Source organism: Nitrospira sp. (genome assembly GCA_030692565.1).
In the GTDB taxonomy this organism is placed as follows: Bacteria; Nitrospirota; Nitrospiria; order Nitrospirales; family Nitrospiraceae; genus Nitrospira_D.
The window spans coordinates 1-57,671 of the sequence record JAUYAO010000058.1 but is presented as its reverse complement, the minus strand read 5'-3'; the positions used below and the strand labels follow the sequence as shown (position 1 = coordinate 57,671).

The window sequence follows — 57,671 nt, the reverse complement described above, 5'->3', positions numbered from 1 at the left end:
GACATAGGATATCTTGATTCCTGTGCGGGTGGAGAAATCATCGATCTGGCGTCGAATGGCTTTCACGAGCCCGAGATCGTCGAGGATGGAGGGGTGAAACCGGTAGGCCATCTGGCGTACGTCATCAGAGACAATGGTCAGCCGGTCGGAGACCAGCCGAATCGTCGAGCGGAGCGAGTGTGCGTCGGAGGACTCGTCTTTCTCAGCCTGCCGCAAATCCATTGAGAGCATGGCGAGCCGTTGATTGATATCGTCGTGGAGGTCCCGGGAAATCCGTCTGCGATCCTCTTCCTGCGCCGTGAGGAGTTGTCCGGCTAACGCGCGCAGATCCTCCCGGCTCTGTCGAAGTTCCCGCTGATTCGCCTGCAACACGGCTTCACTGTTCCGAAGCGATTGTTCCGTCTCTGCTCGCTCGGCGATTTCCTCAACCAGGGTATTGTTGACGGTTGCCAGTTCCTGGGTGCGTTGTTGAACGCGTATTTCGAGGTCATCATGGGCACGTTGCAACGTGTCCTCTGCCCGGCGCTGATGAAGGAAGAACAATACCGGTAGCCAGATGGCCGTCAAACTAAAGAGCCGGTTCGTGACGCCCATCCAAAGGGGAACTCCGTCGAGCGTGGGGCTCAGAATCACGTCGGCCATGGTCAGCACGGAACATATGGAGGCGGTGATCACCGGCCCTGTACGGTTCGGTAGCAGGAACGACAGAATGACGAGTCCCCCGTAGAGAACGCCGTTTCCTATTCCCAGCGGGAGGTAGAGGTCGAGACAGAACAGGGCGATCCCCAGACCGATGATCACCAAGAGGAGTCGTTGATTGGCATTGACTGCCATGAAGCGCCTCGCAGGCGGCCATTATCCGACTATTGAGGAAGCGGCATCAAGAGGGATGCGGCCCTCAGGATGCGGCATCCTTGGTCGAGGGGGTCGCTTTTCGCTGGAGATCCGCAAGGCAGTTGAGGGCATCCAGAGGCGTCATCGAGAATAAATCGATTTGCCGAACTTCCTCGACCAGGGGGTGCGGTTGAGGCAACGGCGCGGCGGCTGGTTCTGCGTGGGGGGCTGACTCCGCGATCTGGGCCGCCTCCGGTCGCTCCAACTGCACAAGGACATCCTGGGCCCGCGCGATGACGGATTGCGGGAGGCCTGCCAGCTTGGCGACGTAGATGCCATAACTCCGGTCCGCTCCTCCGGCGACAATCTTCCGGAGAAAGACCACATCGCCGTCGCGCTCTTGCACCGCCACCCGGAAATTCTTGATCCCGTCACGCTGTTGTTCCAATTGGGTCATCTCATGATAGTGCGTGGCGAACAACGTGCGGGCTCCGAGCGTCCTACGATCGTGGATATATTCTGCAACGGCCCAGGCGATACTGAGCCCGTCGTAGGTGCTGGTGCCCCGCCCGATTTCGTCAAGCAGGATCAGGCTCCGCACGGTCGCGCTGTGAAGAATCGTGGCGGTTTCAACCATCTCCACCATGAAGGTGCTGTGGCCGCTGGCCAGATTGTCCGAGGCTCCCACGCGGGTGAAGATTCGATCGACCACGCCGATGGTCGCGGCCGTCGCCGGGACGAAGCTGCCGATCTGGGCGAGCAGGACGATCAAGGCGACTTGGCGAAGGAAGGTGCTTTTCCCGGCCATATTGGGCCCGGTCAGGATCTGCAGGCGGTGGGAGTCCAGGTTCAGGAATGTGTCGTTCGGCACGAATGCCATCTCTTCAGTCAGCCGTTCCACGACGGGATGGCGGCCGCCTCGAATGTCGATCAGCCCGCCTTCGTTGATGACGGGTTTGGCGTATTGATTCAGGGCGGCGGTTTCCGCCAGCCCGGCCAGCACGTCGATCAAGGCCAGTTTTCCGGCCATCTCTTGCAGGCGGTCGGCGTGGCCGGCGAGGGTCGTGCGAAGCTGGGCGAATAGATCCTGCTCCAGCGCCAGCAGTTTCACTTCGGCGCCCGTTACACGTTCTTCAAGTTCTTTCAACTCGGGGGTCATGAATCGCTCGGCGTTGACCAGCGTTTGCTTGCGAATAAAGTCCGCCGGCACGCGGGCCAAATTGGCCTTGGTGATTTCGATGTAGTAGCCGAACACCTGGTTGTAGCGGACTTTCAGGGAGTCGATGCCGGTCCGCTCACGCTCTTTCGCCTCCAATGCGGCAATCCAGTGTTTGCCTTCGGTGTTGGCTTTTCGCAGTTCATCCACGTCAGCGTGGTATCCGTCGCGGATCACGCCTCCGTCTCGAAGGGACATCGGCGCTTCCGGTTGAAGGGCCTGTTCGATCAGTTCGGCGAGATCCCGCCCGTCGTCCCACGCTTCGCGGGCTTCGGCGAGCTGGGGGCTTAGGAGCGGAGTCAGCTGCGTTGCGATTTCCGGAAGGGCGGCGAGGGAGTCCTTCAGTGCCAGGAGTTCCCGGGGGCCCGCCACGCCGAGAACGATGCGGCCACTCAGGCGTGAGAGATCCTGCACGGTTCTGAGCGCCGCGCGCAATGCCACGCGTGCCGCAATCCGGTCTTTCAATTCTCCGACGGCATCGAGTCGGGCTTGGATGGCATCACTGTGAATCAGCGGCCGGACTAACCATTGGCGGAGCAGGCGGCTTCCCATGGCGGTGACGGTTCGATCCAGCACGGAGAGCAGCGTGGCAGGTTTCCCGCTGTGACCGTCGTCGAAGGCCCCCATCGGTTTCAGCAGCTCGAGATTGCGAATGGTGACGCTGTCCAAATGCATCGCGTCCGAGATCCGGCGGACACGCGGGCGACGGATGTAATCCAGCGGCGCGTTCGGCTGGGTGTCGCGGAAGTAGTTCAGGACCGCTCCGGCCGCGCCGATTCCCGCCGTCAGGCCCTGACAACCGAAGGCCTCCAGCGAATGAATGTGAAACTGCTCTTGCAGCAGGCGAGCGGCTCGTTCAGCGTCAAACGTCGACGCGTCGCGCTCGCACAGGCGTATGCCTTTCATCTGATCGAGCCAGGCCCTGTCCCGGCGGTCGGCTGTTGGCGCAAACAGAATTTCACGGGGATCGAGGCGAGCCAGTTCATCCAACGTTTGCGTCTGAGCCTGATCCCCCTGAAATTCGGCAATCCAGAACTCTCCGGTGGAGACTTCGAGCATCGCCAATCCGATAACGGGTTGTGGTTTGGCTGTGGAGCTCACGGCCACGGCTGCGAGGAAATTCGATTCGACCGGAGAAAGAAACTCGGTTTCGACGAGCGTGCCGGGCGTGTACAGCCGGACGACTTCTCGGCGTACCAGCCCTTTAGCGAGCTTGGGGTCCTCGACCTGCTCGCACAGCGCCACCGTCCGCCCGGCCTTCAGCAGCTTGGCGATATAGCCGGTGGCGGCATGGTAAGGGACGCCGCAGAGCGGGACGGGATTCGGGCTGTTCTTGTCGCGCGAGGTCAGCGCGATGGAAAGAATGCGCGAAGCTTCCTGCGCATCCTGATAAAACATTTCGTAGAAATCACCCACCCGGAAAAACAAGATCGCATGTTCGTAGCCGCGCTTGATCTCCCGGTATTGCCGCATCAGCGGACTGGCGTCGTGATCACTCATCGGCGAGATCTCGCGCGGGGTGCTTGACGGAGGTGGAACGGCCGGCGGCCTATTCGAGCGACCCGTATTGCCGTATCAGCGGACTTGGCGTTGTGCTCACTCATCGACGAGATCTCGCGCGGGCCCGGGGGTTGAACTCGAACGGCCGGTCAGCTTTTCGAGCGACTGGCGCGCACGCTCCAGATCCACTTCGGCATCTTGCAGCGCTTTGGTCTTGCGGCGGAGTTCAATTCGGCCGCGCACCCATGGGGGGAATAACAGAATGCCGGACACGAGCAGGCCGACAGCGAAGGCGGTGAGGATCGGTTTGTAGATCAGGGTGGAGGCTTCCAGTAGACCGAAGAAGTACCGCAAGGTGACTTCCTGTTCCTGATTTTGGAGAAAAAACGCCAGGGAAAGGAGCAGCAGAATTCCGACCAAGATGAGCCGAATCATGATGTGCGGGGTCTCCCTCTCCCGGTGGCCGTCTTGCGCGATGCGCTGGGTGTGGCCGCGCGCCGGCGTTGTCGAGCGGCTTGTTTGAGTGCTGCGAGCAACGTGCAGGCGCGCGGTCCGTGAGCGGTCATGCGCGCAGTTCTCGTCGTCGGTGTGTTGTGCTGTAACGTGAGTTCAAACCGATCGCTCGGCAATAATTCCGGGAACTTGTCGGCCCATTCGATCGCCGTGACGATGTTCCCATGAAAGTATTCTTGCAGCCCGATTCCTTCGGCTTCCGCTCCGCTCCGTAGGCGATAGAGATCCACGTGAATCAGCGGGAGCCGTCCCTCGTATTCGTGGATCAGGACGAAGGTCGGGCTGGTCACCTGATTCGACGGCGTGCCCAGTCCTGTTGCAATGCCGCGCACGAGAGCCGTTTTCCCGGCGCCGAGTTCTCCGGAGAGGGCCAGGGTTTCGCCGCCGGCCAGTGATCGCCCGATAATCCGGCCGAATGCTTCTGTGGCGGTGCGGGAGGGGAGCGCCACCGTCCAGGGCGCAGACGACGCAGCGCGTGGCGGCGTAGCCGCGCGGGCCTTCCGTGGTGCGGCGGTCGTGGGCCGGCTACGCTGAGCCGATGTTCGTGAGCGCATAGGGAATATGGTCAATGACATCTCTGGCGATTAAGCTGGTCTGTCCTATTGTCTCGGCGGCCAGATCTCCGGCGAGTCCGTGCACATAGGTTGCGGCACAGGCGGCCTCCCATGAGGCGACTCCCTGGGCGAGTAGTCCGACGATCATACCGGTTAAGACATCGCCGGTTCCAGCGGTGGCCATACCGGGATTGCCGGTCGGGCAAATGGCCACCCTGCCGTCAGGTCCGGCAATCACGGTCCTGGCGCCTTTGAGCACCAGGTAGCAGCCGCGTTCTCTGGCAAAACGTGCGGCCGTACCGATTCGGTCCCCGTTGACCGATTGAGCCGAGGATTCGGTCACGAGTCTGGCCATTTCGCCGGGATGTGGCGTCAGGATGGGGGGGATTGTACACTCGGTGAAGAGCGCGGCGCGACCGGCCAGCGCGTTCAACGCATCGGCATCGAGGACACTCGGTCGATCTAGTTGCCGGACGAGTGCCTGCACCAGCTCAATGGTTTCCGGATGGGTTGAGAGCCCGGGGCCGATCGCGACCGCCGTTCTTGCGGCGATGAAGTCTTTCAGGCGATCCAACGCGGCGCGGGACAAGGTGCGCGCCTTGGTCTCGGGCATCGGGATCGTCATGACTTCCAAGAGCTTGGCTTCCAGGACATCGTTGACGCTCGCCGGGATGGCCACGGTCACCAGACCTGCCCCCATTCGCAGAGCCGCCTGTGCCGACATCGCTGCGGCCCCGGTCTTGCCGACCGAGCCGGCGATGATGCCGGCATGGCCGAAGGTGCCTTTGTGGCTGGAGAGCCGGCGGGGAGGTAAGGCGGTCTGAACAAACGGGGCGGTGATCAAGCGGATTCGGCTTTCCGTGGCATCGACATAGGCCGGTGGAATACCGATATCGACAATCTCCACCCGTCCGGCGTGATCGATGCCCTGATTCAGGAATAGACCCAGCTTGGGCAGCCCGAAGGTTACCGTCAGATCGGCCTTCACGGCGCGGCCTAACACTGCGCCGGTGTCGGCATGGATACCGGAGGGCAAATCCACGGCCACGGTCAGGCGCTCTGCCTGATTGATGATGTCAATCGCCTCCGCATAGCGGCCGGTGACCGGAGCGGCCAGGCCTGTCCCGAGCAGCGCATCGATGATCGCGTGGCTGTCGCCGAGTATCGTCTGAATTTGACCGGTCGAAGTAAATGGCTTCACGACAGTCTTGCCGGCGGTCCGGACGAGTTGCCGGTACATGCGCGCGGCGTCGCCACTCAGGTCCGTGGCCGGAGCCAGGGTGAACACCTGCACCTTGGCTCGTTGCTTGTGGAGCAAGCGCGCCACGACGAATCCGTCGCCGCCGTTATTGCCTTTCCCACAGAAGATCGTGATGACTTTCCCGCGCAAGGCACCCAGCTGGTGCTCAAGGCTGGCGACGACACCGGCTCCGGCCCGCTCCATCAACGTGGTTCCGGGCACGCCGGCTTCTTCGATCGTCCGGCGATCCAGCGCCTGCATCTGTGCGGCGGTGACGATGAGCATCATTGCGGGGCGTACCCTTTTCTGGCCGTGGGCCATTGCGATGCGACTGGCAGCGCATGGCGCGAGAGGATGAATGCGTGTGGCGTCATGAGATCGTTGACGGCTCGAGTCACGGTGAATGGCGTCGACAGGCAGGCTAGCCGAGCAGCGCTTTCATTTCTTTGACTGCCTGGTCGAGGCCGACGAGGACGGCGCGGGCGATGATGCTGTGCCCGATGTTGTACTCCACGATTTCAGGAATATGCGTCAGCCGTGCGACGTTGCGGTAATTGAGGCCGTGTCCGGCGTTGACGCCCATGCCCAGCTTGTAGGCGAGCTTGGCGGCCTGGGTGATCGCCTCGAATTCCGCATCGGCCTCTTTCGACTTGGTGGCGTTGGCATAGCGCCCGGTGTGCAGCTCGACGAAGTCGGCCGAAATCTTGTGCGCCGCTTTGATCTGATTGAGATCGGGCTCGATGAAGAGACTGACGGGGATTCCGGCATCGTGCAGCATGGAGACGGTGGTCTGCATACGCTCTTTCAGCCCTGCCACATCCAGACCGCCCTCGGTCGTCAGCTCCTGTCGTTTTTCCGGGACCAGGGTGACCAAGTCCGGTTTTATGGTCAGCGCAATCTTGACCATGGCTTCATCGGCGGCCATTTCCAGGTCCAACTTGGTCCGGACGATCTCCCGTAAGAGCGTGAGGTCGCGGTCCTGAATGTGCCGCCGATCTTCGCGTAAGTGTACGACGAGGCCATCGGCCCCGGCGAGTTCGACGAGGACCGCTGCGGCCAAGGGATCCGGATCGGTCCCGCCCCGAGCTTGGCGAAGGGTCGCGATATGGTCAATATTAACGCCCAGCCTGGCCATGACACCTCCAGCCTGCGGGAGACCAACAGGAACGGAATGAGTGACGGGGGAAACGTGACGCATTAATAGCAGAAGGCGAGGGATGGAGCAAGGTTGGCCGGCGTGGGTCGCTGGAATGGGTAAAATGTGAGGCCTAAATGTTTGCTGAAACCGAACCCCACAGAATCACAAGGCAAATTGACTCGACAGGAGCCCTCCATTAGAATAGGCCCTTCTTCCAGCCTGTTCATTCCTCTGATCACTGAGGAGCAGCTTGAAGGAGACCAGAATTTAAGAGGTAGAGGACCGTCATGGGTTTGGGCGATGGGTTTTATCGGTTAAAGCGACTTCCGCCATATGTGTTTGCTCAGGTGCAGAGCCTCAAGTTAGAAGCTCGACAACGCGGAGAGGATGTCATCGATTTCGGGATGGGCAATCCCGACCAGCCGACTCCGCCTCACATCGTCGACAAGCTGATTGAAGCCGCCCGCAAAGGCAAGAACCACCGCTACTCGGCGTCGCGCGGCATCACCAAGCTGCGTCAGGCGATTTGCGGTTGGTACAAGCGGAATTACAATGTCGAGCTGGATCCCGAAACGGAAGCCATTGTCACGATCGGATCCAAGGAAGGCCTGGCCCATCTTGCGCTGGCGATGATCGGTCCCGGCGACGTGGTCCTCACGCCCACGCCGACGTACCCTATCCATATGTATAGCTTCATCATTGCCGGGGGCGAGGTGCGCGGGATCGAACTGCGCCAGGACAGCGATTTTTTTGAGGATTTGCAACGGGTCTATCGGCAGACGATGCCGCGTCCAAAAATCCTGGTCATCAACTTCCCGCACAATCCCACGACCGCGGTGGTCGATATTTCATTCTTTAAGAAGATTGTCGCGTTTGCCAAAGAGCGCAACGTGATCGTCATTCACGATCTCGCCTATGCCGATCTGGTGTTTGATGGCTATAAGGCGCCGAGTTTTCTCCAGGTCCCCGGCGCGAAGGATATCGGCGTCGAGTTCTATACGCTGTCGAAGGCCTACAATATGCCCGGATGGCGGGTGGGATTTTGTGTCGGCAATCGAGAAGTGGTCGGAGCCTTGGCGAAGATCAAGAGCTATCTCGATTACGGTATTTTTCAACCGGTCCAGATTGCCAGTGTCATCGCGCTGAACGGGCCTCAGGACTGCGTCAAAGAGACGGTGTTGCGCTATCAGAAGCGGCGGGATGTGTTGGTGGGCGGCTTGAACCGGATCGGGTGGCAGGTGACCAAACCCCTGGCGACGATGTTTGTGTGGGCGCAGATTCCGCAGGCCTATCGGCATATGGGGTCGTTGGAGTTCTCGAAGTTGTTGTTGCGCGAGGCAAAGGTAGCGGTCTCTCCCGGCATCGGGTTCGGCGAGGGTGGCGATGAGTATGTGCGATTCGGGCTGGTCGAAAACGAACATCGAACCAGGCAGGCGGTTCGGGGGATTAAGAAGGTGTTGAAGCTCGAAGGGTCGGAGGAATGAAAACCCGCATCGGTGTCGGACTGATCGGATTCGGAACCGTCGGAACCGGCGTCGCGAAAGTCTTGTTCGAGAACGCGGCCTTGATTCGTCGGCGGGTCGGCGTTCCGGTCGAGCTCCTGCGGATCGCCGATCTCGACATCACCCGTGATCGCGGAGTGGCGGTGCCGCCCGGCGTGTTGACGACGGATGTGAAGCAGGTCCTTGCCGATCCGGCAATCGATATCGTGATCGAGCTGGTCGGCGGCTACGATTTTGCCAAGCGTGTGATGCTCGACGCCATTGCCGCCGGCAAACATGTCGTCACGGCCAATAAAGCGCTTCTGGCGTTGCACGGAGAGGAAATCTTTGCCGCGGCGGAGTCCCGTCATGTGGACCTTGGCTTCGAAGCCAGCGTGGGCGGCGGAATCCCGGTCATTCGGGCGTTGACGGAAGGGCTGGCGGCGAATCGTATCGAATCGATCTACGGCATTATCAACGGGACGTCGAATTATATTCTCTCCCGGATGACGCGCGACGGGCACAGTTTCGACGCGGTTCTCAAAGATGCTCAGCAAGCCGGGTATGCGGAAGCAGATCCCACGTTCGATGTGGCCGGGATTGACTCGGCCCACAAGCTCGCCATTCTGGCGAATCTGGCTTTTGGAACGCCGATCAATTTCAAAGAGATCTACACCGAGGGGATTACCAATATCACGGAGCAGGACATCGCGTATGCGAGGGAGTTCGGATATACGATCAAGCTCTTGGGGATCGCCAAGCTCCATGACGGGGCCGTTGAAGCGCGGGTGCATCCGACCATGGTGCCGTCCGATTCTCCGATCGCCAAAGTCGAGGGCGTCTATAACGCGATCCATCTCGTCGGTGATGCTGTGGGCGACGTGATCCTGCATGGTCGGGGCGCAGGCTCCATGCCGACCGGCAGTGCGGTGGTGAGCGACGTCATTGCGATCGGGCGCAATCTGTTGAAGGGCGCTGCCGGGCGGGTTCCGCCGGCCTCGTTTCAGCAAGATCAGCGGCGGCCGATCCGTATCAAGCCCATGGAAGAAATCAGCTCACTCTACTATCTCCGATTTATGGTGCTGGATCGACCGGGTGTGTTGGCGCAGATTGCCGGAGAGCTTGGCCGTTGCGAGATCAGCATCTCGTCGATGCTCCAGCAGGGCCGTCGCGAAGGGCAGACGGTTCCGGTGGTCATCAAGACGCATATGGCGAAGGAGCGGGATGTGCAGAAGGCGATTCGTGAAATCAATCGCCAGGCCTTTATTTCTGAGCCGGCCACGCTGATCCGCGTGGAAGGGAAGGATGAGTAGTCGGATGGCTCGTTGGCGCGGCATTATTGAGGAGTATCGAAAGTTTCTTCCGGTGACGGGGGCGACGCCGATCATCAGTTTGGGGGAAGGCAATACGCCGCTCATTCGCGCGGAACGTTTGGCGAAGGCGATTGCCCCGGGTGTCGACCTCTACTTGAAATTCGAGGGGGCCAATCCCACCGGCTCATTCAAAGACCGCGGGATGACGCTGGCGATCTCGAAGGCGGTGGAGCAGGGCGCGCGCGCGGTCATGTGCGCATCGACCGGCAATACCTCCGCCTCCGCCGCGGCCTACGGGGCCCGCGCCGGGCTGGCTGTCTATGTGTTGATCCCTGCGGGCAAGATCGCGCTCGGGAAACTGTCGCAAGCCATGATGCATCAGGCGACGGTTATCCAAATCGAAGGCAATTTCGATCAGGCCCTGACGATCGTCAAAGATCTCTCGGTCGCGCACCATATTGAGCTGGTCAATTCCATCAATCCCTTTCGAATCGAAGGCCAGAAGACGGCCGCCTTTGAAGTCTGCGATCAATTGGGGGATGCGCCGCATCTTCATGTGTTGCCGGTCGGGAATGCCGGGAACATTACGGCCTATTGGAAAGGCTATCGTGAGTATCGGGCCGCGAATCAGACGACCAAGTTGCCGCGCATGATGGGCTTTCAGGCGGCGGGAGCCGCCCCGATGGTCTTGGGTCGGGTGGTGGAAGAACCGCAAACGATCGCCACAGCCATTCGTATCGGGAATCCGGCAAGCTGGGCCGCGGCGTCGACCGCGGTGGAGGAATCATCCGGCGCGATCGACCTGGTCACCGATGAAGAAATTCTTCAAGCCTATACGCTGGTGGCGGCCACGGAGGGCGTGTTTTGCGAGCCGGCTTCTGCCGCGTCCGTCGCAGGGGTGACGAAGCTGGGCCGAGCCGGGAAATTGCGGGAAGGGGAGACGGTGGTATGTACGCTGACCGGACACGGATTGAAAGATGCCGATACGGCGATCAGCGTGTCGAAACCGCCGTTGACTGTCAAGGCGACATCCTCGGATGTTGCCCGGTTATTAAACGCGCGATGAGGGTCTGATCTCAATGAAGTATCTGATTCTCCATGCTGGCGGGTTAGCGGGTCATGCGCAGGATGCTCTGGGGGGGCGCACGCCGCTCCAGGCGGCTGCCACGCCTCATCTTGATCGATTGGCACGGATCGGCGAACTCGGGTTGGTCACGATTCCTGCGGAGGGGCATCGCCATGGCAGCGGGCTCAACGGGACGGCAATTCTCGGGTACGACCCCAAGAAATACTATCAAGGTCCCGGTCCGCTCGAGGCCGCCAGTCTCGGCGTATCCGTGACGGAGCAGGATGTGGTCTATCGTTGTACGATGGTCACGGTGAAGCCGGAAGGCGGAAAAGTCGGCGCCGACATCAAGAAGTTAAGCGCGCATGTCGTACTCGATGATGCGACGGCCGGCCTCATCGAAACGGAGGAGGCGCGTGAATTGATCGAGGCGATCAATGAGCAGCTCGGCTCTGAAACGATGCAGTTTTACCCCGGGACGGGCCATCGTCATGTCATGGTGTGGATGAAGGGCAAGCCACGGGCCGTGTGTGTGGATCCGCAGTCAGTGAGAGGCCATCTGATCGGGGATGCGCTCCCGACGGGGGACGGCGCCGATATTCTGAGAGAGTTGATGGAAACGTCGCATGTCATTCTGCGCGATCATCCCATCAATAAAGAACGGCTGGCTTCAGGGAAGAATCCGGCCAATTGTATCTGGCTATGGGGAGAGGGGCGGGCGATTCCATGGCCTAGCTTGACGGAACGATTTCACGTCACCGGTGCGGTTGTGGCCTCCAGCGACGTCCACCGTGGGGTTGGATTGTGCGCCGGGTTGGACGCGTCGGATTCTCCAGGGCTCGGGGATGAACACTTTAAGGCGATGACGGCGACGGTCCTTGATGAGTTCGGCAAGAAAGACTTTGTCTACGTCCATGCCTCCTTGTCCGATGAAGTGGTGCATGGCAGCGATGTGAATGCGACGGTGCAGGCCATTGAAGAGTTTGACCGGGACCTCGTCGGGCCGATCCTGGACGGGCTCGCAAAGAAAGGCTCGTATCGGTTTCTCGCGCTGTGTGACCATGGCGAAGGGATGCAGGGACAGGCGTTTGCGGTGTTTGGGGAGGGCCCCGGGAAGGAAGGGGCGGCAGGCGGTCGTCGATTTACCGAGATGGATGCGCAAGCCTCCAAGGCGCCGGTCCGTGACGCCAGTAAGTTTGTGATCAAGCTGTTTGCCAAAGGGTGAGTCGGTGGCGTTGATCGGTCAGAAATGTGACGGGATATTGGTCGGGATGATCGAACGAATTCATCGGATCACCGAGACTGATGCGCAGGCCTCTCAGGCGCCGGTTCGTGCTACCAGTCAGTTTGTAATTCAGCTGTTTGCCAAAGGGTGAGTCGGTGGCGTTGATTGTTCAGAAATACGGCGGGACCTCGGTCGGCACGATCGAACGGATCCATCGGGTCGCAGAGCGGGTCGCGCAGTCGCATCGTGCCGGAGACCAGGTGGTCGTCGTGTTGTCTGCGATGAGCGGCGAGACGGATCGATTGATCAAGCTTGCGCACGAGGCGGCCGCTACGCCCGATGACCGTGAGATGGACATGCTGTTGTCCACGGGGGAGCGTGTGACCGTGGCGCTCTTGGCGATGGATCTTCGTGGTCGCGGATTGAATGCCCGGTCCTACACCGGACGGCAAGTCGGCATTGTCACCGACAGCGCCCACACCAAGGCCCGGATTGCGCGGGTCTCCGCCGACCGGCTTCGCGAGGCGTTGGCAAAAGGCATCATTCCCGTGGTGGCGGGGTTCCAGGGCATCAATGAACAGTCGGATGTCACAACGCTGGGGCGTGGCGGGTCTGATCTGTCTGCGGTGGCCTTGGCTGCGGCGTTGAAAGCCGATCGGTGCATCATCTTTACCGATGTGGACGGGGTCTACACCTCGGATCCCAATGTGGTGCCTGCGGCGCGGCGGATCGATAAGATTTCATATGAAGAAATGTTGGAAATGGCCAGCCTCGGCGCGAAGGTGCTGCAGGCCAGATCGGTGGAGTTCGCCGCGAAGTTCAATGTCCCGGTTGAGGTGAACTCGAGCTTTAAAGAAGGAAAGGGGACTCTCGTGACACGTGAAGATGCGGACATGGAAGCGGTGGCGGTGGCGGGAGTTACGGGAGACCGGAACCAGGCAAAAATCACGATGGTCGGTGTGCCCGACAAGCCCGGCATCGCGGCAAAAATTTTCGGGCCCGTCGCCCAGGCCAACATCAACGTCGACATGATCATTCAGAATGTCAGCCAGGATGCGTTGACGGACTTGTCGTTCACCGTTCCTCGGGCGGATTTGCGCGCTGCCACTCCGCTGCTCCAAGGTGTGGCCAAAGATGTCGGGGCCAGAAGTGTGGCGATTACCGAAGCGATTGCCAAGGTCTCACTCATCGGCGTGGGTATGCGCTCGCATTCAGGTGTCGCGGCGAAGATGTTCGAGGTGTTATCCCGTGAAGGGGTCAACATCATGATGATCAGCACGTCGGAGATCAAAATCTCCTGCGTCATCGACGAGAAGTATTTGGAATTGGCCATGCGTTCACTGCATACGGCATTTGGCCTTGATCGGGTTCCACCAGGAGACCGGCCGAACAAGTAACGCGGATTCGGCTGGTTCCCGCTCGACAGATCCTTCTCACTCCTGTTAGTCTTTCAGACGATGGCTCGAAAATCCTCACAGACTCGTCCTGCTCGTCCCGCTCCGCCGGAGGAGCCTGTCGTCATTCCTGTTCTCACCCTCGATCGAGCCGCTGCGCTGGAAATTTACGATACGACGCTTCGCGACGGCGCGCAGGCTGAGGATGTCAGTTTTTCAGCGGAAGACAAAGTCCGCGTGGCTCAAAAGCTGGACGAGCTCGGCGTGCACTATATTGAAGGCGGCTGGCCGGGAGCCAATCCGAAAGACATCGAATTTTTCCGGATCATGAAGACGACCCCGCTCAAGCATGCCTCGGTCATTGCCTTTGGATCGACGCGCAAAGCCAGCAACTCTGTCCGTAAAGACCAGAATCTGCAGGCACTCCTTGCATCTGAAACCAAGACCATCACGCTGTTCGGGAAAACCTGGTCGCTGCATGTGACCGATGCGTTAGGGATCTCGCTGGCGAAAAATCTCGAATTGATCGGCGACTCCATCGCGCACCTCAAAAGCAAGGGCCGGCGGGTGTTTTACGATGCCGAGCATTTCTTCGACGGGTACAAGACGAATCCGGAGTATGCGCTGAATACGATTCGGAAGGCGGTGGCGGCCGGGGCTGAACGCGTCATTCTCTGCGATACGAACGGCGGAGCGATGCCGTGGGAGATCCGAACGATCTGCGAGGTCGTTCGCCAGGAAATCAAGGTACCGCTGGGTATCCACGCCCACAATGATTGTGAAATGGCGGTGGCGAACTCGCTGGTGGCGATCGAGACCGGCATTGTTCAAGTGCAGGGGACGATCAATGGGATCGGTGAGCGGTGTGGGAATGCCAATCTCTGTTCAATCATTCCCAATCTGGAATTGAAGATGCGGCGTCCGGCGCTCGGCGAACGGCTCAGTCATTTGAAAGATGTGTCGGGGTTCGTCACGGAAATCGCGAACTTGATGCCCAATAAGCATCAGCCCTATGTGGGCGATTCTGCGTTTGCTCATAAGGGCGGCGTCCATATTCATGCGGTGCTGAAGAATGCGTTAACGTATGAGCACGTTGATCCGAAGAGGGTCGGGAATCGCCAGCGCGTGCTGGTGTCGGACTACGCGGGGCGCAGCGGGCTGTTAGACAAGATCGAGGCCTACGGCATCAAGCTGTCGAAAGACCACGCGAAGGTGCAAGAGCTGATCGATACGCTCAAAGAGCGGGAAAATGAGGGCTACCAGTTTGAAGGCGCTGAGGGCTCGTTTGAGTTGTTGATGCGCAAGGCGATGGGGACTCATAAACCGGCGTTCCAGCTGCTGGGATTCCGCGTGATTGTTGAGAAAAAGCAAGAGGACGGCGCTCCCCTTTCAGAGGCGACCGTGATGGTCAAGGTTGGCGGAGTGGTCGAGCATACCGCAGCGGTCGGTGCCGGGCCGGTGAATGCGCTGGATCATGCGCTGCGTAAGTCGTTGGAAAAGTTCTACCCACAATTGCAAGAAGTGAAGCTCCTCGACTACAAGGTTCGAGTGCTCGCGGCTAATAAAGGTACCGAGTCGAAGGTGCGGGTACTGATCGAATCCGGCGACCACAAAGATAAGTGGGGAACGGTCGGGGTCTCCGAGAACATTATAGAGGCGACTTGGCAAGCCTTGGCCGACAGCATAGAGTACAAGCTTCTTTCGAAGCGTTAACGAGCTCCTCCCGCCTGTCCGGCAATGTTTATTCTTGACAGAACTCGTAACCTCACGTAACTTAAGCAGAACTTTCCGTCTTTAGAGTGCAACTTCATCGGAGGTTGTGTGATGGGAATGCGCAGCGGTTACGGAGGGGGGTGGCATGAGAAAGGCTGATATCGCGAACGAGATATTCAAGCAGGTAGGAATTTCGAAAAATGAGGCGGCCGATATCGTTGAACTTGTGCTCAATCTCCTCAAGTCGGTGCTGCAAAAAGGTGAGTCCGTCAAAATTGCGGGCTTCGGCAATTTCGTCGTTCGCAGCAAAGGTTCTCGCAAGGGGCGCAATCCTCGTACAGGAGAAGAAATTGGGATTACCCCGCGTCGCGTCGTCACATTCCGCCCTAGCCAAGTCTTTAAGAAGTACGTCAATTCGTAGCTATCGCGAGACCTACATCGCGACCACCGCATGAGGGCCGGTCATGGGGATTGAACCCAGGCTGGGGAGCAAAGTTTTCTATAAAATCGGGGAGGTCAGTCAACTGACGAAGCTCCCTGCTTATGTGCTACGTTTTTGGGAGTCTGAGTTTAAGTTCCTGAGCCCGAAGAAAAGTCGGGGAAATCAGCGGCTGTATATTCGTCGGGACATTGAGACCGTCCTTGAAATTAAGCGGATGTTGTATGACGAAGGTCATACGCTGGAGGGAGTGAAGCGGTATTGGGCCAGGCGCGGGCGGGCGGCTTCTCGAAAGCTCACCCCTCAAGAGTTGGCCAAGAAGCTGCGCGGGGATCTCCAGGCCATTGTGAAAATCATCGACGCGCATTCACGATAAGTCTTCCGTAACATCCCCATTGCCTTTCCGGGGTTGCACAAGCGAGAATAGAGATTGAATCATACAGAGAAGATGTCGGGGCGTAGCGCAGCCCGGTAGCGTACTCGCTTGGGGTGCGAGTGGTCGTGGGTTCAAATCCCGCCGCCCCGACCAATCTTTTCGAAGCCCCTTAGCGGCTGAGCATGAGGCAGCGATAGTGGCGCGGCCTTTCGGTCGGCTGCAGGGATGGAAAACAAGCTGCTTCGCGCAGCTTTTTTTATGACTGGAATCACATGCGAATCTTGGTCACAAATGACGATGGGATCGACTCGCCAGGCCTGACGGCATTGGCCGAAGCGCTTAAGGCGGTCGGCGAGGTGTGGGTGGTGGCGCCGGATCGAGAGCGGACCGCTGTGGCTCATGCCGTGACGTTGCATAAGCCTCTTCGGCTCCATCGTCTGGCTCCACGCACATTTTCCGTCAACGGCACGCCGGTGGACTGTGTAAATTTGGCGTTGCTCAAGGTAATGCCGAAGCCTCCTGCCATCGTGGTATCCGGAATCAACAAGGGCGTCAATCTCGGCGATGATGTGCTCTACTCAGGCACCGTCTCTGCGGCGATGGAAGGGACGATTCTCGGCATTCCATCGATTGCCGTCTCGCAGGAGGGTCGAGAGACTTTTCGATTTCCTGTCGCCGCGGACTATGCCGCGCGTATTGTGCGGCAGGTATTGGCGCAGGGGTTGCCGGACGAGACGTTGTTGAATGTGAATGTGCCGAATCGTGCGTTGCGGGCCATCAAGGGAGTTCGGGTCACCTGCCTGAGTCGGCGGCGCTTTCATAACCCCATCATCGAAAAGCTCGATCCGCATGGCAGAAAGTATTATTGGATTGCCGGGACGCGGGTATCCTGGAGCCGGAGCAAAAACGCCGATCATGAAGCGCTCGAACAGGGACGGGTGTCGGTGACCCCGATCCATCTGGACTGCACCAACTACGCCGTCCTCGATCATTTTCGCGCCTGGGAACCGATGATCCAAGGTAAGTTGGTGCGCCCCAAGCCGCATCCGCAGTCAGCCTCCCGGCGGAAGGGGTGATCGGTGATTGGAAGTCTCATTGAAGCGATCATCGGCGAGCTGAGCCGCTTCGTCATCGCCTGCATTTCCCGATTCGGGTATGCCGGAATTCTGTTTACTATGGCCGTGGAGAGTGCCTGCATCCCGTTGCCCAGCGAGATTATCATGCCGTTTTCCGGCTATCTGGTGCTGTCCGGGCAGTTCACGATGCTCGGGGTCACATTGGCCGGGGCGGTAGGAAACGTCGTCGGGTCTATTGCAGCCTACTACGCGGGGGTTTGGGGTGGCCGCCCGTTCGTGGAGCGTTATGGCCCGTACTTTCTCGTGTCGCATCGAGATCTCGACATTGCCGATCGCTGGTTCCTGAAATACGGGGAAGCCGCGGTGTTTTTCAGCCGGATGCTGCCGGTGGTGCGCACATTTATTTCATTGCCGGCCGGCATCGCCCGGATGAACTTCCCTCGTTTTGTGCTGTTCACGTTTCTCGGTGCGTTGCCCTGGTGCTACCTCCTTGCGTATATCGGGTTCAAGATGGGCGAGCATTGGGAAGATCTGCGGCAATATTTTCATGGGTTTGATATCGTGATCGGTGTGATTCTGGCCATCATCATTGGGCTCTTTATTTGGTCGCACTGGCCGAAGAGGCGCGCGACACTGCCGTAGGTTGACCTCATGCTCAAAATCTACAACACGTTGACAGGGAAGAAGGACGCGTTTGAACCGCTCGTGCCCGGCATCGTACGCATGTACGTGTGCGGGGTAACGGTCTATGACTATTGCCACATCGGGCATGCGCGTAGTGCTCTGGTGTTCGATGTGGTTCGGCGGTATCTGGAATATTCCGGCTTTCGCGTCGAGTTTGCCAAAAACTTCACCGATGTCGATGACAAGATCATCAAACGCGCCAATGAACAGCATGTCAGTTGCGACGCGATTACTGCGACATACATTCAGGCCTATCACGATGATATGGGACGATTGGGCGTGCGCCCCGCGTCGATCGAACCGAAAGCCACCGAGCATATGGCCGACATCGTCCGGCTGACCGAAACCCTGATCGCAAAGGGTTTGGCGTATCAAGTGGACGGAGATGTCTACTTCGAAGTTGCCAAGTACGGAGATTACGGGCGACTCTCCAAGCGGAAGATGGACGATCTTCAAGCCGGGGCACGGGTGGGTGTGGACGAGCGAAAACGGCACCCGATGGATTTCGCTCTCTGGAAGAGCGCCAAGCCTGGCGAGCCGGCCTGGCCGAGCCCCTGGGGCCAAGGACGGCCGGGGTGGCACATCGAATGTTCCGCCATGTCCATTCGGCACCTGGGCGAGACGTTCGATATTCATGGCGGCGGGATGGATCTCATTTTCCCGCATCATGAGAACGAAATCGCGCAATCGTGCGGAGCTACCGGGAAAGAATTTGCCCGCTACTGGATGCACAACGGGTTTGTGCAGATCAATCAAGAGAAGATGTCCAAGTCGCTGGGGAACTTTTTCACGATCAGAGAGATCTTTGAAAAATCGGAGTGGCCGGAAGAAGTCACGGGCGAAATGCTTCGCTACTTTCTCCTTTCCACCCATTACCACGGACCTCTCGATTTTTCAGATCAAGCCTTGAAGGAGGCAAAACAGGCGTTAGATGGCTTTTATGATCTCTTTAATCGGCTGTCGGAGACGGAGCATGGTTCTTCAGGCATCGATAATGAGCTCCAGTTTGCAATTGGTTTTTCTGGAGAGACCTTCCGAAGGGGTATGGATGATGATTTTAATACACCTGTAGCTTTGGCCGCACTTCTGCAGTTGCGTGGCGAAGTAAACAAACTGATCCAGAAGGGTTTATCAACGCAGGCAAGGAAGACGGCAAGAGAAGAGTTCAGATCCCTTGGTAGCATGCTGGGATTGTTCCAGTTGGATGTTTGGCAGTTTAGTTCGACAAGGAAGATGGTGCGCGAAGCTGTTGGGGTCTCAAAAAGTATGTCTGTGGTAGTTGGTATTGGTGAAGCTGTCGTGGCAGTGCAGAAAGAGGGAATGCCTGATTCAGAAATCGAATCGAGGCTTGCTGAGCGCATTCAAGCCAAGAAAAAGAAGGACTTTAAACGCGCTGATGAAATTAGAGCCGAACTTGCCTCCCAAGGCATCATCATTGAGGACAAGCCCGATGGCACCAGCCGATGGAAGCGATGACAGCCAGGAGATTCTCTACGGTCTCCATGCGGTCCGGGAAGCGCTGAAGGCCGGCAGCAGGCCGTTGCAGCGGCTGCATGTGATCCGGACTGATAAGCAGTTCGCGGAACTGGTGCAGTTGGCCAGGGCGCTGCATGTGCCGGTTCATATCCAGCCGCTCGCGTCTCTCGATCGGCTGGCTCCCGGCGGCCGACATCAGGGCATCGTGGCTTTTGCCGCGGCGAAGGCCTATCAGACGGAAGATTCCATTCTTGCCGGCGCAGCCAAACGGAACGAGCCGCCGTTACTCGTGATTCTCGATGGCGTGGAAGATCCACATAATCTTGGCGCGGTACTTCGCACGGCCGAAGGGGCCGGGGTGCATGGGGTGTTTATTCCTGAGCGGCGGGCGGCCGGGCTGACGTCGGTCGTGGCGAAAGTATCGGCCGGGGCGATCGACCATATCCCCGTTGCCCGCGTGACGAATACCAGCCGGCTGCTTGAGTCTTTGAAAGCGGCAGGGGTGTGGATCTACGGATTGGATCCGGCGGCGACGAAGCTGTTCACCGACGTGGATTTCCGAGGCCCTGTCGGGTTGGTTTTCGGGGGAGAAGGCGCGGGGATTCGTCCCGGCGTTTTACAGCATTGCGATGAGCGGATTCGCATCCCGATGAAGGGGCATGTGCAGTCGCTGAATGTATCGGCTTCTGCGGCAGTGACGCTCTTCGAGGCGGTGCGGCAGCGCGCAGTGCCCGCACCACCCCGCACACGTTAGCGGATCTTCAGCACGCCGCCTTGAATGGCGTTCTTCAGGAGTTGTGCGGTGTTGGACACCCGCATCTTCTTCATCATGTTCGCGCGGTGCGCTTCCACCGTTTTCACGCTGATCTTGAGCTTGGTGCCGATTTCCTTATTCTTAAATCCGGCCCAGATCAATTCTAAGATTTCCTGTTCGCGTGCGGTGAGCGACTCCGGCCGTTTCTTGCGGGGAGGGGGCTCGAGGTCAGCAAGGGATTTGCGTACCCGAGGCTTGGTCGTTGCTTTGGCCATAATCGTCGGTTCTCCTTTGAATCGCCGGGGCTTGAGGTATACTGGATTCGCGCGGCTGCGCCTCAGGCGCGCTGCGAGCAAAAGTATAGAGACGTTCTTAATAAGTGTAAATGCAAGCATAATGGCCCTAGTAGGGTTACTGAGTACGGAAACAAGAGTATTCGTAACCAGCTAGAGAGAAATTGGACGTCTTCACGGTTTCCAGAAGGACAGGGTGCGGTATGTGGCAGTTGTATCTCATCGTGGGACTCTTGGGCGCACTCATTGGGAGTTTTCTCAATGTGTGCATTTACCGACTGCCTCGCCATGAATCCATTGTCTGGCCAGGATCCCATTGTCCTGCCTGCTCCAAGCCGATCGCCTGGTACGACAACGTACCGATGCTGGGCTATCTGATGCTTGCCGGTCGATGTCGCGCCTGTTCCGTCAGCATTCCGCTCCACTATCCTGTCGTAGAAGCGTTGAATACTGTTGGGTATCTGGCCATGCTGTGGGTTTTTGGGCCTACGTTGGTGGCGGCGGTCTATGCCATTCTTTTTTCCGCCTTGCTCGTGGTGGCGGGCACGGACTTGTCCCATAAGATTATTCCCAATGCCGTCACCTTTCCCGGGATCGTGTTAGGGCTGGTGAGTGCCGCAACCATCCTGCCATTGGGATTGTTGAATGGCCTTGTGGGCCTCCTCGTTGGTGGCGGGATTTTGTGGCTGCTCGCCTGGGCCAGTCCCTATCTGTTCGGCAAAGAAGGGATGGGCGGCGGGGATATCAAATTACTGGCCATGATCGGGGCATTTCTGGGGTGGAAGTTGGCATTGATGACGATCATGATTGGATCCCTGGTCGGATCGGTCGTCGGCGTGTCGCTACTTGCGGCGCAGGTGATCAAGCGCGAGGAGTATATTCCCTTTGGCCCCTTCCTGGTCCTGGGCGCAGTGAGCGCCCTCTTCTTTGGAGCCCCCCTTCTTGAGTGGTACCAGGGGTTGTTGGCGGGCTAATCTCATCCCCCCAATTCACGCTATTCGCTCTCCTCTGTATCTATTCCTTTCCGGATTGTATCCGCCTCGTCACGCGGTCATGCGCTCCGCGCGTCGGTCACGATGCCCAGGCTTCGCGGCTATTCCCTCCAATTACTGCTGAATTTCCTGTGCAATTCAAAGGGATCAGTGTCTTGCTCCTATCGGCTCATATCGAAATGCAGAGCTTCGGGCGTCGGGTACAGCTCTTGATATGACACCTGAGTATGAACCGATGCAGCACAAATAGAACATCAGTGGTGAAGAGTGAGAGCGGGTTCAGCCTCACGGAGGCACTGACCTCGATGGCCATCGTCGGACTCGTATCGGCGTTGGCCATTCCCAATCTGATGATGCTGAACGCGCGCATGCAAGCCGATGTATTTGCGCAGCAGGTTTCCTCTGAACTCCGTTGGGCGAGGCAATGGGCGATCTCGAAACGAGACCGTGTCCGGCTGGTATTCGACCAAGAACGCCAGGCCATCGTCGCCCAGGTCGGCAACGATCGCGTGCAGCATCACCAGTTGTCATATCAGCACAAAGGGCTGGAGATTGATGAGCCGAGCGCGGGACCGGATGTCGTCTTTCATCCGAGCGGTCGTTCTGCGACCGCCACGACGATTCAATTCCGCAACGGCCAGGGGCATGCCCGCACCATCACCGTGAGTCTTACCGGACGAGTCTCAATTCGATGACGCGGCGTTACGACAGGGGCTTCAGTCTGGTGGAGGCGATGGTCGCCATGACTATTTCAACGATTGTCGTGATGGGAGGGATGGCGGCGCTTGAGGTGTCTGCCAGGCTGGTTCAACAGGGGACATTAAAGACCAGGGCGTTGGCCCTGGCGCAGGGGCGCTTGGAAGCCAAGCGGTCCGTGCGGTGGGAGGCGCTTCTGCAGGATGACCTCGACCACGACGGCAGGACGGATGTGATGATGGCGGATGATGGTCAGGGGGCCGATGTTTCGGCCGGAGATGGCATCTACTCGGCTCAGTGGGAGCATGACGGGGTGACCCTGAAGTGGACGGTGGCGATGGACCGTCTCGGGCCGCTCAGCATGGCCGGATGGGTGACGATTCGGGCGGCGGCATCCTATCCGGCGGTCGGGGGCGTGCGGGTGGTGGAGCTGGGAACCGTGCGGGCCAATCCGACATTTACAGGAGCCCGATGAGCGGACCGACTCGACATCACCGGTGGCTGACAATCCTGATCTCACCGTCCGGGGTGTGTTTGTCAGAACTGATGGTGGCGTTGGCGATCGGAACGTTGGTGTTGGCGGGAAGCCTGGAGGCGTTCAACATCGTGCAGGCCCAGGCTGTTCGACAGCAACGCATTATGGCCGCCCAACAAGAGATGCGGGTGGGATTGGAAGTGTTTGAGCAGGAAGTGCGCATGGCTTCGTCGTCGACCATTGTCGTTGCCAGGTCTGATCGCTTTGAGTTTTCCGCCAACATCCATGGGTTGCGGACGGTGACCACCGCCTCTGTCGCGGCCGGTCAAACCGTTTTGCCGGTGCAGAACGGCCGTGGGTGGGACGCAGGGAAAACGGTGGTGCTCTGTGGGATGAGCGGGTGCGAGTCCCACCGACTGGGGAGCTCAGGTCAGCGCAGCCAACTCCTGCTGAGTGGCCCGGTTGGGGGAACCTATCCGGCTGGCGCGTCGGTAGAGGTGCGCAATCGGGTCACGTACTACACCCGGGTTGATGACCGAGATCGCACGCAGCTGATGCGGCAGATTGATGGAGGCGCCGGGGTGTTGATCGGCGATCTGCAGTCCGTGCGATTGTCGTATTGGGATGAGTGGGGGAAGGCTGGTGCAGGCATAGGCCGGATCCTTCGTGTCGCTGTGGAACTTCTGCCGGTTGTCGGTGATGCCAAAGTCATTCGAGAAGTCACGGTGCGCTCCTAGCGCATCGGATGAAAGGAGTCAGGCGCCATGAAGACGGTTCAAACACACTCATCACATGAACAGGGCATTGCGCTGTTGGGGGTCATCATTCTTGCGTTGGTGCTGGCGCTGGTGGGCGCGGCGTTGCTGGATCTGGCAGGGCAAGAGGCGTCGAGCGCCTCGGGAGCCACCGAGGTCGCTGTGGGTCAGGCCGTGGCTGATGCGGCGCAAGATCTGGTCATCGCCTGGTTTCATAGTCCGCACACCAGCCCGTCGGCCTTGGCGGCGTTCCTGACCAAGCGGCAGTCGTCCTCAGAGGGAAGTCCCTCATTTTTCGACCAGGCCGGCCGGTCTCAATTCATCGGAACGGCCGATCGTCCCGATGTGTGGCTCGATGCTTCACGGAGTGCAGATCACCATTTGTTGAACGATGCGGAGACAGGAATGTTTCGGCTCCTGCAGGATCTCGGTTCAGTGCAAGAGCTGAAGGTCTATGCCCCGAGCGCACCCGGGTTGCTCTGTACCGTCGACGCAACAGTCGCGACGGTGAGTTCTTCCGTGAGACATGCGGTCTCGATGCAACTCCGTGCCCTGGAAATTCCGGCACTGCGGGCCGGGATCCAGGTTGGAGGCAATCTTGGTGTGCCTCAGGTTGCGCCGGAGTCGGGTGCGCTGGTGCATTGGGGAGACCTGACCGTCGGAGGGGATCTGATTGTGCAGCGGGTGGAAGATCTCCCTTCGCAGAGTGACAGCGCACCGGTGACCGGTGTGAGTTATCGCGATATGTCTCACCGCGAAGACCGGTGGTTGTCGATGTTAGTAGGGGGGCCGGTTCATCTCATGCAATTGTCACCGGGGCAAAGCAGTAGTGTCGTGCTTCCCCTCAATGTCCATGTCAATCGGCATCCGACTCCCGGGGTGCGGAGAGATCGCTGGGGGTACGAGCAGCTCAAGCAATTTGCCAAGCAACATGGCACCTACGTGGCAATCGATCGGGATGGTCTCCTGTATTTGAATGGGGCAGTAGAGCCAGGCCGTGGTGTGGCTCCAGACGACTACCTCCGCTCACGCAGCGTTGGCGATACCCGAGGACTCATCTTCATCGACACGTTGGATCAGAAGGCTCCGCGGACGGATAACCTCGGGGTGGTTCGGCTGAGTACGGCGTACCTTGAAGCGGTCCTTGTCGTGCAAGGTCATGTCATGGTGGGTCCTGCCGGGTCGGGGCAGTCCCTGTCGGTACTGAGCCCCCCTGCCGGAGGAAGCGAGGCGGCCGGCAGCCGGACCACCGTTCAACTCTCGAATATTCATCTGAACGGGGCGCTCTATGCCGTCGGGAATATCACGCTCGATCGCTCCGTGCGGGTGTTCGGGGCCGTAGCGGCGGAAGGGACGATTGCGACGACTCACCCGGGGGCGACCATGGAGCTGTGGTACGACCACGAGATGGGGCGCGGACTGTTTCGCGGGATTCCGGTTGTTATGCGCGCGCCCGGGACCTGGACGGTCCGATATGAATGATACCGACGTAGCAGGGAGGAGGTGAAGAGTGCAGAGTCCAGGCGACAAGCTCCCCAAGGCGAATCCGTCTAACAACGTAGAACGTCCGCTAAGCAAGAATCCGCCTGCTCGTATGGATCGGGAGCGCCGTCTCCTGACGCTACTGGTGACTCGCGGCGTGCTCAGTCAGGATGAGATGGAAGCAGCGCTTGAGGCGGTACGGGTGGAAGGTGTTGACCTGGAGTCGCTCCTCCTCGACACGTATCACGTTGCCAAGTCCGACTTTGGCGCCGTGCTCAGCGAGTATTTTAGCTGCCCGTTTCTTGCGTATGACGAGCGCGCTGTTCTAGAGGTGGCGCTCCTCAAGAATCTGCGCGTTGAGTATCTCAGGAAAAGCGCGTGGGTGCCGATCAAGCGGCAGGGAGCGGTGGTGGAGATTTTGAGGACGGATCCTCAGGATCTCGATAAAGATCCGGACATCCGTCGGGCATTCCCACGGCTGACGATTCGAGTCGTGGTTGGACTACGGCGCGATCTCGAAAAGTGGTTGCTTCTGGCCACCGAGCAGTCGGCTCGCGGGGCGATCGCCGACATTCTCGGCGAACTCGTGCATGAGGTCTGGAACGAGGCTGACGGCAACGTGCAGCAGATTACCGAGCATGACTCCGCCATTGTACGACTGGCGAACCAATTGATCGCGGAGGCAGACCGGCTCGGGGCTTCGGATATTCACATCGAACCCTATTCGACCGGGCGTGACACCGCGGTGCGCTTCCGTGTTGACGGGACCTGCTTCCCCTACATGAAGATTCCCTCCGGCTACCGGCGCGCGGTGGTGTCACGCATCAAGATCATGGCCAATCTGGATATCGCGGAGCGACGCAAACCGCAGGATGGCAAGATTCGCTATCGTCTCGCAAAAGATCGGGAGCTTGAACTGCGTGTGGCGACGCTCCCGACGGCGGGAGAAAACGAAGATGTCACGCTGCGACTCTTAACGGCGAAAATCCCGATGCCGTTGGAGGCCATGGAGTTTATGCCGGGCGTCTTGCAGGCCGTCAAGGAGTTGGCCGAACGTCCGCAGGGCATTCTCCTCTGCGTGGGTCCGACCGGGTCCGGGAAAACGACGACCTTGCATGCCCTGTTGAAGCAGGTGAATACCGATGCCCGCAAGATCGTGACGGCAGAGGATCCGATCGAACTGACCCAGGAGGGGCTCCGTCAAGTGCAGGTGCACCCCAAGATCGGCTTTACCTTCGCTGCGGCTATGCGGGCGTTTCTGCGGGCCGATCCGGATATCATCATGATCGGGGAGATGCGCGATAAAGAAACCGCGGACATCGCGATTGAGGCATCACTGACCGGTCATCTGGTCATGAGCACGCTGCACACCAATAGTGCCGTCGAGACCGTGACGCGACTGTTGGATATGGGGTGCGATGCGTTCAACTTTTCCGATGCGATGCTAGGCGTGCTGGCGCAACGATTGTGCAAGCGCCTCTGTGCGCACTGCAAAGAGGCGTACCTTCCGGATCGGCAGGAGTTTGACGACCTGGTTCAAGCCTATGGAGCGTGTGACTGGGACCGAGTCGGAGTCACGTATTCGCCAGAGCTGAACTTCTATCGCGCGTGTGGATGTGAGCGCTGCAATCAGAGCGGATTCAAAGGCCGGATGGCGCTGCATGAGTTGCTGGTCGGTTCAGATGAGGTAAAGCGCTGTATTCAGTCTCGGGCCAGAACGGCAGAGATGGCGGGTGTCGCGAGGCGTGAGGGGATGGTGACACTGCTCCAACATGGGATTCAGAAAATTTTCGAAGGCGTCACCACCTATAGGCAAGTCCGTGCCGTGGCCGTGAAATAAAAATCCGGTGCTTCTGGATTTCGTGTGGGTACATGAACGAGGTGGCACGCTCGGAATGACGCCGGCCATCCCCTGTTCCCCCCCTCCTTCGTAAGGAGGGGCGAGGGGAGGCGAAGTCGGGGGGCCACAGGGATCAGAACGGCATACACAGCACGCGACAGCGATCAGCCTGAACCCCCCGGTCTTCCCACTAGCCGATCCCTTATTCCGAAACTGACTGGCGTAGGTAATGGTTGATGAGGGGCATCGTGTTTGACCATAGTCATCGACCATGGTAGTGTCTTGCCATGAGTAAAATACGAAAGCGTTCTGAGATGGAAGAAGTCTCGATTTCTCAGTTCAAGGCGACGTGCTTGGCTATTCTTGCCCGAGTCAACCGAACCAAGAAACCTATCTTGGTCCTCCGCAAGGGGGAGCCCATCGCTCAGGTGGGGCCCCCCCCTCCCTCATCGATGCCACAGTCATGGCTTGGCTCGTTCTCCAGTTCCGGCGCCATTACGGGTGATATTATCGATCCTGTTTCCGGCTCTGAGGAATGGGAAGCTCTTCGCGCGTGAAGCTGTTGCTCGATACTCACGTCCTTCTCTGGAGCGTGCTTGAACCGGGTCACCTATCGGCAGAGATCAGAGCCGAGTTAGAAAATCTCCACAACGAACTCTGGCTGTCGCCCATCACGCTGTGGGAAGTGCATCTGTTGGCTGAGAAGAAGCGTATTCACCTTCAACCCGACCCTGCCGCATGGATTCAGTGTCTGCTGGATACGATCCCATTTCGTGAAGCGCCTCTTACGCATGCCGTTGCGGTGATGAGCCGGCACATCGATCTTTCCCATCAAGACCCAGCCGATCGGTTTCTTGCCGCGACTGCCGCTGTCTATGGCTTGACGTTGCTGACGGCCGATGAGCGGCTCCTGCACTCGCATCAGTTCTCCGTACTCGCTGCGCGACCCTAACGTGCCTGGTGACGGCCGGGTATTTCCTCTCTCTTTCCCCTCCTTTGTAAGGAGGGGCGAGGGGAGGTCGAAGCCGGGGGGGGGGCCACGGGGACAAGCACGGCAGGCACGAGCGCACGACCGCCTGCGGAGACTCGACCCCACCTCACCTCCCCTTACGAAGGGGAGGCATCGGAAAGGGGAGCGTGACACGATAGGCCCAAGACCCAGGTTCTTGACCCGCTCGATTTTCTGAAGAGCCCCCTTTCGTAACCTGTCTGTGCCGCATCTCCAGCCTTCAGCCAACCACCATTATATGTAGTGACCAGTGGGGCGTTTGAGGGTCGCGCCATCTCGGACCGCAAGGGCGCGCGCGCGCATTGGCACAGACTCCCGGCCAAAATTTGTCGGCACATTGCGCGAAAAGCGACCATCACACGCTCAGTCTTGTTTCGAACAAGTCTTGATAAATCCAGCAGTTAAGCTGTAACGCAAAAGCCTCAGTAACGGCATGCCCCTTGCTCGGTTGGGGGTGCCATGATGCACGCTAGATCAAACAGGCTACGCAAGGTCCGTACACAGGAAGGGGGGTTCACCCTTCTTGAGATCATGATCGTCGTCGTCATTATCGGAATTTCTGCGGCGCTGGCCGTTCCGAATCTGACGTTCATGTATGCCAAGTACGAGCTCTATCAAACAACGACGACGCTCTATAACCGTCTCCTCATGGCTCGCACTGCGGCGATTAGCCGGAGCGCTATGATTGTGGCTACTCCTGCCAATATACCGATGGGCCAGGACCAGGTGACGTTCACCGCGCCACTTGGAGCAGAGACCTTGCCTTTAAATGTGAGATTTGTCCTGCCACTGCCAGTTAACCCTATCGGCTATACGCCTAGAGGGCTGAGCACGACGCCTCTGGCGGCTCAGACAATTCAACTACAAAGCGTACGTAACCCTAGTCTGATTTACACGATCTCACTCGCGCCTTCGGGAAAAGTGACGTGGTGTCGGCAGGCCATCAACCCTTGTGTGTTGAACGCCACATCATGAAGAGAGGAGCAGGCGAAACCATCATGAAGGTACGCAACGAACAGGGGTTTACGCTGGCAGAGGTACTGATCTCGGCGGCCATTCTCGGCGTGGGTGTGATGGGTATGGCAGCCATGCAGGGCGTGTCTTTCGGCAAGAATGTGGATGCCAACGATTTATCCATTGTGACGAACATCGCCGCCGACATGATGGAGCGGATCCAGAACAATCGGCAGTACTCCTGGGCGTACCACAATCTTGATACCACTGGTGTCGGCAACTGCCTTGTAGGTGGACTTCCGGCACCGCCACCGCTGGGCATCCCACCGATCCCGTCCAACAAGCCGGAGGTGATTCAGACGGTGCAGGGGGATTGCGCTCAGTGGCGGGCGAGGATTTTAGGCTCAAACCTCGTGAACGGAGTTGGTCTGGTAACTGCGACTTCGGTGGGGCCGGCTGGATCCGGAGCGATGCAAGTCACGGTCAGAGTGAACTGGAATGAGCGAGCATCGACACAGCGAGCCAGAACCGTCGCGTTTCAAACGCTTATCGTTCCTGAGTAACCAGTGAGCAGTCGGCCTGAGTCAGACGAGAAGGACTAGGTGAATCTATGACAGCACAGGCGCATGACCGGAACCAGGCCCAAGCTGGATTTACGCTGACGGAAGTCATGGTTGCGACCATGATGACGACGGCGCTGCTCGCGGCTGGATTCGGGGCCTTGACCGTGACTCAGAAGGGCGCCAGGGTCAGCGGGCAGGTGGGCAATACGCAAGCCACAGCCCGCAATGCCCTCGATATGATCACGGCCGATCTGAAACTGGCCGGTTTCGGGATGCAGGGACTCACGACACCCGTCGGGGGGTGTCATATCAACGGGACTCCGTCGGCACTTGTTCCTGTGGACAACTCCCCGGCAGGAGCCGATTTCGGACCTGACTCCATCTCAATGGTCGTTCCGATGACGAATTCGATTACGGCGGTAGGAGCCTTGTGGCAGGTGTTTGTGCCGCCGAATGGGACAATCGGAGGACCAAAGGTGCCGATTGCCAACATACCGATGCCGGCGAATGCCACTACGGGGATGGGCAACGCGCTCTCTGGCGGGTTTCTCGCACTGCCGGGAAATGTGGTGTCAATCGGCGGAGTGGCCGGGTCGACCATCCTAGCAGCGAATCCTGGTGGATTGACCATAAATCCGCCCATCCAGGATCCGACGGCGTTTGGTACCGGAACTCAGGTCTATCTGGTGCAGTGCATTACCTATCAAGTAATTCCGCCCCCTGACGCCCTCAATATTTGCCAGGGGTCGGCGCCCTGTCTCGTGCGTGGGGCGGTTCCCGCCGCGCTGGTATTGCCGGGCACGTCGCCGAACTGCAATCAGGTCAACGCGAACTGTGTGCCTATTATGGATGGGGTCGAAGACCTCCAGTTGGAATATGCGTGCGATGGCTGCAGTCCGATGATCAGGTCCGCAAGTCTTGATGGGCAGATCGACGATTTGAGTGGGAATGGCATCTTCGATGCCCCCGATTTTGTGACCAATAGGAATTGGTTCGGCACGGCGGCGCCGTTCGGCGCGTCCATGACGCCGATGAAGATCCGCATGGCGCAAGTGTCGATCGTCGCCCGGCAAACGCAATTAGACCAGGGGCTGGGCGAAGGCATCTCGACGAACGTATCGAACAGTAACGGGATTATCAACGTGAGCGACCATAATCATGCAACCGGGGTCTTTGCGTTCGGCGATAACACTACGCCGGCTCAACAGCAAGCCTATATGCAGTTTCGCAGACGGGTGCAGACTCGCACGGTTGAGCTTCGAAATATGAGGGCATATCCATGAGACATGCTGATGGTACTTGGGCTCAAGCATGCAGGCAAGACTCGCTGGGTCTTGATGAGCGGGGCACAACGTTCATGACCGTGATGATGATCATGCTGATGGCCGGCACGCTCGGCGTATCCGCGCTCACGATGACCGGCTTGGAAAACTCGATGGCCGGCGCAGTCAGGATGGTCGAGGAGGGCACCGACGCCGCAGAAGCTTGTGTGGGCATGTCGGTCAACGTGATTCAAGGAAGTCATGATTCCGGCAATAACCTGCCGGCCATATTTGTGGCGCCGGCGGGCCCTGTGCCAGCGGCGAGTGCGGGGACGACCTATCAGGAAATCATTGGCATCCCCTCCTCTATGCGAAACAATCCGGATGTGGCGGTGGGCGCCGGGAATGCCCCCAATATCACGATGACAGTGAACAACTATCTGGTAAACGGCGACATTGACTATCTCTACAACAAACATCGGGCAGGGAGTAACCAGGGGAATGACGAGAAGACGTTGGATATATTCTACCGCGTCGATTGTACGGCGGCGAATGCCGCCACCGGGGCGACGAGTCGTGTGATTGCGGTATTCGACTGTCTTTTTGGCACCGATTCGGATGGCTGTAAGCGCCGGGCGCTGTAGCCAGGGTCGGAGGATGAGCGGGTCGAGCAGGCTCAAAGGAGGCATGGCGGCCATGAGAGATTGCGTGAAGATGTCGAGAATGCGGAAGGCAGGAAGGGTCATCATCGCCGCGAGTCTGCTCGCGGCCGCCACGTGGACAAGTGCGGGAGCTCCCGGCGCGCATGCCGACCAGTCTGTGCCGGCCATGGCGATCGGGTACCAGAGCGGCACGATCACGGCCGTCTATGAGAAGACGCTCGACATCGACGGGCGGACCTATGGCCTCATGCCGGACGTGGTGATCGTGGATGAGGAGGGGAATGCGATGGAACCCTCGAGCCTCATGCGCAATGCGGCGGTGAAATTTCACGTGAAGAAAGAGCACAGCGACAAGATCGACAAGATGATTCTCATTTTTCCGAAGTGATTCCGGAGGTGTGAGCGTCATGAAGTTCGCAGTCAGAACGAGGGAGGGTGCCATGAAGAGCCGGAATATCGCCACTTGTGGAGCCGTCATGCTGGCGGTGTTGGTCTGTCTCTGGGGGGCGCGCGCGGCGCAAGCCCAAACGATGGACCAGTACTATGCCGTGCCGCCGTTCGTCAGCGACCAAGTCGCGCCGAATATTCTGATCCTCATGGACAACTCGGGCAGCATGACCAATCGCGCCTGCGAATCGGCGAATTGCGGCACACTCCCCCCTCCGGGTGGAGGCGTGTCGACGGTCACGGTATTCACCAACAGCACCCGCTATTCGGGATTCTTCGACCCGCTGTCCTGTTACACCTACAACGGGGCCTATACGGTGACAGGCCAGCCGAACGGGCGGTTTGAACTGGCGGGGCCGAAGGCGCCAGCGGCGGTGGCGACTGCCTGTTCCTCTACCCAATGGGATGGGAACTTCCTGAACTGGGCCGTCTTCCGGCGGTTCGATGCCGTGAAAGTAGCCATGATCGGAGGCGACTGCGCGGTGGGCCGCGCCGCGGACGGGACCTGCCCGGCGACGGGGGCGCCGTCGATGAAAACCATCGCGTCGCAACGACGCTATGCGGGGACCGGCAACGGTCACGAGACCGCCGCGATCGTCAGCGGCGGCGGGATCAACGGCTATGGCGGACGGATCCCAACGGCGGCGACGCCGGGCACGCCGGGCACTATTCGGGTTCACTTGCGGGGTGGAACCTCCGGTATGCAGGGGACCTTCTGCATCGACGATGACGCCACCGCACCGGGCAACACCGCCACGACCTGCGTTGATGCAGACGGCTTCGCGGAGACTCAATATGCGGTCCGGCTCGCCGTCGCCACCGAGCCGGCCGGAGTGGTGCAGCAAATAGGCCCCCAGGCCCGCTTCGGCTTGGCGGTCTTCAACAACAACTTCGCGCCCAGTGGGTCAACAAGCGGGCAGAACGACGGCCTCCAAGTGCTTGTCGGGATCGGAAGCCGCCAGTCCATCGACTTCAATGGAACCTTCGTCGAAACCTTCAACACGAATACGGCGGCCATGGTGGACGCGGTGGAAGAAGCCTGGCCCTCGACCTGGACGCCGCTCGCCGAAACGCTGTACGAAGCGGCGCGCTACGTGGCGCAGATCAATTCCAGCATGTATCCGAGCGCCTATGTTTATCCGATCGGCTACGCGCCCGGCGTGGCGTTGGCGACGAACGGCATTGGGTCCTTAGGGACCGGCGGGGGCGGGGCGGGGACGCCGGAAATCACGGCATTGACCGGTACCGAGGTCTGCCCGTCCGGCTATGTTTCAGGAGGGCCGACCGCGACGTGCGCGGCTGGTCGCGATCCCTACTTCTATGGCAGCAACCATACCCCGGCCTGGGCGACCACCTCGACACAGGTGCCCTGCTGCAAGACCTTCGTGCTTGTTTTTACCGACGGGGAACCGACGCAGGATAGGAATATTCCTGGCGCCGATCCGGTGACCGGAGTATGCACCTCGAGCTCAACCTCGCTCTGCAACTATGCGCAAGCGAATGCGCCGGCCTATGCCGGGACCCCCTGCACCAGCAACCGGGGTGCGCCCTATGTCAACAATCCAGGATCAACCTGCAACAACGACCCCGCCACTCCACCGAATATTCTGTTGAAACAGCATCGGACGGATTACGACGCCCAGGGATTCGCCAATGGCACGCACTTTCTGGACGACGTGGCCTATTGGTCTCACATCAACGATCTGCGGCCTTGCAATGGCACGGCGGATGGCACGATTGCGGCGCTGGGAGTGTCCGGACGTTGCCTGCCGGGGCTGCAAAACCTCACGGTCTATACCTTCTACGCCTTCGGCGTGATCACCGGACGCGAGCTGCTGATGCATGCGGCGCTGTTGGGCGGGTTTGAAGACACCAATAACAATAAGCTGCCTGATCTCCAGGACGAATGGGATAAGGTCATCAACGCCACCGGGGCGCCCGGCAGCGACGGGATTCCGGACACCTATTTCGAATCGTCGAATGTGGACGACTTGCAAGATCGGCTGATGGCCACCATCACGGCGATTATCCGCAAGAGCGCGTCCGGGACCTCGATCTCGGTGCTCGCCACTGCCTCGACCGGGGAAGGATCGATCTATCAAGCCTACTTCTTCACGAGCGACGTGGGTCTGGGTGGGGCGAATGTGAAGTGGACCGGTTACACCCATTCCCTGTTCGTTGATGGGTTCGGCAATTTCCGTGAAGATACCGTCCAGGACGGAAAGCTGGTGTATGAGCAGGATCGGATCATTACCACCAGGTACGATAACGATCCATCGAGCGGGACGTATCAGAAGGTGCTCGTGGACAAGTTTGTCGATCTCAACGGAGATGGAGTAGCCGACAGCGCCACGCCGATCCTGACCTCCGATCTGAAATCTATTGTGCCGGTGTGGGAGGCGGGGAAAGAGTTGGCCTACACCACATCAGGGGCGCGTACGATTCTGACGTGGGTCGATGCGAACAATAATGGTGTCGTCGATCCAGCCGAGCAGATCGATTTCAATACGGCAAACTGCGCGGCGCTCAAAGACTATCTCCGGTATCCCGCTGCCACTGCTTGCGATAGCGGCGGTTCTGCCACAAATCTCATCAATTTTATTCGTGGCGACGAGGTGGCGGGCCTGCGGACGAGAATGTTGGAGACACCGGTCGGGAGCAGGACGTATAAGGTCTGGAAGTTGGGAGATCCGATCCATTCCACGCCGACCATTGTGAGCGCGCCGAAGGCTCGATACGATTTGGCCTATGGCGATGCCGATTACAATCTGTTTTATCAGAAATACCGGAATCGCCGGCAAGTGGCCTATGTCGGCGCGAACGATGGAATGCTCCATGCGTTCAACGGCGGGTATTACCACAAGGGCGATGATTCAACGACGGCTGGCACCGTTGAGCATGGATGGTACACCAAGAATCCGACCGACAATTCAAGCGGCCCGAACCTCGGGGCTGAGATGTGGTCGTTCATTCCGCAGGAATTGCTCCCTCAGCTCCAGTGGCTGGCGCGGGTCGACTATAGCCATGTGTACTACGTCGATTTGAAGCCGACGATCACGGAAGCGCGGGTGTTCACTCCGGATGCCGACCATCCGGGCGGATGGGGCACGCTTCTCATCGGGGGATTCCGCATGGGCGGCAGTTGCGGGCAATGTATTGCTGGGGGTGGGGCTCCGCCGATGACGGCCACGATTGGCGGGACGTCTCGCACGTTTTATAGCGCCTACTTCGCGCTCGACGTGACTAATCCGGAAGTCAGCCCGAAACTGAAGTGGGTATTTACCGACAGCGGGTTGGGTTTGACGACCAGCTATCCCTCGGTGGTGCGGATGAAGCCCGATAGCATCACACCACCCGATACCAGCACATCACCGCTGAACGAGAAGTGGTTCGTGATATTCGGGTCCGGCCCCAACGGCTACCAGGCCGATTTGCCGGTGGTCCCCGGTCCAACGCAACAGGGGGCGAAGTTGTATGTGGTGGATCTCAAGAACGGGCCGAAGGTGGCTCCCGGCGGCAGTCTGACGACCATGCCTGTCGGAACCTGGCGATCGTTTATGGGGCATGTGGTGTCGATCGATAAGGATCTGGATTGGCGGACAGACGTTGCTTATTCAGGGCGCACGATCCACGATGGGGCGCTGCCCTGGCGCGGGAAAATGTACCGGCTCACCATGAATTGTCCGGCTGCTCCTTGCACTACGGATACCTGGGGGATTGCGAATGGGGCCAATCGGACGCCGACGGAAGTGATCGATACCTTCGTCGATGCCGGCACGGGCACAACGGTTGAAGTCGGCCCGACGGCCGCCGCGCCGGCGGTGACGATCGACGACACGAATGCGACCTGGGTCTTCTTTGGAACAGGCCGGTACTTTGGTAATGCCGACAAGGTGGATGAAGACATTCAGCGGCTCTACGGTCTCAAAGACAAGGTTATGAACGGGACCTGCGTGCAAACCACGACGGTAAGCTGCTTTAGTAACGATTTGGTCAATGTGACCAATGCGGTTGTCTGTCTAGTGTGTGCTTCTGGAACGAATCAAGTCAGCGATCCGACGAATCCCGGTGCGACGAGCGTCGAGGGTACCGGGGCGAATTCGATGATGGGGTTGGTCGCAAGTAAGGACGGGTGGCGGGTTACGTTACCGGGGCCTGTGACAATCTCCGGTGTGAGTTACTCCGCTGAGCGATCGGTAGTCAATCCCACCCTGATAGCCGGGGTCATATTCTTGCCGACATTCGTTCCAACCAACAATTTCTGTGCATCCGACGGAATCAGCTATCTGTATGTTCTCTTCTATAAAACAGGAACTGCGCCTCCCTACCCTGTGGTAGGAACCACGCCGTCCGGTGCGAATACGAATATCAACACCAGGGTTGATCTTGGAGTGGGTCTAGCCTCATCCGGATCGATGCATACTGGGCAAGAGGGGGCAAAGATTAATTTCCAGCTGAGTGGAGGTAACGCAAATTCCCCCCCCGCTGGTCTCAATGGTTTCTATAGTAAGTATGTGAGCTGGGTGCATCAACGAGACTGATGGTGAAATGGTGGTCGGCGATGGTCGCCAACAGGCGCCATCGCCGACTCGGGGTTCGCAAGATAATGAACGATGAGACAGCATGATTGGCCGTATATCTCATAGACAGCTGTTGCTTGCCGGTATGCTGGCAATTCTGAGCGAGACTGGGTGCACCGGAAGTTCCCCTTCCGAGGCAACCCTTGTTTCCGGCGCGGCTGGAAATGGGCCGCCTGTCATGGTGCTGGCGAAGCTTCTCACGGAGACTCTCTCCCTGACGAATCCGGTCGGAGTCCAAGCCCTGGCGGAGGATCCTGAGCGGGACCCCATCACCTATTCCTATCAGTGGTATGTGAATGATGCGCCGGTCGCCGGCCAAACGAGCCCGACCTTTCCGGCCGAACTGTTGCGCCGGGGGCAAATGATTTCTGCCGAGATCACACCCTCTGATGGAAAGCAGAAGGGAAAACCGGTCCGCACTCCGGCGGCGCAGGTCGGCAATACCGCTCCCCATCTCACCGCAGTGACATTGACCCCTCAGACAGTACAGCCCGGGGGCAAGCTGACCGCAGAGGTGGTTGCGACCGACCCTGATCATGACCGGGTTGATTTGACCTATCGCTGGTTCCGGAATGATGCAGTCGTGAAGGAGGGGGAAGAGGCGTTCTTTGATACGACGGGATTGGTTCCGCGAGACAACGTTGTGGTCGAAGTGACGGCGCGCGATCCCCAGGCCGTCGGCAATATGGTTCGTTCAGAGATCGTAACGTTGGGCAATACGGCTCCTACGATCGTATCGACTCCCCCCGCGCCGGTGACGCCGGATCAATATGAGTATGCCGTGAGAGCGACGGACTCCGACGGGGATCGCTTGACCTATGAATTAGAAACGGCTCCTGCCGGGATGACCATCGAGCCAGGTTCAGGCCGGATTACCTGGATGATCCCGCCGGGCAACCGGGGCGTCTTCCACGTCAAGGTCTTGGCAAAAGATGGCCAGGGAGGCACGGCCTATCAGGAGTTTGACCTTGCGTTCGGCGTCGGCATCCCTGGTAAACCAGCGGGGGCGTAACCCTGTTTGCTCTGTTCCCTACTTCTGCTTGTCTCGCCTTTTCTCCCTCTGCTAGAATCTATCCATCTGATGTTCTAGGAGGGAGACGAACCTGCATTCGTGCGTAAACTAAAACTACGAGAAGGCACGGACACTGCCGCCCTCTTCGGTCACCACGACCGGCACCTCAAACTGATTGAGGACGATCTCGGCGTGCGGCTGTCCGCGCGCGGTGAAGAAGTCACCCTCGACGGTCTTCCTGACGCGACTCGCCAAGCCGAACGGATCCTCTTCGAACTCGCGAATCTCACCAACGATGGACTGGTGCTTCAAGCCGATGATGTGACGCATGCGCTGACCGCGCTGCGCCAGACGCCGGATGCCTCCGTTAAAGAGGTGCTGACCAACGCCACGACGATAGTCACGAAGAAGCGGTTCGTCGGCCCGAAATCTCCCACGCAGAAATCCTACATTGAAGCGATTGAGACGCACGACATTGTGATTGCGATCGGGCCTGCCGGGACGGGCAAGACCTATCTGGCGATGGCGATGGCGGTCAGTGCGTTGATGAAGAAGGAAGTGAGTCGCATCATTCTGGCGCGGCCTGCGGTCGAGGCCGGCGAGAAGCTCGGCTTTCTCCCCGGCGATATGTACGCAAAGGTGAATCCGTATCTGCGCCCGCTGTACGATGCGTTGTTTGACATGATGGATATGGAGCGGGCCAATCGCATGATTGAACGCGGGGATATCGAGATCGCGCCGTTGGCATTCATGCGCGGGCGCACCTTGAATGATTCGTTCGTCATTTTGGACGAAGCGCAGAATGCCACAGCGGAACAGATGAAAATGTTTCTCACCAGATTAGGATTTCATTCAAAGGTGGTCGTGACCGGAGATATCACGCAGATCGATCTGCCGTCTGAGCGGGTGTCCGGTCTTATCGAAGTGAAGGAAATCTTGCGCGATATCGAAGGGATTGCCTTCGTGTATTTCGATGAGAAAGATGTGGTCCGTCATCGGCTGGTCCAGGACATCGTCAGAGCCTACGATCGACATCAGTCTGCAACCGGTGGTGATCCCAGGCTATCCAAGGGGCCGGCAGCACCACAATCGTCTCCTTCCGGGTCCAACAAGTGGTCCTCCTCTGGTTCGCCGCCCCGCGGCTCCTCGGGTCAATCCCACTAAATGGCTGTCTATGTACGTGAGCGTCTCACTCGTGTGAGGGTACGCCAGGCGGCCCTGAGGCGTCTGGCAGAGCGTGTGCTCGTCGCGGTCGGGGAAAAGCAGTCAGAACTTAGTATTGATCTGGTGGCCGATGGGCGGATGCGTCGGTTGAACCGCGAGTATCGGAAGAAGGATCGCACTACCGACGTTCTGGCGTTTGCCATGCGCGATGCTGACGTGGGCAAGGGGCAAGGGGCGAGAGGCGAGAGGCAAGGGGCAAGAGGCAAGGGGCCACGAGCGAAGCGAAAGAGACTCCTTCCTTTCGCCCCCAGCCCCGCGCCCGAACTGCTTGGCGACGTGGTGATCTCAATCCCGACCGCGACGCGTCAGGCGCGGCAGGGAGGCCGGTCGCTCGACGAGGAGCTCGCGGTCTTGCTGATTCATGGTATCTTGCACCTCTGCGGCTACGATCATGAGCGGAACGAGCTGGAAGCCCGCCGCATGCGGCGAAGGGAGCAGGCGATCATGCGATCCCTGACGCCGTTACCAAGACTCCTGATGGATCCTCGTCACGGATCACTCATCACACATCACGGGTGAACAGATGGGATGGTTTCAGCGGCTGAGCGACGGCCTCAGCAAGACGCGGCAGGTCGTTCGGCAATCACTGGATCGCGTCTTGGGGCGCACGCCCGATCCTGCGATGCTCGAAGAGCTGGAGGCCGCGTTGCTCACGGCAGACTTGGGTGTGCGGGTAGTCGATCGATTGATGACGCATGTGCGCGAACATGCCAGAGGAGCGGATGCGGCCAATTCGGAGGCGTTGCAGAATGTCTTGAGCCGTACCCTGTACGGTGTCTTGGCGCCCGTGCAAGGGCCGTCGCTGGAACAGCTGATCGAGAAGGGGCCGAAGCCCTTTGTGGTCCTGATGGTCGGGGTGAATGGCGTCGGGAAAACGACGACCATCGCCAAGATGGCGCAACGGTTGGCGCAGGGTGGTCGTCGCCCTCTGCTCGTGGCCGGCGATACCTTTCGCGCGGCGGCAATTGATCAGCTGCAAGTGTGGGCCGATCGTGTCGGCGTGGATGTGATCCGGCATCGCCACGGCGCGGATCCGGCGGCCGTCGCGTTCGACGGCATTGTGGCGGCCAAGGCGCGCGCGGTCGATGTGGTGCTCATCGATACGGCCGGGCGGTTGCATACGAAGTCGAATCTGATGGAGGAATTGCGGAAGATCGTTCGGGTGATCGGTCAGGCGCTGCCGGGAGCGCCGCATGAAATTCTCCTGGTGCTCGATGCGACGGTCGGACAGAACGCGTTGGCGCAAGCGCGGCAGTTCAAGGACGTCGTCGGCGTCACCGGGTTGGCGCTCACCAAGCTCGATGGGACGGCGCGCGGCGGGATTGTGGTGGCCATCGCCGATGAGCTGAAGCTGCCTGTCCGTTTGATCGGTGTGGGAGAGGCGGTCGAAGACCTGCAGGATTTCAATCAGGAAGCCTTCATTGCCGCCTTATTCGGCCAACCGGCCGCTCGGTCATAACCCGCCATTTTCTTTTCGCTCCGAATCCCCTGTGCTATGGTGGTGACGTATCTCTTGGGAGTGTATCGCCAATAGCATTCACCTGTTTCAGAGGCAGGGGTTTCGAATGATCAAGATCTTAATCGTCGACGATGACCAGATGAACTGCGATCTCCTTCAGACCGTCTTCATGCGGCATGGGTATCAAGTGATCACCACGACCAGCGGCCGTGAAGGGCTGAATCTGTTTCGCAAACATACCCCGCGCATTACGTTGCTCGATCTGCGTATGCCGGAGATGGACGGCTTGACGGTCTTGAAAGAGATTCGGGCCATCGATCCCGAGGCGCCGGTCATTATTCTTGGAGGTGGCGCCACGGAAGTGCAGGAGAATCAGGCGCGCTCCCTGCGAGTCACTGACTTTATCCGCCGCGGGCTGTCGCTCGATATTTTGGTCGAAGCGGTGCATCGGGTGTCTCAGACGCCGGTCAAGGTCAATCAGACGCCGGTCTCCCCGATTCCCTCGTTTGCCGGGCAAGAGACGGCAGAGTCGGTGTTGGTCGTCGATGACGATCCGCTGGTGCGCGATCTGCTCGTACAGTTCCTTAGCCTGCGCGGGTACCGGACATTGGGTGTGAAGGATGGTTATGAAGCGATGCGGGTCGTCGAAGAAGCCGCGCCGGATTTGTTGCTCCTCGATATGGTGATGCCCGGGCTGTCCGGGATCGATGTGCTGAAAGCGCTTCGGGAAAAAGAGTATCCCGGCGGCGTGATCATTATGACCGGGAGTCACAACGAAGAGATGCTGGAAGAAGCCTGGTCGTTGGGTCCGCAAGAAGTGCTGGGAAAGCCGATCGCGCTCGATCGCTTATTGACCGCCATTCAGCTTGTGCTCGTCTGTCGCGAGTGCTAAAACCCTTCCGATGCCAGTCGGAAGCTCGCGCCTCGGTTTCATCGCTTGTCTCATCGGATTGTCGCTGCTCCTGCCCCTGTCACAGGGGCAGGCCGGCGATGCTCCTGCGCCTCCCCCTGCCATAATCCGGCACGAACTTCGCGCCAGCATCGATCCTGACCAGCATCAGCTGACCGTGACCGATCGGATGGTCGTGCGGGTCGGTGGTTCACAGTCGCCGCTGGACTTCACCTTGGCCAAATCGTTGCGCCTCGAGATGGTGGCGCTTGTGACAAGGGTGGGGAGCGAAGAGCGCCTGACGCCCGTCTCGACGTCGCTGGGCGCTGCGGCAATCGATTCCAATCTCCGCTCCCTCCTGGTTTCGCTACCCGATCATCAACAAGGAGATGTGACGCTGGAATGGCGCTATCGCGGGGCCATCGATGATCCGCCGCGCGAACCGCGGCATCTTCGATTCGTGACGCCGAGCGAAACGTCCGGGCATATCGGCCCGGAAGGGGTGTATGTGAGCAGTGAAACCGGCTGGTATCCCGATCTGGGCGGTTCGCTCGCATCCTATGCGCTGATGGTTGAGATGCCGGGTGGATGGACTGCGGTGAGTCAGGGGCGGGGAGGTGCGAAGCAGGATTGCGCGAAGCCTCGTTCCGATGTGCCCTGTCGCTCCGTGCAGACGTGGGAGTCGGGCGTGACCGAAGCGCTTACTCTGGTGGCCAATCGATTCACGGTCACGACGCGGGATTGGAAGGCTGCGAGTGGGCAAGTGGTCCGCCTGGCCACCTACCTGTTCCCCGACGACGCCGCGTTGGCCGACGAATATTTGGCCGCGACAGCGAAATATCTCGATGCCTATGTCCCGCTGCTGGGGGCGTTCCCCTTCGAGCAGTTTGCCGTGGTGGAGAACTTTTTTGCGAGCGGCTTGGGGATGCCGTCCTTTACCTTGCTGGGAAGCGGCAGCATTAAGCGGCATTATACTCAGCCCTATGCCCTAGGGCATGAGATCGTCCATTCCTGGATCGGCAACGCGGTGTGGAATCGTCCCGAGAGCGGGAACTGGGTCGAGGGGCTGACGACGTACCTGACGAATTATTACTGGCACGAGTTGATCCATGATGATCGGCAAGCGCGTGAACAGCGACGATTGATGTTGCAAGGTTACAGCCTCTATGTGTCCCCACAGCTGGACTATCCCATCGCGGCGTTTCAGCGAAAGAGCGATGAAAAGGACAACGCCATCGGGTACCAAAAAGCGGCGATGGTGTTTCATCAGCTTCGGTTGGAGCTCGGGGACGAGGCATTCTGGCGTAGCGTGAAGCTGTTAGTGGCCGATCTGTCCGGGCGGCATGCCGACTGGCAGGATCTCGAGCGGATTTTTTCCCAGACCAGCGGACGGGAGTTGCGGTGGTTCTTTGCGCAATGGGTCGAGCGGCCTGGCGCGCCCGCCGTCGTTATTGCCGAGGCGACGGCGCTTCCCAGGCAGGATCAGCCGGGGGCGTATACGTTGCGCGTCAGACTCACCAGGGAAGGCGGTGCGTTTCGGTTCATCCTGCCGCTGGCTATCACGATGAAAGGATCGGCCACCTCGGTGGCGGTGGCCTTGGCCGCCGAGCAGCAAGACGTCGAGCTAATGGTTCCGGCTGAGCCACTGAGTTTGTCGATCGATCCCGATTTCATGAGTCTGCAACGACTGAAGCGGGAGCAACTGGCCCCGGTGTTGAATCTGTTTGTGACCGATCAGCGAAAGGCGGTGCTGCCGCTGTTTCCTGAGAGCGCGACACCGTTCAAGGAACTTGTCGCGCGGATCGAGGCGCAAGATGCGCAGGGGGCTCCGGAACGGAAAGCCGCGATCTTAGCGATGGACACGATGGCCGTGCCTCCGTCAGGATCGGTGTTGATCGTGGCGACATCAGACCATCATGTACAGGTACAATCGTTGATTGCGAAAGCCTGCGGAGATTTGGCGACGGTGGGACCCGATGGATTTCACATTGCTGGAACCGGCTACGAAGGCCGCCGCATGGCGGTGCTGTGGTCCTGCCATCGTCCTGATGCACCTGGTTCGGTGGTGACCGTGCTGTACGCGGTGGATCCTGCGGCGGCCGCGAAAGTGGCGCGGCTCCTCTTCTTTTACGGATGGCAGAGCGCGGTGGTCTTCGACGAAGGCACCGTGACAAAACGGGACATGTGGCAGGAGTTTCAGGGAATGAAGGAGGTTCGACGTGATGAACAGCGGTAATCGAATGCGCGGTCTGATCGTAGTTGCGATCGCCTTGGTCTTGTGGCCTCAGCTTGGACTGACGGCCGATCGGACAAAAGGCGCAGCGGCGACCAAGGCCCCAGCTCCAGTCAGTGCCGAGCGGCACTTCAAGAATATCAAGCAGCTCACGTTTGGCCGGCAAAATGCCGAAGCCTATTTTTCTTTCACGGGGAATAAGCTCATCTTCCAGTCGACCAACAACTGGATGAAAGACACCTATGCGGCCACGCTGAAACCGGACGACATCCCTCTCGGCTGCTACCAGATGTATGTGATGGACCTGGAAAGCGACAATGTCCGTCTGGTGAGTACCGGGTCCGGCGCCACGACCTGCGGCTACTTTTTCCCGGGAGATCGGCGGGTCCTCTATTCCTCCACCCATCTGCACGGCCCGAACTGTCCGCCTAAGCCGAAGCGCGAAGGAGCGTATCGCTGGGCCCTCGACGACTACGATCTTTTTGCCGCCCGCATCGACGGACAGGAGATGCAGCGGTTGACCAATACGCCCGGCTACGACGCGGAAGCCACGGTCTCGCCGGACGGCAAGAGCATCGTGTGGACCTCAGTCCGAGACGGCGATTTGGATATCTATGCGATGGACCTCGACGGGTCGCACCATCGCCGCTTGACCGACGATGTCGGCTACGATGGCGGGGCGTTCTTCTCCCCGGACAGCAAACGCATTGTCTATCGGGCGTCCCATCCCACGGATCCGGCCGAGATCGCGCACTACAAAGAGTTGCTGGGGCAGCGGCTGGTGGAGCCGGGCCAACTGGAACTGTTCATCATGAATGCCGACGGGAGCGGAAAGCACCAGGTGACGTCGAACGGCGCGTCGAACTTTTCGCCGTTCTTTCACCCGGACGGGAAACGGATTGTGTTTTCCTCGAATGTGGAAACCCGCGGCGAGGGCGGCAGGCCGAGCTTTCATTTGTATCTCGTGGGTGATGACGGCGCCGGGTTGGAACGTTTGACGTTCGACGGGCAGTTCAACAGCTTTCCGATGTTCTCGCCGGACGGTAAACGCGTGGTGTGGGTCTCTGATCGCAACGCGAAGCAGCCGGGCGAGTTCAATGTCTTCCTGGCGGATTGGGTGCCGTAAGGTAAGAGGGTGACGAGTGACAGGTGACGTGTGACGAGTGGGGAAGAGAGGCAAGACACCGTGTCTGTGCATTCCGCTCATCACGCGTCACGCGTCACCCATCACTGGGCACGCTTCGCGGCCCTGGCCTGTCTATTAGTCGCCCTGGCCTGTGTCTTTTGGGGCCTGCGTCAACTCGATGGTCCGACGGCGCGCTATCTGCGCACGATCACGACGCCGGAAGGCGGCGGGACGTTGACGATTCCCTGGATGGCGTTCGTGAGTCACGCCGGGAACTGGATGGGCGACGGGCGGCAGTTACTGATCGTCAGCGCGATCCTGCTGGCCGTCGGCTGGCTGCTGCCGGCTTCGCGCGGCATCGCGACCGGCATCCAAACTCTGTGGGCGCACGGACTGGCCACGGTGCTTGTCCATACGGTCAAACATCTCGTCGGCCGGCCGCGGCCGAAATTCTCTGCATCGGGCGAGTGGTCGATCGCGCCGTCGCTGGCTTCCGGATTCGATTCCTTTCCGTCCGGCCATACGACCGCGACCTTTGCGCTCGCGGTTGTCCTGAGCCGCCGCTTTCCGTTGTTGGCGGCGATATTCATCGGCATGGCAGCATTCGTCGCGCTCAGCCGTGTGTTGCGCGGATCGCATTTCCCCAGCGACGTGTTCGGCGGATGGGTGTTGGGAACGGTGAGCGGGATGGTGGCCGTGAATCCTTGGAAGGACTGGTTCCGGTCGGCCGAGTCCGCGTTATATTACGCCGCCATCGGAACGGTGTGGGGCTTTGCTCTCTTTTGGGCATTAGCGGTTCCGGTCGAGGCCGGACGGGAAGGCCTCATTCTCACCGGGGCTGGCGCCTTGTTGGTGGTCGTCGGCGTCGTGAGTTGCATTCGCGCTCGATGGTCGAGTCAAGTAGCCGCTATCACGAGATCCGCACAAGGCCCGATGCTGGCGACGGCCATCGGGCTATCGGTGATGTCCACGGCGCCAATTGTCATGGCGTCAACCGGGTTGCTCTGCGTGGCGCTCTGGTTTCGTGGAGAGCAGGCCGAGAATGTCGTGGAAGAACCCTGCTGGGTTCCTGTGGTCAGAGACTGTGAGTTGGCGGGTGCGGTTCTGCTGAGTCTGGTCATCCTCGTGGCGCTTCGAGGCGTTCTCCCATTGGTCTAAGGAGTGAGGGCGGTGACGCGCCGCTCACCCTGCATGCTTCTTAGTGACCGAAGATCTTGGGTTCGAGGGCCGGTGGAGGCGGGAGCAGTCCCTCTGGAATGTTTACCATCGGCTCACGGGCTAAGAGCAGATAGCCGTAGCGCTTCAAGATCGGCTGATAATTCTTGAGATCCCCCGGCAGTTTGCCCACAAACGATTCCGGCAGCAGAATCATCGAGCGGCCCGGCTGGCTCAGGGCCGTGCGGAGTTTCTCTTCTTCACCCGCTCCCACAAAGAGCACTTTTCGTCTGGCATAAAACGCTGTCGAAGGTCTTGTCGCCCCATAGGCGATCAGTTGTTCGTCCGGCTTCAGGTTCAATCCGGCGGCATAGGCCAGCTCTTGCTGCGGCGCGACGAAAAATCGATTCGCCGCGGGCAGGATGAAAATCATCAGCACGAGGACCACGCCGAACAGCGATCCGCTGGCTGCCCAGAAGGCGGCATTGCGTCTGGTGTCCGACAGGCCGAACAACCCCACCAAGCCCATCCCCACCAGCAGGACCGTCGCGGCGATATAGGGCCCGTGGCCCAGAGAGAGCTGGGTGGCTAACGGATATTCCTTCGTGAGCTTACTCGCCAGCATCGTGTCGTAGATCCAGGGCAGGCAGGCCATGGCTCCCGCCAGGATAAACCCCAGCCACATGACCAGGTGAACGGAGGCATTGGCGCCTCTGGTCGAGGGTTCCCGTACGCAGCGTGCCCAATAAGAAGCCGTCAGGATCGCGGCGGCGGGAAAGAGGGGGCCGATGTAATGGGGCAGTCTCGTCGACGAGAGCGTGAAAAAGACGAACGTTCCAAAGATCCACGCAGCGGCGAACCAGTCCAGGCTATCGGAATGTGACGAGTGACAGGTGACAGGTGACAGGTCTGGAGATTCGATAACGCGTGACGTGTCACTTGTCACGTTCATCTTGCGTGCCGCGCGCCAGCTCTTGTAGGTCTGTGGCCAGGCAAAGAGCAGCCAGCCGCTCCAGGGGAAAAATCCGAGGAGCAACACCGGAATGTAGAACAAGAATCCGAAGCTGTGCCCTTCCATGGGCTTGAGAAAGCGCCCGACGGTGTTGGCTTGCGCCGAGGCCGTGTACTCGCTGCCGTGAAGCCACCACATGCCTGCGTACCAGGGCAGCGCGATCAGGACCGTCAGCGCCGTGCCTGCGAGCGGGCGCCCCTCCTGCCAGAAGGGCCGCCACTGTTTCGTGAGAGACAGGTAGAGCGCGACCACGATCAAAGGAACCAGGAACCCTACCGGTCCCTTCGCCAGCGTGGCGATGCCCATGGCCGCATAGCAGACCCACATCCAGGGGCGTCGCTCGCGCGTGGTCTGAAATCCCAGCCAGAAGGCGAAGAGCGAGAGCGTGGTGAAAAAGATCAACACGCTGTCGGTCAGGGCCATGCGGTTCAGCCCGATCATCTGGAGATTGAGCGCCAGCATCAGCGCACCAAGCAGCCCCGTATTCGCGTCGCGCAGGCGCGCGAGAAACAGGTAGAGCATCAGCACCAGGCCGAGTCCGAAGAGCGCCGACGGGAATCGCGCGGCGAATTCGCTGACGCCGAATGTCTTGTAGGAGGCGCCCATCAGCCAGTAGACCAGCACCGGCTTCGCATAGCGGGGTTCGTAGTTGAAAGTGGGGCTCATCCAGTCGCCGGTTTCGAGCATCTCTCGACCGGCTTCGGCGTTGCGGCCTTCGTCGCGATCGGTCAGGCCAAGGGCGCCCAGATTCCAAAAGAACAGGATGCCGCAGAGGGCCAGCAGGATGCAGAGGTGACGCGCGACGAGTGACGCGTTACCGGCGGAGGGCGCAGGGGCGTCGGCTTGTCTCATTGTTTCGCTTGTCACTTGTCACCCGTTACCTGGGCTCCACTACCGGTCACGGGCTTCGAGGGATTCGGGCGGTAGATCAGCATGAGGTTACGCACGTAGACGACGCCGCCGATGCTTTGCCCGGCAATGAAGACGGGATCTTTCCGGTAGATGGCATAGGCCAGCGTGATGAGGCCTCCGACGAGACTCAAATACCAGAAGGAGATCGGCACTTTGCTGGAGGCGCTGCGTTCCGAGGCGAGCCATTGCACGATCCAGCGGCCGAAGAACAGGCCCTGGCCGAGAAATCCCGTGGCAATCCAGATGGTGTCAGTCGTGATCATAATGATGTGACGTGTGACGAGCGGCGCGTGACAGGTTTTTGCTTCACGGATTGAATCAGGCCGATCAGCATCTTCCGAATTTGGTCGAGTTGCTGCAGTGGATCAGTTTCTGTCAGGAAGTCCATTTGTCGCGCCAGCAGAAGCTGTGTTTCTAATTCGGCTGCAGAGCCCAAGGCGATATAGAGGTGCTGGATGAATTCCTTGCTCGAATTTCGTGCGGCACCTTCGGCGATGTTACTGGGGATTGAAACCGCGGAGCGTCTAGCTTGCAGGCTCAGGCCGTACACCTCTTCTTTGGGGAACTGGGCGCTAAGGCGATAGACGGTTGAGGCGAGATCCATGGATCGCTTCCATACATCCAAATCTTTGTGGCTATATACACGTGTTCGTTCCTGGCCTGCTCTCATCACGCGTCACCCGTCACTGGTCACGGAGTCGGTATCGTAAACAGCGATGTTGCATCCAGCGCACGGCGATCAGGTCGTAGAGGCTCTTGAAGAGCCGATTGCCGACGCCGTACTTGGAAATCCCATGTGCCCGGGGATGGTGGCTGACCGGTATTTCGGTGACGGTGAAGCCGTGCATGAGGGCTAAGGCCGGAAAAAATCGGTGCATGCCGGTGAAGAGCTGCAGCTTGTCCACGACGGCGCGCCGGAAAATTTTCAGGGAGCAGCCGGTGTCGTGCACGCGGTCGCCGGTCACGGCGCTGCGCACGGCGTTCGCGATGCGCGAGGACAGTTTTCTGACGAGATTGTCGTTGCGGCTGGTGCGCCATCCGCACACCAGATCGAATTGCCGGAGCAGGGGCAGCATCTTGTCGATGTCGGCCGGATCGTTTTGCAGATCGCCGTCCAGCGTAATGACCAGGTCGCCGGTGGAATGTTTGAATCCGGCGTCGAAGGCGGAGGATTGTCCGTAGTTCCGGTCGAAGTGCAGCACGCGGACCGCCGGATAGGTTTGTTGGAGCTGGTCCAGCAATTCGCTGCTGCCGTCGCTGCTGCCGTCGTCGATGTACACCAGCTCAAACGGCGCGGTTTTGGATTCTTCGCGAGTCGAGAGGACTTTGAGCACCCGTTCGGTCAGCGGCGTGAGGTTGTCTCGTTCATCCTTGATGGGAATGACGACGGAGGCCCATGGGCGTGGTGATGGGCTCATGAGGCGCGGCGCGGTCTTGATGAGTGTAGCAACATCGTCACGCCGGCATTCTAACGAATGGTCCGGAGACCGTCAAACGCCGGCGGGTGAGTGGTTCTTGGCCAGCCACACGAAGGCCAACCCTGAAAGCAAGGCCATGGTTGCACCGAATGCGAAGGGGGCAGCCGGTCCGATGGAATCCCACAGCAGTCCGGCGATGAGGCTTGCGGGTAAGATAGCCAGGCCGACCACCATGTGATAGAGGCCGAATCCGGTGGCCTGCTGGTCTGCGCTGATCAAGGTGGAGAGATAGGCGCGCTGCACTCCGTCCGTCAGGCCCATGTACAGACCATAGCCGATGAAGAGTGTCGCAATTTGCCAGATGTGTGTCGCCAGAGCAAACCCTGCGTACACCATGGCGAACAGCACAAATCCAGACAGAATCATCTTTTTCGGTCCAATTCGATCGGCCAGCATTCCGGCAGGCACCGACAGCAGGGCATAGGCGATGTTGAAGCCAAGGTAGAGCGCGGAAATCCAGGCCGGACTCACTCCGACCTGCTCGGCTCTGAGGATCATAAATGCGTTGCTGGAATTGCCGAGGGAGAACAAGCCGATGACTAGCAGGAATTTCAGAAGACGCGGATCGAGCCCACGAAGCGACCACTCGCGCGGCGGCCGAGTTGAGGGAATCGGACCATCGGAATTGATGAACCAGACGATCAGTGCAACGGCTACCACGCCGGGCACGATGGACAGCCAGAAGACAAGGCGATAGTCTGCCACCCAGACGGACAGAATGACGAGGGCCAGGGCCGGGCCTATCACTGCTCCCGCCGTATCCAGCGCCCGGTGGAAGCCGAAGGCCAGCCCCAGCCGCTCCGGCGGAGTCGAGGCCGCGATGATCGCATCGCGCGGGGCAGTCCTGATGCCCTTGCCGACGCGGTCGGTAAAACGGGCTGCCAGCACCATTCCCCATCCTGGGGCGAGCGCCAGAAGCGGACGAGAAGCGGTCGAGATCCCGTAGCCCAGCCCCATTAAGAGCTTGGTTTTACCGAAGCGATCGGCCACCACACCGGAAAACAGTTTGAGCAGGCTCGCGGCTGCTTCGGCAATGCCCTCGATGAGCCCGACAACGGATTTGCTCGCGCCTAACGATGAGGTGAGAAACAGCGGCACGAGGGGATACACCATCTCCGAACTGACGTCCATGAAGAAGCTGACCCATCCGGCGATCCACACATTGCGCGGGATTGATCGTCGCATCACTTCACGTTGCCGCCGGCGATGCCGACGCAGATTTCCACCAGCGCGACGGACACGCCGATGCGCACGGAGATGAGCGACGCCAGCAAAGCCATGCCCATCCAGATCGCGGCGGTCTCCCAAGTCATGCCCGTTGCTCCATCGTGAATTACGCGACCGTTACGCGGCGGTCGACATAGGCGGCAAACGTCGGATCGTTGGTGACGAAGATGACCGACCAGGGTTCGTCCTTGGAGCACAGCCGGCGTAAAATCGTTTCGCGCAGCGCGGGAACCATGTTGTGCAGGGTGCCGTCGATAATCAGGACATGCGGCCGGATCACAATGGCGCGGGCGAGCAGGAGGCGCAGCGTCTGACTCAACGTGAATTGATCGCGGTGGCCCGTCACCTGCGTGGCCAGGCCGTCGGGAAAGTGATCGATCTCATCATCCAGCTCCACGAAATGGAGCGCCCGCAGGATATCGTCATGGGAGATGGCAGGGCGGCCCAGCGTCAGATTGTCCTCGATCGTCCCTTCGAGCAGCGTGGGCTGTGAGTCCATCATCAAGCCGCGATAGGGGTCGATCGACTCCAGGCTCACCTCGACCAGATTCATATCGTTGTAGCGCACCACGCCGCCGGTGGGCGGGAGCAGACCGGCCAGGACTTTGGCCATGGCGGTTTTTTGCACATTGGACTGGCAGAGCAGGGCGATCTTTTCTCCGGCGACGACGTCTAAATCGAGATCCTCAAACAGCGGGGCCGAATTCGGATGGGCGAAGGAAAGGTTGCGCGCGGCGATCGAGACCCCCTCCAGTCCGAAGTGTCCCATCGGCACAATCGCTTTGGCCCCGTGCGTATCCTGGGGCAGTGAAAAAAAGGCGTTCATTTCCCGGAAGGCCACGAAGGCGAAGAACATGTGGACCATGCGGCGCGCCAGCGTGTCCATGTTCAGGAGCAGCTGTCCCGCCAGCAGCTCCGCGGCGGCGAACTGGCCTACCGTGAGCTGGCCGGTTGAGACGAGCATGCCGGCCGTGGCGATCATGCCGGTGTGTCCGACGACTTGCCAGAGCGCCGCGGCTTTGTATTGGCGGCCGGTCAGCAGGTCGGAGCGGCGTTGCCGCACGCGGGCGTAGGCCTTCGTCAGGGCATCCGTCTTCTGCATGAGATAGGGGCTGTGTCCGGCGGCGCGCAGGTGCGGGAGATTGGCGGCGATGTTCTGCATCCAGTGGTAGACCTCATAGTTCAGCCGCGACATTTCGAGTGTGATCAAGAAGCCGCCCCGCCCGAACAGGGTGAGCAGGACGACGAAGCCGGTGACCAGGGTGACGTTGTAGAGCAGAAAATAGGGGTGGAACAAGACCAGCATGGTCATGCCGATGCTCCCGACCACGGCGACATTGAAGAGATCCGCCACCATGGCGACCAGGGCGCGGGTCAGCAGATCGGCTTCGGCAAAGCGATGCGCATGTTGCGGGAGAAAGGACTCTTCCTGAAGCCGCGGCAGCGTCTCGGTAAAGGCGATGGCAATGCGGGTGTAGATGCGTTGTTGCAAGGTTTCCACCGCCCGTGCCTGCAAGATGCGGAAGGCGGCTGCGCCCGTGAGGGCGCACCCTACGACAAGCGCCAAGGTGAAGATCATGGAGGGCTGTACGGCGAACGAAAAGGTGCTGACCAGTTCCTGCACGGCAATCGGGACGCACAACAGGAACATCCCGATGGCCACGGCATAGGACGCGATGATGCCGAGCATCTTGCGCTCAAGCCGGATCAGCAACCCCAATTGAGTCAGGATGTCGTCGAGGATGTTGCGGAGCTGATACTGAGGGAATACGGGATCCGGTGCGGCCATGAACGAAGCTCCTACCAGAGGGTGCGTAGGAGTTATCAGCCTGAGTGGAAACCACAGGCGGTTCCGGTGAACCCCATCACCGTAAGGAATCTATCCATGCTTATATACGCCTGGGTTCCGGCCGTCAATGAAAGACCGTGATGCGTGAACAGTGACGGGTGACAAGCCAGGAGCATCTTCGTCACTCATCACGCGTCACCCGTCACTTCCCCGCTACGACCGTAAAACGCATCGTACCGATCAGGCTCATCTCGCTCACCTGTTCGCCGGCGTGAATTTCGACTTTGTAGCGGCCCGGTATCCACCGTTCTTTCGGCGGGAGCAGTTTCAAGTACCCGCTCTCATCTTCCAGGGCCATGTGCATGGCGTCTTCGCTGATGATCGTGTCCGGTTCGATGCCAGCGATCCCCTCGGGAAAGCATCGGCCGAATACTTTGAAGGCCTGGTAGTGCTGATGGAGAGCGAAGACGATGAAGATGGCCGGCGCATCGGCGGTGAATCGTTCGGTCGGCTTGACCGGGACAATTTCGTGGGTCTGGCGAAAGCCCAGTTCCTCTTCAAACCCCTCGGCCATGGTGATGGAGCGGAACATTCCCTGCGGGGGCGCGTCGAAGTCGTACGGTTTGGCATCTTCCGGACGATTCTGAAATTCTGGGATAGGAAGATTTTTGGTGATGGGCAGTTCATCGGCCCAGATGGAGGCTGGCCCAGCGAGCAGGGCAGCAAGGACAATGAAAAGGAGCCGGCTCATATGCAAGGTCTGGTACACCCCCTCTGCCGTAAGAGTCAAGGTCAAGACTGCACACCCTCCTTATCCTCCCCTTTGTAAGGGGAAGTAGAGCGTGTGATGGCTCACAGTTTTTATGATTCCTCCCCTTTGTAAGGGGAGGCTGGGAGGGGTAGAGGCTCAGGGCGGCTGTGTGACTCACGAATTGCCGCACCGGTGATGGCAGCCGGACGGCTCGACCTCCCCTCTCCCCTCCTTACGAAGGAGGGGAATCGATGCCGATGAGGCCGCATTCCCCGATTGCGGCGCTTTCGAGTCGTCTGTTACAATCGCGATTCTTTACCAGGGACTGAAACCACATGAGCACGTTACAAGACGCCGACGCATTGCCGCAGTTGATCGGGGACTACAAGCCGCTGGATCAGTGGCAAGCCCATCTTAATACGCTGTTTTATCGCCTCCGAGGCGACCAGTTGCGGACCTATTATCAAACCTTCGCGTCGGCAGACTATCGGTTGGCGCATGCGCTCGCCGCGGATTATTTCGAGAAGGTTGTGAAGCGGGATAAGGCGCGAGGCGAGGGGCGCGAGGTTAGAGGTAAGAGCGAAGATTCTCCGACCCCTAGCCCCTTGCCCCTAGCCCCTAGCCTGGTCATCCACGAGTGGGGACCGGGGAACGGCAATCTGGCCGCCTGTTTCTTGAGCCACCTGAAAACGATCGACAAAGCCGGGCAGGTCTATCCTCGCGTGAAGTATGTCCTGGTGGATTGGGAGCAATCGGTCCTGGATCGTGCGCTGGCGCATCCGGGCCTCGCGCCGCACAAAGATCGCGTCGAGGCTCAGCTGGCCACCGTCGATCATGTGTCCGGGGCCGCGGATCAATCGGTCGATCGGATCATCTGCAACGAATTGTGGAACGATCTTCCCACCAAGCTCATGGCGAAGAACGCCGGCGAGATCGAGGAGGAATTCCTCCGTCCCAATCTCAGCGAATCGCTCCATGCCACCATTCAGGATTGGTCGGGCTTTGTCCGGGCTTTCGAGGGCAAAGACATCGAGACGCTCAAGACCTTTCCTCCCTTCCTCGACGACCTGGTCTGGGAGAAGGAATACCGGAAGGTGGAGTGGAAAGATGTTCCGTACCGCAAGACGATCACCGAATTTCTGAAGACGATTGATGAGCAAGTGCTCGTTCCAATCAACCTGGGGGCCTTTGCGACATTGAAAGAGGCCAAGCGGTTGCTGGCTCCCGGCGCGGTCGGCTTCAGCGCCTTCGATGCCGGCACGGCGGATATGCAAGTGCTCAACGATCCGGACAAGCCCTGCTATGGCCAGTTCGGCGGGCAGTACAGTTTCATGATTAACTTCGCCTTGGTCGAGGCAATCGCGAAACATCTGGGGCTGGGCGGAATCGCCATTGAGCCGCAGCGGGAATTCGTCGGGCGGTCGTTGAATACGAATGTCATTACGCTCATGGACCTGCTCGCGACCCATCCGTCGGCCGGACCGAAGATGCAAGCGTGGGAGCAGGATCGCCTGGTGCTCAAAACCATCAAGGCGTTGAACGAGGCCTACGAAAGTCCCTACAGCCGTATGCTGGAGTTTCCGCTGCAGAAGAACATGCCGATGGAAGAGCGGGAAACGTTGAACGGCATGGTGCTCTCGCTCAAGCGCACGGGGGTGCCGGACACGGTGGCCTACCTGACCGAGGAGGAATTATCCGCGACGTCACGAGATCTCGAAGCTGTCGGGTACGATCCCGATACGCTGAACGTGGCTCTCACTGCGCCTCCCAGCCCGATTGAGTATCATCATTTTCTCTGTAAGTAAGATCCCGCGCTATTTCTCTTCTGCCCCTCCTTCGTAAGGAGGGGTTAGGGGAGGTCGAGTCTTTCGGTTGCAGTGATGACTGCGCACGCGCGCAAGCGCCCATGGTGGTCTGAGCATCTCTACTTCTCCTCGCCTCCCCTTACAAAGGGGAGGAAGAAGAGTGAGCTTTATGGATCGTCCTGCCTGGATTAACTCGTAGCACTCTCGTTCCCGTCTCCTTCTTCCTTACCTCCCGCCGCTGTCCCAGAGCCCGTTCCCTGAGTTTTTCCTTGACTTGTCCTTGAGTTTTCTATAGCCTTCCCCGCGATTTAGGTATCTCCCCCATCTTTCGTACTGGATTCGGGAGAGCGTCGAGAAATTTAGACGGACAGCGTGCGCATCACGAGGTAAGACATGTTTGGCTCCTTCGGCTGGATGGAATTGATGCTGATCTTGATCATCGTGTTGATCATTTTCGGCGCGGGGAAATTGCCGCAACTGGGCGAGGGGCTCGGTAAAGCGATCAAGGGATTTAAAAAGTCGGTCCACGAGGCCGATGCCATCGATGTGACGCCGGGCGAACAGCCCCCGGTGGCGCCGCCGCAAGTGCAGGCACAAGTGATGGGCCAGCCGGAAGCGGTGCCGCCGCCGCAGGCCGCGCCGGTCGCGCAGCCGGGACAGACGAAGCAGGGATAATAAATGAGGGGGACGTGACGCGTGAAGTGTGACGCGTGACGAGCAGTGGAGAGTAAACGCCTTGCTTGATGGAGAACTCGTCACCTGTCACTCGTTACTCGTCACAGGGTTGAACCATGTTTGGATTAGGCGCCGGCGAAGTCTTAATTATCCTGGTGATCGCGTTTCTGTTGTTCGGGCCCAAGCAGCTGCCTGAAGTCGGGCGGCAGGTCGGGAAGGCCGTCAAAGGGTTCAAGGAGACGGCGGAAGATCTGCGGAAGTCGGTGGAGCCCGAGATCAACATGATTCAGCAGGAAGTGAAGATGGTCGAGCAGGATTTCCAGGCGTCGATGAAGGAAGCGGAAGAGGAAATCAACGCGGCCGGCAAACAGGCGGAGGACGGGACCAAGTCCATCAGCCAGTCCGGGCAGGCGTAGAACGTAGAAGACGTGACGGGTGACCAGTGACCAGCGAGAAGAACAGAAGAACAATAGAGGGTTGCAGGGGGCCTTGCCGAATCGTTAAGTGCGCGTCACGCGTCACCTGTTACCGGTCACGATCTTTCAGGGAAGGAGGTGGCGGGAAGCGCTGCGCCGGACTGAAAGTGAGATTTTTGAAGGCAGAATTCCGAATGCTTGGTAGAAACAGACTGAGTGAAACCGAAAAGAACGAGTGCGCAATGGTTGTGAAGCAGCAGAGTCGGGTCAAGCAAGTCGTCGTAGTGGAAGTAGTTGGATCTCAAGTCGGCAGCCTGTCTGTGGGAGTGGAGCCAACAGGGGCTGTTATCCAATTCACAGGAGGAACGCTATGAGAAGCATCCAAGGACGGACAAGGTTGGCCGGGATGGCCACCTTCTTCAGCGCGGCCGTAATGGCAGCGGGTATGTCGGTCACGGCAGCCCCGGTCCAAGCGGCTTTTGAACTGCCGGAAGGCGAGAAGATCACGAATCTTCCCGCCATCCCCCGGGCGATTCCGCAAAAGGAAGCGTACGAACTCTACGATCCGAAGATCGGGAAGAACTTCGATCTCAAGAACTTCTGGATGCGCGCGGATGTCCGCGTGCGGCCGGAAATGCGGCAGAACTCCTGCTTCGGCAGCACGTTTCAAGGAGCAGGAAATTGTAATACGTTCGCGCAAGCCAACGCTGGCACGAGAAATGCTGGCAGAGCCAACGATTCGTACGTGCAGCAGTGGGTGCGGTTGGGTATCGGCTATGACCTCTCGCCCGATGTCAATTTCTACATGGAATTGATCGACGCGGCCACCTGGGGTGGTAACGGGGCTGCCGGCGGAACGAACGGCGCCGGCGGTGTGGATGCATTGAATCATAACGGATCTACTGGTGGCGGCGGCGGCAACAACGGACGTTTGGGCGTCCGGGCTGCTTATATGTTGGTCCGGAACTTTGCCGGCGTCCAAGGCCTCAGCTTGAAGGCCGGTCGGCAATACGTGATCTTCGGAAACCACTCACTATTCGGCCACTTCGATTGGGCGAACACCGGCTTCTCCCATGACGGTGTGATGCTGCAATACAGCACCAAGTCGATTGATAGCTACTTGGGCTGGTTCAAGACGTCGGAGAGTGATCTCGGCCAGGCTGCGCCGCTCGGCAGCTTGGGCAATAATCTGGCGGGAACCACCAACAGTGCCTCGGCTGATGGCGACATGATCATTTTCTACAACCAGATCAAGTCAATCCCAGGGTTCCTGATCGAACCCTACTACGTTTTTTATCGGAATGGTTTGGGTTCTGGGCAAGTGACCACCGATGCAACGTTTGGCCAGGGAGCGCCGAAGCATGCGAACCAGGTCCGCCACACGGTGGGTAACCGGATCGAAATGCGCAAGGGCAATTGGGACGCGATCAATGAAACCGTCTATCAGTTCGGCTCGATGGGTGACAGTGGTAATAATAACGCGTTGACTGGCGGAGCCGGTGGTTGCGTCGGCAGTGGCCGTTGCTTGAGCATCAGTGCCTTTGCGACCAGAAACTGGATCGGCTACACGGCCTATGAGACGGCCTGGAAGCCGCGCTTGGCGTTCAACTTCGACTATGCCTCAGGCGACGGGCGCAATAATTGCGGTCAGGGCGCTGGAGCCATTGCTTGCGGAACTGCCAATACCTTCGAAAACTTCTTCCCGACCAACCACATCCACATGGGTTACATGGATACGCAGGCCTGGAAGAACATGATGAGCCCCTCGGTGAACTTCCAAGCTCGTCCGAGCAAGGATGACCACATCGAGCTGTGGTATACCAACTTGAACCTCGCGAGTGCTCAGGATAACTGGTACCGCGGTGCGCAGGGCGCCTATATCTTCTCAAAGACGGGTAACACCAAGAGGCACATCGGAGACGAAATCGACTTCTCCTGGACCCACATGATGATGGACGGCAAGCTGGCCTTCCAAGCCACCTATGGGTATCTGTTTGCCGGTTCGTACATCCAGGAGAACCTGGGCACCAGCACCAATCAACAGTGGGGCTACGTCCAGCTCTGGATGAACTTCTAACCCTCACCCTTCCCTCTCCCAGTTGCTGGGAGAGGGTGAGGGAGAGGGCCTGAGTGACGCGTGACGCGATGATCCGCTGAACGCGCAACAGAAAGAAGCCCCGCGGGGAGATCCCCCGCGGGGCTTCTGCTTTCTAGGGACTGGCTCCGCGCCCCGCGGTGCCTGTCCCTGTCAGACATCCTAACCCGCACGTTCCCCTCCTTCGTAGGGAGGGGGCAGGGGAGGTCGAGACTTCCAGCTGCCATCACCAGCTTGAGCGTTCGCCAGCGGCGTGGCAGTCTACGAGCTTCTACCCCTCCTCGCCTCCCCTTGTATCTTAGAGGAGGCCGTGATGCATACTACAAGTCATCACCTGACGGAGCATGACAGACCGTCTCCCCTTCGGTCTCCACAGGCCGCTTGTAAGCGTGGGTCGTCCTGCTCCGCCTC

52 protein-coding genes, 1 tRNA gene and 1 riboswitch (1 of these 54 running past the window's edge) are annotated in these 57,671 nt (G+C 59.3%); of the genes, 38 read left to right on the top strand and 15 right to left on the bottom strand.

Annotation, left to right across the window (positions count from 1 at the left end):
• From Q8N04_16930 to Q8N04_16905, 6 genes are all read right to left on the bottom strand, one after another.
• Positions 1 to 834: the 5' portion of a sensor histidine kinase gene (locus Q8N04_16930; protein MDP3092359.1), read on the bottom strand. 336 nt of this gene lie to the left of the window's left edge; the window shows 834 of its 1,170 coding nt (coding positions 1-834); it begins with the start codon at positions 832 to 834; the stop codon falls past the left edge of the window.
• A gap of 64 nt (positions 835 to 898) precedes the next feature.
• Complete coding sequence (gene mutS, locus Q8N04_16925; GenBank protein ID MDP3092358.1) at positions 899 to 3,550, bottom strand: DNA mismatch repair protein MutS; 2,652 nt, start codon at positions 3,548 to 3,550, stop codon at positions 899 to 901.
• 96 nt (positions 3,551 to 3,646) lie between these two features.
• Positions 3,647 to 3,985 carry a LapA family protein gene (locus Q8N04_16920; GenBank protein MDP3092357.1) on the bottom strand — a complete coding sequence of 113 codons (339 nt, stop codon included), beginning with the start codon at positions 3,983 to 3,985 and terminating at the stop codon, positions 3,647 to 3,649.
• Positions 3,982 to 4,617 (bottom strand): tRNA (adenosine(37)-N6)-threonylcarbamoyltransferase complex ATPase subunit type 1 TsaE, encoded by a 636-nt coding sequence (gene tsaE / locus Q8N04_16915; GenBank protein MDP3092356.1) that lies wholly within the window; start codon positions 4,615 to 4,617, stop codon positions 3,982 to 3,984. The genes Q8N04_16920 and tsaE overlap by 4 nt, the downstream gene beginning before the upstream one ends.
• Positions 4,589 to 6,145 carry an NAD(P)H-hydrate dehydratase gene (locus Q8N04_16910; GenBank protein MDP3092355.1) on the bottom strand — a complete coding sequence of 519 codons (1,557 nt, stop codon included), beginning with the start codon at positions 6,143 to 6,145 and terminating at the stop codon, positions 4,589 to 4,591. Before Q8N04_16910 ends, tsaE begins: the two co-directional genes overlap by 29 nt.
• 133 nt (positions 6,146 to 6,278) lie before the next feature.
• The gene (locus Q8N04_16905) at positions 6,279 to 6,992 is read right to left on the bottom strand and encodes a pyridoxine 5'-phosphate synthase (protein MDP3092354.1); all 714 of its coding nucleotides are present in this window, start codon (positions 6,990 to 6,992) and stop codon (positions 6,279 to 6,281) included.
• Positions 6,993 to 7,282: 290 nt separating this feature from the next.
• Here Q8N04_16905 and alaC point away from each other — a divergent pair, with 290 nt between their 5' ends.
• From alaC to rlmB, 13 genes are all read left to right on the top strand, one after another.
• Positions 7,283 to 8,479, top strand: a complete 1,197-nt coding sequence (gene alaC / locus Q8N04_16900) for an alanine transaminase (protein MDP3092353.1) — start codon at positions 7,283 to 7,285, stop codon at positions 8,477 to 8,479.
• Positions 8,476 to 9,789, top strand: coding sequence for a homoserine dehydrogenase (locus Q8N04_16895; protein ID MDP3092352.1), 1,314 nt, complete (start codon positions 8,476 to 8,478; stop codon positions 9,787 to 9,789). Before alaC ends, Q8N04_16895 begins: the two co-directional genes overlap by 4 nt.
• A 4-nt stretch (positions 9,790 to 9,793) precedes the next feature.
• Positions 9,794 to 10,855: a threonine synthase gene (gene thrC / locus Q8N04_16890; protein ID MDP3092351.1), complete on the top strand. Its 1,062-nt coding sequence runs from the start codon at positions 9,794 to 9,796 to the stop codon at positions 10,853 to 10,855.
• 13 nt (positions 10,856 to 10,868) lie between these two features.
• Positions 10,869 to 12,080 carry a 2,3-bisphosphoglycerate-independent phosphoglycerate mutase gene (apgM, locus tag Q8N04_16885; GenBank protein MDP3092350.1) on the top strand — a complete coding sequence of 404 codons (1,212 nt, stop codon included), beginning with the start codon at positions 10,869 to 10,871 and terminating at the stop codon, positions 12,078 to 12,080.
• Between the two features lie 155 nt (positions 12,081 to 12,235).
• Complete coding sequence (locus Q8N04_16880; protein MDP3092349.1) at positions 12,236 to 13,477, top strand: aspartate kinase; 1,242 nt, start codon at positions 12,236 to 12,238, stop codon at positions 13,475 to 13,477.
• Positions 13,478 to 13,537: 60 nt separating this feature from the next.
• Complete coding sequence (cimA, locus tag Q8N04_16875; GenBank protein MDP3092348.1) at positions 13,538 to 15,187, top strand: citramalate synthase; 1,650 nt, start codon at positions 13,538 to 13,540, stop codon at positions 15,185 to 15,187.
• A gap of 145 nt (positions 15,188 to 15,332) precedes the next feature.
• Positions 15,333 to 15,608 (top strand): integration host factor subunit alpha, encoded by a 276-nt coding sequence (locus Q8N04_16870; protein MDP3092347.1) that lies wholly within the window; start codon positions 15,333 to 15,335, stop codon positions 15,606 to 15,608.
• 43 nt (positions 15,609 to 15,651) lie between these two features.
• Complete coding sequence (locus Q8N04_16865; protein ID MDP3092346.1) at positions 15,652 to 16,002, top strand: MerR family transcriptional regulator; 351 nt, start codon at positions 15,652 to 15,654, stop codon at positions 16,000 to 16,002.
• 76 nt (positions 16,003 to 16,078) lie between these two features.
• Positions 16,079 to 16,155: transfer RNA gene (locus Q8N04_16860), tRNA-Pro, on the top strand.
• A 119-nt stretch (positions 16,156 to 16,274) separates the two neighbouring features.
• Positions 16,275 to 17,078 (top strand): 5'/3'-nucleotidase SurE, encoded by an 804-nt coding sequence (surE, locus tag Q8N04_16855; protein MDP3092345.1) that lies wholly within the window; start codon positions 16,275 to 16,277, stop codon positions 17,076 to 17,078.
• A 3-nt stretch (positions 17,079 to 17,081) separates the two neighbouring features.
• Positions 17,082 to 17,720 (top strand): DedA family protein, encoded by a 639-nt coding sequence (locus tag Q8N04_16850; protein MDP3092344.1) that lies wholly within the window; start codon positions 17,082 to 17,084, stop codon positions 17,718 to 17,720.
• A gap of 9 nt (positions 17,721 to 17,729) precedes the next feature.
• Positions 17,730 to 19,238 (top strand): cysteine--tRNA ligase, encoded by a 1,509-nt coding sequence (gene cysS, locus Q8N04_16845; protein MDP3092343.1) that lies wholly within the window; start codon positions 17,730 to 17,732, stop codon positions 19,236 to 19,238.
• Positions 19,213 to 19,992, top strand: coding sequence for a 23S rRNA (guanosine(2251)-2'-O)-methyltransferase RlmB (gene rlmB, locus Q8N04_16840; GenBank protein MDP3092342.1), 780 nt, complete (start codon positions 19,213 to 19,215; stop codon positions 19,990 to 19,992). Before cysS ends, rlmB begins: the two co-directional genes overlap by 26 nt.
• Here the strand turns inward: rlmB and Q8N04_16835 are convergent.
• Complete coding sequence (locus Q8N04_16835; protein ID MDP3092341.1) at positions 19,989 to 20,267, bottom strand: LuxR C-terminal-related transcriptional regulator; 279 nt, start codon at positions 20,265 to 20,267, stop codon at positions 19,989 to 19,991. The two genes, rlmB and Q8N04_16835, sit on opposite strands and share 4 nt — an antisense overlap.
• 221 nt (positions 20,268 to 20,488) lie before the next feature.
• Here Q8N04_16835 and Q8N04_16830 point away from each other — a divergent pair, with 221 nt between their 5' ends.
• The 21 genes from Q8N04_16830 to Q8N04_16730 all read left to right on the top strand — a co-directional run bounded on the left by Q8N04_16830 (position 20,489) and on the right by Q8N04_16730 (position 45,103).
• A complete protein-coding gene (locus tag Q8N04_16830; protein MDP3092340.1) occupies positions 20,489 to 21,259 on the top strand; it encodes a prepilin peptidase in 771 nt (256 codons plus the stop codon).
• Positions 21,260 to 21,537: 278 nt separating this feature from the next.
• Positions 21,538 to 21,972, top strand: a complete 435-nt coding sequence (locus tag Q8N04_16825; protein ID MDP3092339.1) for a GspH/FimT family pseudopilin — start codon at positions 21,538 to 21,540, stop codon at positions 21,970 to 21,972.
• Complete coding sequence (locus Q8N04_16820) at positions 21,969 to 22,448, top strand: prepilin-type N-terminal cleavage/methylation domain-containing protein (protein ID MDP3092338.1); 480 nt, start codon at positions 21,969 to 21,971, stop codon at positions 22,446 to 22,448. The genes Q8N04_16825 and Q8N04_16820 overlap by 4 nt, the downstream gene beginning before the upstream one ends.
• Positions 22,445 to 23,185: a hypothetical protein gene (locus tag Q8N04_16815; protein MDP3092337.1), complete on the top strand. Its 741-nt coding sequence runs from the start codon at positions 22,445 to 22,447 to the stop codon at positions 23,183 to 23,185. Before Q8N04_16820 ends, Q8N04_16815 begins: the two co-directional genes overlap by 4 nt.
• A gap of 27 nt (positions 23,186 to 23,212) precedes the next feature.
• The gene (locus tag Q8N04_16810; protein MDP3092336.1) at positions 23,213 to 24,685 is read left to right on the top strand and encodes a hypothetical protein; all 1,473 of its coding nucleotides are present in this window, start codon (positions 23,213 to 23,215) and stop codon (positions 24,683 to 24,685) included.
• Positions 24,686 to 24,713: 28 nt separating this feature from the next.
• Positions 24,714 to 26,525, top strand: a complete 1,812-nt coding sequence (locus Q8N04_16805; protein MDP3092335.1) for a GspE/PulE family protein — start codon at positions 24,714 to 24,716, stop codon at positions 26,523 to 26,525.
• Positions 26,526 to 27,060: 535 nt separating this feature from the next.
• Complete coding sequence (locus Q8N04_16800; protein MDP3092334.1) at positions 27,061 to 27,477, top strand: type II toxin-antitoxin system VapC family toxin; 417 nt, start codon at positions 27,061 to 27,063, stop codon at positions 27,475 to 27,477.
• Positions 27,478 to 27,996: 519 nt separating this feature from the next.
• The gene (locus Q8N04_16795; GenBank protein ID MDP3092333.1) at positions 27,997 to 28,509 is read left to right on the top strand and encodes a prepilin-type N-terminal cleavage/methylation domain-containing protein; all 513 of its coding nucleotides are present in this window, start codon (positions 27,997 to 27,999) and stop codon (positions 28,507 to 28,509) included.
• A 23-nt stretch (positions 28,510 to 28,532) separates the two neighbouring features.
• Positions 28,533 to 29,051, top strand: a complete 519-nt coding sequence (locus Q8N04_16790; GenBank protein MDP3092332.1) for a prepilin-type N-terminal cleavage/methylation domain-containing protein — start codon at positions 28,533 to 28,535, stop codon at positions 29,049 to 29,051.
• A gap of 47 nt (positions 29,052 to 29,098) precedes the next feature.
• Positions 29,099 to 30,334 carry a PilW family protein gene (locus Q8N04_16785; GenBank protein MDP3092331.1) on the top strand — a complete coding sequence of 412 codons (1,236 nt, stop codon included), beginning with the start codon at positions 29,099 to 29,101 and terminating at the stop codon, positions 30,332 to 30,334.
• Between the two features lie 74 nt (positions 30,335 to 30,408).
• A complete protein-coding gene (locus Q8N04_16780; protein MDP3092330.1) occupies positions 30,409 to 30,957 on the top strand; it encodes a hypothetical protein in 549 nt (182 codons plus the stop codon).
• A 43-nt stretch (positions 30,958 to 31,000) separates the two neighbouring features.
• Positions 31,001 to 31,363 carry a hypothetical protein gene (locus Q8N04_16775; GenBank protein MDP3092329.1) on the top strand — a complete coding sequence of 121 codons (363 nt, stop codon included), beginning with the start codon at positions 31,001 to 31,003 and terminating at the stop codon, positions 31,361 to 31,363.
• A gap of 52 nt (positions 31,364 to 31,415) precedes the next feature.
• Positions 31,416 to 35,963: a PilC/PilY family type IV pilus protein gene (locus Q8N04_16770; protein ID MDP3092328.1), complete on the top strand. Its 4,548-nt coding sequence runs from the start codon at positions 31,416 to 31,418 to the stop codon at positions 35,961 to 35,963.
• A 217-nt stretch (positions 35,964 to 36,180) separates the two neighbouring features.
• Positions 36,181 to 37,014, top strand: coding sequence for a putative Ig domain-containing protein (locus Q8N04_16765; GenBank protein MDP3092327.1), 834 nt, complete (start codon positions 36,181 to 36,183; stop codon positions 37,012 to 37,014).
• A gap of 99 nt (positions 37,015 to 37,113) precedes the next feature.
• Positions 37,114 to 38,178: a PhoH family protein gene (locus Q8N04_16760; protein ID MDP3092326.1), complete on the top strand. Its 1,065-nt coding sequence runs from the start codon at positions 37,114 to 37,116 to the stop codon at positions 38,176 to 38,178.
• Positions 38,179 to 38,757: an rRNA maturation RNase YbeY gene (ybeY, locus tag Q8N04_16755; GenBank protein MDP3092325.1), complete on the top strand. Its 579-nt coding sequence runs from the start codon at positions 38,179 to 38,181 to the stop codon at positions 38,755 to 38,757.
• A gap of 4 nt (positions 38,758 to 38,761) precedes the next feature.
• Positions 38,762 to 39,697, top strand: coding sequence for a signal recognition particle-docking protein FtsY (gene ftsY / locus Q8N04_16750; protein MDP3092324.1), 936 nt, complete (start codon positions 38,762 to 38,764; stop codon positions 39,695 to 39,697).
• Positions 39,698 to 39,803: 106 nt separating this feature from the next.
• Positions 39,804 to 40,589, top strand: coding sequence for a response regulator (locus Q8N04_16745; protein ID MDP3092323.1), 786 nt, complete (start codon positions 39,804 to 39,806; stop codon positions 40,587 to 40,589).
• A gap of 10 nt (positions 40,590 to 40,599) precedes the next feature.
• Positions 40,600 to 42,822: a M1 family aminopeptidase gene (locus Q8N04_16740; protein MDP3092322.1), complete on the top strand. Its 2,223-nt coding sequence runs from the start codon at positions 40,600 to 40,602 to the stop codon at positions 42,820 to 42,822.
• Positions 42,806 to 43,945 carry a hypothetical protein gene (locus Q8N04_16735; GenBank protein ID MDP3092321.1) on the top strand — a complete coding sequence of 380 codons (1,140 nt, stop codon included), beginning with the start codon at positions 42,806 to 42,808 and terminating at the stop codon, positions 43,943 to 43,945. Before Q8N04_16740 ends, Q8N04_16735 begins: the two co-directional genes overlap by 17 nt.
• A gap of 60 nt (positions 43,946 to 44,005) precedes the next feature.
• Positions 44,006 to 45,103: a phosphatase PAP2 family protein gene (locus tag Q8N04_16730; GenBank protein MDP3092320.1), complete on the top strand. Its 1,098-nt coding sequence runs from the start codon at positions 44,006 to 44,008 to the stop codon at positions 45,101 to 45,103.
• Between the two features lie 40 nt (positions 45,104 to 45,143).
• On the opposite strand, the gene Q8N04_16725 is transcribed toward Q8N04_16730, so the two are convergent.
• From Q8N04_16725 to Q8N04_16690, 8 genes are all read right to left on the bottom strand, one after another.
• Positions 45,144 to 46,964, bottom strand: a complete 1,821-nt coding sequence (locus Q8N04_16725) for a glycosyltransferase family 39 protein (protein ID MDP3092319.1) — start codon at positions 46,962 to 46,964, stop codon at positions 45,144 to 45,146.
• Between the two features lie 11 nt (positions 46,965 to 46,975).
• Positions 46,976 to 47,287: a lipid-A-disaccharide synthase N-terminal domain-containing protein gene (locus tag Q8N04_16720; protein ID MDP3092318.1), complete on the bottom strand. Its 312-nt coding sequence runs from the start codon at positions 47,285 to 47,287 to the stop codon at positions 46,976 to 46,978.
• The gene (locus tag Q8N04_16715) at positions 47,284 to 47,694 is read right to left on the bottom strand and encodes a four helix bundle protein (protein ID MDP3092317.1); all 411 of its coding nucleotides are present in this window, start codon (positions 47,692 to 47,694) and stop codon (positions 47,284 to 47,286) included. The genes Q8N04_16720 and Q8N04_16715 overlap by 4 nt, the downstream gene beginning before the upstream one ends.
• Positions 47,695 to 47,707: 13 nt before the next feature.
• A complete protein-coding gene (locus Q8N04_16710) occupies positions 47,708 to 48,442 on the bottom strand; it encodes a glycosyltransferase family 2 protein (protein ID MDP3092316.1) in 735 nt (244 codons plus the stop codon).
• A gap of 72 nt (positions 48,443 to 48,514) precedes the next feature.
• Entirely contained in the window at positions 48,515 to 49,687 is a 1,173-nt protein-coding gene (locus Q8N04_16705) for an MFS transporter (protein MDP3092315.1), read from the bottom strand.
• On the bottom strand, positions 49,687 to 49,815 hold the full coding sequence (locus Q8N04_16700) for a hypothetical protein (GenBank protein MDP3092314.1): 129 nt from the start codon (positions 49,813 to 49,815) through the stop codon (positions 49,687 to 49,689). The genes Q8N04_16705 and Q8N04_16700 overlap by 1 nt, the downstream gene beginning before the upstream one ends.
• Before the next feature lie 20 nt (positions 49,816 to 49,835).
• Entirely contained in the window at positions 49,836 to 51,518 is a 1,683-nt protein-coding gene (locus tag Q8N04_16695) for an ABC transporter ATP-binding protein (protein MDP3092313.1), read from the bottom strand.
• Positions 51,519 to 51,537: 19 nt separating this feature from the next.
• Positions 51,538 to 51,608: riboswitch (Fluoride riboswitch) on the bottom strand.
• Between the two features lie 112 nt (positions 51,609 to 51,720).
• Positions 51,721 to 52,314 carry a hypothetical protein gene (locus tag Q8N04_16690; protein MDP3092312.1) on the bottom strand — a complete coding sequence of 198 codons (594 nt, stop codon included), beginning with the start codon at positions 52,312 to 52,314 and terminating at the stop codon, positions 51,721 to 51,723.
• Positions 52,315 to 52,604: 290 nt separating this feature from the next.
• Between Q8N04_16690 and Q8N04_16685 the strand changes: the two genes are divergently transcribed.
• From Q8N04_16685 to Q8N04_16670, 4 genes are all read left to right on the top strand, one after another.
• Positions 52,605 to 54,074, top strand: a complete 1,470-nt coding sequence (locus tag Q8N04_16685) for an SAM-dependent methyltransferase (protein ID MDP3092311.1) — start codon at positions 52,605 to 52,607, stop codon at positions 54,072 to 54,074.
• A gap of 393 nt (positions 54,075 to 54,467) precedes the next feature.
• Positions 54,468 to 54,749: a twin-arginine translocase TatA/TatE family subunit gene (gene tatA, locus Q8N04_16680; protein ID MDP3092310.1), complete on the top strand. Its 282-nt coding sequence runs from the start codon at positions 54,468 to 54,470 to the stop codon at positions 54,747 to 54,749.
• A gap of 116 nt (positions 54,750 to 54,865) precedes the next feature.
• Positions 54,866 to 55,165, top strand: coding sequence for a twin-arginine translocase TatA/TatE family subunit (gene tatA / locus Q8N04_16675; protein ID MDP3092309.1), 300 nt, complete (start codon positions 54,866 to 54,868; stop codon positions 55,163 to 55,165).
• Positions 55,166 to 55,535: 370 nt separating this feature from the next.
• The gene (locus Q8N04_16670; protein ID MDP3092308.1) at positions 55,536 to 57,242 is read left to right on the top strand and encodes an alginate export family protein; all 1,707 of its coding nucleotides are present in this window, start codon (positions 55,536 to 55,538) and stop codon (positions 57,240 to 57,242) included.
• The last annotated feature ends 429 nt before the right edge of the window (positions 57,243 to 57,671 follow it).

Coding starts and splice junctions, on each gene's coding strand:
- mutS (MDP3092358.1), bottom strand. CDS start 3,550: ATGAGTGATCACGACGCCAGTCCGCTGATGCGGCAATACCGGGAGATC.
- Q8N04_16920 (MDP3092357.1), bottom strand. CDS start 3,985: ATGATTCGGCTCATCTTGGTCGGAATTCTGCTGCTCCTTTCCCTGGCG.
- tsaE (MDP3092356.1), bottom strand. CDS start 4,617: ATGCGCTCACGAACATCGGCTCAGCGTAGCCGGCCCACGACCGCCGCA.
- Q8N04_16910 (MDP3092355.1), bottom strand. CDS start 6,145: ATGATGCTCATCGTCACCGCCGCACAGATGCAGGCGCTGGATCGCCGG.
- Q8N04_16905 (MDP3092354.1), bottom strand. CDS start 6,992: ATGGCCAGGCTGGGCGTTAATATTGACCATATCGCGACCCTTCGCCAA.
- alaC (MDP3092353.1), top strand. CDS start 7,283: ATGGGTTTGGGCGATGGGTTTTATCGGTTAAAGCGACTTCCGCCATAT.
- Q8N04_16895 (MDP3092352.1), top strand. CDS start 8,476: ATGAAAACCCGCATCGGTGTCGGACTGATCGGATTCGGAACCGTCGGA.
- thrC (MDP3092351.1), top strand. CDS start 9,794: ATGGCTCGTTGGCGCGGCATTATTGAGGAGTATCGAAAGTTTCTTCCG.
- apgM (MDP3092350.1), top strand. CDS start 10,869: ATGAAGTATCTGATTCTCCATGCTGGCGGGTTAGCGGGTCATGCGCAG.
- cimA (MDP3092348.1), top strand. CDS start 13,538: ATGGCTCGAAAATCCTCACAGACTCGTCCTGCTCGTCCCGCTCCGCCG.
- Q8N04_16870 (MDP3092347.1), top strand. CDS start 15,333: ATGAGAAAGGCTGATATCGCGAACGAGATATTCAAGCAGGTAGGAATT.
- Q8N04_16865 (MDP3092346.1), top strand. CDS start 15,652: ATGGGGATTGAACCCAGGCTGGGGAGCAAAGTTTTCTATAAAATCGGG.
- surE (MDP3092345.1), top strand. CDS start 16,275: ATGCGAATCTTGGTCACAAATGACGATGGGATCGACTCGCCAGGCCTG.
- cysS (MDP3092343.1), top strand. CDS start 17,730: ATGCTCAAAATCTACAACACGTTGACAGGGAAGAAGGACGCGTTTGAA.
- rlmB (MDP3092342.1), top strand. CDS start 19,213: ATGGCACCAGCCGATGGAAGCGATGACAGCCAGGAGATTCTCTACGGT.
- Q8N04_16835 (MDP3092341.1), bottom strand. CDS start 20,267: ATGGCCAAAGCAACGACCAAGCCTCGGGTACGCAAATCCCTTGCTGAC.
- Q8N04_16830 (MDP3092340.1), top strand. CDS start 20,489: ATGTGGCAGTTGTATCTCATCGTGGGACTCTTGGGCGCACTCATTGGG.
- Q8N04_16820 (MDP3092338.1), top strand. CDS start 21,969: ATGACGCGGCGTTACGACAGGGGCTTCAGTCTGGTGGAGGCGATGGTC.
- Q8N04_16815 (MDP3092337.1), top strand. CDS start 22,445: ATGAGCGGACCGACTCGACATCACCGGTGGCTGACAATCCTGATCTCA.
- Q8N04_16810 (MDP3092336.1), top strand. CDS start 23,213: ATGAAGACGGTTCAAACACACTCATCACATGAACAGGGCATTGCGCTG.
- Q8N04_16800 (MDP3092334.1), top strand. CDS start 27,061: ATGGGAAGCTCTTCGCGCGTGAAGCTGTTGCTCGATACTCACGTCCTT.
- Q8N04_16795 (MDP3092333.1), top strand. CDS start 27,997: ATGCACGCTAGATCAAACAGGCTACGCAAGGTCCGTACACAGGAAGGG.
- Q8N04_16790 (MDP3092332.1), top strand. CDS start 28,533: ATGAAGGTACGCAACGAACAGGGGTTTACGCTGGCAGAGGTACTGATC.
- Q8N04_16785 (MDP3092331.1), top strand. CDS start 29,099: ATGACAGCACAGGCGCATGACCGGAACCAGGCCCAAGCTGGATTTACG.
- Q8N04_16780 (MDP3092330.1), top strand. CDS start 30,409: ATGACCGTGATGATGATCATGCTGATGGCCGGCACGCTCGGCGTATCC.
- Q8N04_16775 (MDP3092329.1), top strand. CDS start 31,001: ATGGCGGCCATGAGAGATTGCGTGAAGATGTCGAGAATGCGGAAGGCA.
- Q8N04_16770 (MDP3092328.1), top strand. CDS start 31,416: ATGAAGAGCCGGAATATCGCCACTTGTGGAGCCGTCATGCTGGCGGTG.
- Q8N04_16765 (MDP3092327.1), top strand. CDS start 36,181: ATGGTGCTGGCGAAGCTTCTCACGGAGACTCTCTCCCTGACGAATCCG.
- ybeY (MDP3092325.1), top strand. CDS start 38,179: ATGGCTGTCTATGTACGTGAGCGTCTCACTCGTGTGAGGGTACGCCAG.
- ftsY (MDP3092324.1), top strand. CDS start 38,762: ATGGGATGGTTTCAGCGGCTGAGCGACGGCCTCAGCAAGACGCGGCAG.
- Q8N04_16745 (MDP3092323.1), top strand. CDS start 39,804: ATGATCAAGATCTTAATCGTCGACGATGACCAGATGAACTGCGATCTC.
- Q8N04_16740 (MDP3092322.1), top strand. CDS start 40,600: ATGCCAGTCGGAAGCTCGCGCCTCGGTTTCATCGCTTGTCTCATCGGA.
- Q8N04_16725 (MDP3092319.1), bottom strand. CDS start 46,964: ATGAGACAAGCCGACGCCCCTGCGCCCTCCGCCGGTAACGCGTCACTC.
- Q8N04_16720 (MDP3092318.1), bottom strand. CDS start 47,287: ATGATCACGACTGACACCATCTGGATTGCCACGGGATTTCTCGGCCAG.
- Q8N04_16715 (MDP3092317.1), bottom strand. CDS start 47,694: ATGAGAGCAGGCCAGGAACGAACACGTGTATATAGCCACAAAGATTTG.
- Q8N04_16710 (MDP3092316.1), bottom strand. CDS start 48,442: ATGAGCCCATCACCACGCCCATGGGCCTCCGTCGTCATTCCCATCAAG.
- Q8N04_16705 (MDP3092315.1), bottom strand. CDS start 49,687: ATGCGACGATCAATCCCGCGCAATGTGTGGATCGCCGGATGGGTCAGC.
- Q8N04_16700 (MDP3092314.1), bottom strand. CDS start 49,815: ATGACTTGGGAGACCGCCGCGATCTGGATGGGCATGGCTTTGCTGGCG.
- Q8N04_16695 (MDP3092313.1), bottom strand. CDS start 51,518: ATGGCCGCACCGGATCCCGTATTCCCTCAGTATCAGCTCCGCAACATC.
- Q8N04_16685 (MDP3092311.1), top strand. CDS start 52,605: ATGAGCACGTTACAAGACGCCGACGCATTGCCGCAGTTGATCGGGGAC.
- tatA (MDP3092310.1), top strand. CDS start 54,468: ATGTTTGGCTCCTTCGGCTGGATGGAATTGATGCTGATCTTGATCATC.
- tatA (MDP3092309.1), top strand. CDS start 54,866: ATGTTTGGATTAGGCGCCGGCGAAGTCTTAATTATCCTGGTGATCGCG.
- Q8N04_16670 (MDP3092308.1), top strand. CDS start 55,536: ATGAGAAGCATCCAAGGACGGACAAGGTTGGCCGGGATGGCCACCTTC.